This window comes from Micromonospora sp. NPDC050686, assembly GCF_040654475.1.
In the GTDB taxonomy this organism is placed as follows: domain Bacteria; phylum Actinomycetota; class Actinomycetes; order Mycobacteriales; family Micromonosporaceae; genus Micromonospora.
The window spans coordinates 1-50,944 of sequence record NZ_JBFAID010000050.1; the positions used below are offsets into that span (position 1 = coordinate 1).

The 50,944-nt window shown below is 71.3% G+C and carries 35 protein-coding genes and 1 pseudogene; 27 read left to right on the forward strand and 9 right to left on the reverse strand.

The annotated features are described in order from the left end of the window. Window positions 1–106 precede the first annotated feature (106 nt). A pseudogene (locus tag AB0H57_RS25790) lies at window positions 107–703 on the reverse strand (hypothetical protein); the annotation flags it as partial. A gap of 313 nt (window positions 704–1,016) precedes the next feature. On the opposite strand from AB0H57_RS25790, the gene AB0H57_RS25795 reads away from it, so the two are divergent. The 3 genes from AB0H57_RS25795 (at window position 1,017) to AB0H57_RS25805 (ending at window position 4,105) form a co-directional block, all read left to right on the forward strand. Continuing rightward, the gene (locus AB0H57_RS25795; protein WP_357510676.1) at window positions 1,017–1,439 is read left to right on the forward strand and encodes an acyl-CoA thioesterase; all 423 of its coding nucleotides are present in this window, start codon (window positions 1,017–1,019) and stop codon (window positions 1,437–1,439) included. A gap of 218 nt (window positions 1,440–1,657) precedes the next feature. After that, window positions 1,658–2,872, forward strand: coding sequence for an SGNH/GDSL hydrolase family protein (locus tag AB0H57_RS25800; protein ID WP_357510678.1), 1,215 nt, complete (start codon window positions 1,658–1,660; stop codon window positions 2,870–2,872). Between the two features lie 198 nt (window positions 2,873–3,070). Next, window positions 3,071–4,105 carry a nitronate monooxygenase gene (locus AB0H57_RS25805; protein WP_357510680.1) on the forward strand — a complete coding sequence of 345 codons (1,035 nt, stop codon included), beginning with the start codon at window positions 3,071–3,073 and terminating at the stop codon, window positions 4,103–4,105. Window positions 4,106–4,232: 127 nt separating this feature from the next. Here AB0H57_RS25805 and AB0H57_RS25810 read toward each other — a convergent pair whose 3' ends face one another. The 4 genes from AB0H57_RS25810 to AB0H57_RS25825 all read right to left on the reverse strand — a co-directional run bounded on the left by AB0H57_RS25810 (window position 4,233) and on the right by AB0H57_RS25825 (window position 10,333). Beyond that, window positions 4,233–4,670 carry a glutaredoxin domain-containing protein gene (locus AB0H57_RS25810; protein WP_357510682.1) on the reverse strand — a complete coding sequence of 146 codons (438 nt, stop codon included), beginning with the start codon at window positions 4,668–4,670 and terminating at the stop codon, window positions 4,233–4,235. Next, window positions 4,667–7,462, reverse strand: coding sequence for an FAD-binding and (Fe-S)-binding domain-containing protein (locus AB0H57_RS25815; protein ID WP_357510684.1), 2,796 nt, complete (start codon window positions 7,460–7,462; stop codon window positions 4,667–4,669). Before AB0H57_RS25815 ends, AB0H57_RS25810 begins: the two co-directional genes overlap by 4 nt. A gap of 107 nt (window positions 7,463–7,569) precedes the next feature. Beyond that, the gene (locus AB0H57_RS25820) at window positions 7,570–10,026 is read right to left on the reverse strand and encodes a M14 family zinc carboxypeptidase (protein ID WP_357510686.1); all 2,457 of its coding nucleotides are present in this window, start codon (window positions 10,024–10,026) and stop codon (window positions 7,570–7,572) included. A gap of 112 nt (window positions 10,027–10,138) precedes the next feature. Then, window positions 10,139–10,333 carry a putative leader peptide gene (locus AB0H57_RS25825; RefSeq protein WP_357510688.1) on the reverse strand — a complete coding sequence of 65 codons (195 nt, stop codon included), beginning with the start codon at window positions 10,331–10,333 and terminating at the stop codon, window positions 10,139–10,141. A gap of 87 nt (window positions 10,334–10,420) precedes the next feature. On the opposite strand from AB0H57_RS25825, the gene AB0H57_RS25830 reads away from it, so the two are divergent. The 3 genes from AB0H57_RS25830 (at window position 10,421) to AB0H57_RS25840 (ending at window position 13,990) form a co-directional block, all read left to right on the forward strand. Continuing rightward, window positions 10,421–12,301: a Xaa-Pro dipeptidyl-peptidase gene (locus AB0H57_RS25830; protein ID WP_357510690.1), complete on the forward strand. Its 1,881-nt coding sequence runs from the start codon at window positions 10,421–10,423 to the stop codon at window positions 12,299–12,301. 104 nt (window positions 12,302–12,405) lie between these two features. Further along, window positions 12,406–13,593 carry a DNA polymerase IV gene (gene dinB, locus AB0H57_RS25835; RefSeq protein ID WP_357510692.1) on the forward strand — a complete coding sequence of 396 codons (1,188 nt, stop codon included), beginning with the start codon at window positions 12,406–12,408 and terminating at the stop codon, window positions 13,591–13,593. A gap of 55 nt (window positions 13,594–13,648) precedes the next feature. Further along, window positions 13,649–13,990, forward strand: coding sequence for a hypothetical protein (locus tag AB0H57_RS25840; RefSeq protein WP_357510694.1), 342 nt, complete (start codon window positions 13,649–13,651; stop codon window positions 13,988–13,990). Between the two features lie 73 nt (window positions 13,991–14,063). Here the strand turns inward: AB0H57_RS25840 and AB0H57_RS25845 are convergent, their stop codons facing one another. Continuing rightward, window positions 14,064–15,347, reverse strand: coding sequence for a multidrug effflux MFS transporter (locus AB0H57_RS25845; protein WP_357510696.1), 1,284 nt, complete (start codon window positions 15,345–15,347; stop codon window positions 14,064–14,066). Window positions 15,348–15,528: 181 nt separating this feature from the next. Here AB0H57_RS25845 and AB0H57_RS25850 point away from each other — a divergent pair, with 181 nt between their 5' ends. Beyond that, entirely contained in the window at window positions 15,529–16,293 is a 765-nt protein-coding gene (locus tag AB0H57_RS25850) for a DUF427 domain-containing protein (RefSeq protein ID WP_357510698.1), read from the forward strand. A gap of 10 nt (window positions 16,294–16,303) precedes the next feature. Here the strand turns inward: AB0H57_RS25850 and AB0H57_RS25855 are convergent, their stop codons facing one another. Then, the gene (locus AB0H57_RS25855) at window positions 16,304–17,275 is read right to left on the reverse strand and encodes a LacI family DNA-binding transcriptional regulator (protein ID WP_357510700.1); all 972 of its coding nucleotides are present in this window, start codon (window positions 17,273–17,275) and stop codon (window positions 16,304–16,306) included. A 407-nt stretch (window positions 17,276–17,682) separates the two neighbouring features. On the opposite strand from AB0H57_RS25855, the gene AB0H57_RS25860 reads away from it, so the two are divergent. The 6 genes from AB0H57_RS25860 (at window position 17,683) to AB0H57_RS25885 (ending at window position 27,000) form a co-directional block, all read left to right on the forward strand. Continuing rightward, window positions 17,683–19,872 (forward strand): alpha-galactosidase, encoded by a 2,190-nt coding sequence (locus AB0H57_RS25860; protein ID WP_357510702.1) that lies wholly within the window; start codon window positions 17,683–17,685, stop codon window positions 19,870–19,872. A gap of 5 nt (window positions 19,873–19,877) precedes the next feature. After that, entirely contained in the window at window positions 19,878–20,822 is a 945-nt protein-coding gene (locus AB0H57_RS25865) for a sugar ABC transporter permease (protein WP_357510704.1), read from the forward strand. A gap of 10 nt (window positions 20,823–20,832) precedes the next feature. Then, a complete protein-coding gene (locus AB0H57_RS25870) occupies window positions 20,833–21,756 on the forward strand; it encodes a carbohydrate ABC transporter permease (protein WP_357510706.1) in 924 nt (307 codons plus the stop codon). 44 nt (window positions 21,757–21,800) lie between these two features. Beyond that, window positions 21,801–23,144 (forward strand): sugar ABC transporter substrate-binding protein, encoded by a 1,344-nt coding sequence (locus AB0H57_RS25875; protein WP_357510708.1) that lies wholly within the window; start codon window positions 21,801–21,803, stop codon window positions 23,142–23,144. Between the two features lie 49 nt (window positions 23,145–23,193). Beyond that, entirely contained in the window at window positions 23,194–25,959 is a 2,766-nt protein-coding gene (locus tag AB0H57_RS25880; protein ID WP_357510710.1) for a CBM35 domain-containing protein, read from the forward strand. 576 nt (window positions 25,960–26,535) lie between these two features. Further along, a complete protein-coding gene (locus AB0H57_RS25885; RefSeq protein ID WP_357510712.1) occupies window positions 26,536–27,000 on the forward strand; it encodes a winged helix-turn-helix domain-containing protein in 465 nt (154 codons plus the stop codon). Window positions 27,001–27,088: 88 nt separating this feature from the next. Here AB0H57_RS25885 and AB0H57_RS25890 read toward each other — a convergent pair whose 3' ends face one another. Continuing rightward, window positions 27,089–31,495: a S8 family serine peptidase gene (locus tag AB0H57_RS25890; protein ID WP_357510714.1), complete on the reverse strand. Its 4,407-nt coding sequence runs from the start codon at window positions 31,493–31,495 to the stop codon at window positions 27,089–27,091. Window positions 31,496–31,827: 332 nt separating this feature from the next. Here AB0H57_RS25890 and AB0H57_RS25895 point away from each other — a divergent pair, with 332 nt between their 5' ends. The 4 genes from AB0H57_RS25895 to mmsB all read left to right on the forward strand — a co-directional run bounded on the left by AB0H57_RS25895 (window position 31,828) and on the right by mmsB (window position 36,492). Continuing rightward, the gene (locus AB0H57_RS25895) at window positions 31,828–32,310 is read left to right on the forward strand and encodes a winged helix-turn-helix domain-containing protein (protein WP_357510716.1); all 483 of its coding nucleotides are present in this window, start codon (window positions 31,828–31,830) and stop codon (window positions 32,308–32,310) included. A gap of 163 nt (window positions 32,311–32,473) precedes the next feature. Continuing rightward, window positions 32,474–33,613, forward strand: coding sequence for a multiple monosaccharide ABC transporter substrate-binding protein (gene chvE / locus AB0H57_RS25900; RefSeq protein WP_357510718.1), 1,140 nt, complete (start codon window positions 32,474–32,476; stop codon window positions 33,611–33,613). Between the two features lie 93 nt (window positions 33,614–33,706). Beyond that, entirely contained in the window at window positions 33,707–35,245 is a 1,539-nt protein-coding gene (mmsA, locus tag AB0H57_RS25905) for a multiple monosaccharide ABC transporter ATP-binding protein (protein WP_357510720.1), read from the forward strand. Continuing rightward, a complete protein-coding gene (mmsB, locus tag AB0H57_RS25910; protein WP_357510722.1) occupies window positions 35,242–36,492 on the forward strand; it encodes a multiple monosaccharide ABC transporter permease in 1,251 nt (416 codons plus the stop codon). Before mmsA ends, mmsB begins: the two co-directional genes overlap by 4 nt. Window positions 36,493–36,574: 82 nt before the next feature. Here the strand turns inward: mmsB and uxaC are convergent, their stop codons facing one another. Then, the gene (uxaC, locus tag AB0H57_RS25915; protein ID WP_357510724.1) at window positions 36,575–38,026 is read right to left on the reverse strand and encodes a glucuronate isomerase; all 1,452 of its coding nucleotides are present in this window, start codon (window positions 38,024–38,026) and stop codon (window positions 36,575–36,577) included. A 172-nt stretch (window positions 38,027–38,198) separates the two neighbouring features. On the opposite strand from uxaC, the gene AB0H57_RS25920 reads away from it, so the two are divergent. The 10 genes from AB0H57_RS25920 to AB0H57_RS25965 form a co-directional block, all read left to right on the forward strand. Continuing rightward, window positions 38,199–39,188 carry a LacI family DNA-binding transcriptional regulator gene (locus AB0H57_RS25920; protein WP_357510726.1) on the forward strand — a complete coding sequence of 330 codons (990 nt, stop codon included), beginning with the start codon at window positions 38,199–38,201 and terminating at the stop codon, window positions 39,186–39,188. Window positions 39,189–39,259: 71 nt separating this feature from the next. Then, on the forward strand, window positions 39,260–40,477 hold the full coding sequence (locus AB0H57_RS25925; protein WP_357510728.1) for an extracellular solute-binding protein: 1,218 nt from the start codon (window positions 39,260–39,262) through the stop codon (window positions 40,475–40,477). Beyond that, entirely contained in the window at window positions 40,474–41,619 is a 1,146-nt protein-coding gene (locus tag AB0H57_RS25930) for an ABC transporter ATP-binding protein (RefSeq protein WP_357510730.1), read from the forward strand. The genes AB0H57_RS25925 and AB0H57_RS25930 overlap by 4 nt, the downstream gene beginning before the upstream one ends. After that, window positions 41,616–42,542: a sugar ABC transporter permease gene (locus AB0H57_RS25935; protein WP_357510732.1), complete on the forward strand. Its 927-nt coding sequence runs from the start codon at window positions 41,616–41,618 to the stop codon at window positions 42,540–42,542. The genes AB0H57_RS25930 and AB0H57_RS25935 overlap by 4 nt, the downstream gene beginning before the upstream one ends. After that, window positions 42,542–43,432, forward strand: a complete 891-nt coding sequence (locus tag AB0H57_RS25940; RefSeq protein WP_357510734.1) for an ABC transporter permease subunit — start codon at window positions 42,542–42,544, stop codon at window positions 43,430–43,432. Before AB0H57_RS25935 ends, AB0H57_RS25940 begins: the two co-directional genes overlap by 1 nt. Then, window positions 43,429–43,818 carry a PfkB family carbohydrate kinase gene (locus AB0H57_RS25945; RefSeq protein WP_357510736.1) on the forward strand — a complete coding sequence of 130 codons (390 nt, stop codon included), beginning with the start codon at window positions 43,429–43,431 and terminating at the stop codon, window positions 43,816–43,818. Before AB0H57_RS25940 ends, AB0H57_RS25945 begins: the two co-directional genes overlap by 4 nt. After that, entirely contained in the window at window positions 43,815–45,335 is a 1,521-nt protein-coding gene (locus AB0H57_RS25950) for an altronate dehydratase family protein (protein ID WP_357510738.1), read from the forward strand. Before AB0H57_RS25945 ends, AB0H57_RS25950 begins: the two co-directional genes overlap by 4 nt. Further along, window positions 45,332–46,834, forward strand: a complete 1,503-nt coding sequence (locus tag AB0H57_RS25955) for a mannitol dehydrogenase family protein (protein ID WP_357510740.1) — start codon at window positions 45,332–45,334, stop codon at window positions 46,832–46,834. The genes AB0H57_RS25950 and AB0H57_RS25955 overlap by 4 nt, the downstream gene beginning before the upstream one ends. A 393-nt stretch (window positions 46,835–47,227) precedes the next feature. Next, on the forward strand, window positions 47,228–50,635 hold the full coding sequence (locus tag AB0H57_RS25960; RefSeq protein ID WP_357510742.1) for an alpha-glucuronidase family glycosyl hydrolase: 3,408 nt from the start codon (window positions 47,228–47,230) through the stop codon (window positions 50,633–50,635). Between the two features lie 8 nt (window positions 50,636–50,643). Continuing rightward, on the forward strand, window positions 50,644–50,944 hold a 301-nt coding region (locus AB0H57_RS25965; protein WP_357510744.1), incomplete at its 3' end, for a bacterial Ig-like domain-containing protein.

The window sequence follows — 50,944 nt, forward strand, 5'->3', positions numbered from 1 at the left end:
CCCACACATCACCACCCGACCGCACCACATACAACGAAATCCGACCATCCAACCCCACCACCACACCATCCCGCGACACATCATCCGGCGAACCGTACGGGTTGTTGCGCCACTGCTCGACGGTCTCGCCCCGCAGCACGCTCAGCAGCGCCTGCTTGTTCTCGAGGCTCGTCACCTTGTCCCGGTCCTCGCTGAGGTGGATGTGCCACAGGTGTGACGAGTCGGAGGTGGCGGCCCGCTTGTACCGGAAGTCCCAGCCCTCCACGGTGCTGTCGCTGTTCGCCTGGCCGAAGAACTCCCGCCAGCCGTCGAGTCGCGGATCGTTCGAGTCCTTGCCGGACGCCAACAGGCGGCTGGAGTAACGGGCGATGTTGCTGTAGTCAGCGCTGGTGGTCCGCACGTCGGAGGGCAGAATCAGATCCGGTTGCGGGTCCGACTGGATCGCGGCCAGCGCGAAACTCTGGGCTTCCGGGAAGGTCCAGTCGTAGGCGGCCGCCTTGTCCGACGGGCCGCCCTGATCCTCGGCGTCCCGGACGGAATAGTCGGTGGGGGCATTTCCCGCCCGAGTGTTGTGGTAGCCGGGCTTGTTGGCATAGATCCCGCCGTTCTGCGTTCCCGGCTCCAGTTTCAGCAGTTGCTCCATGAGCCACCACGACGGATCGGTGATCCTCGCCGGATTCGGGTTGTCCGCGGCACTGGCCGGTGGAGGTTCCACGACGACGACGCCGGCGGCGAGCATCGCTGAAATGAGGGCGAAAGCGAAGAATTTGAATAGTGGCCTGCCCACCCTGATGAGTCTGTTCTTCATGTCGACCTTCCCTGGACGCGTGTGAATCGGTGAGGGAGAGGGTGGCGGCTCCTCCTCCACGAGCGGTTCCGTCGGTCTCAAGAACTTCTCCAACCTGCTTCATGCCGGGAGCGCGGGCAGGTACGGCCGCTTGGTCGGCGGCTGTGATGCCGGACACCGACGTCCGTGGCGGGCCCGTCGGGCCCGTGGGTGCGCATAGGGTCTGGCCATGGGAGATCCGTTCCGGGTGCGCATCACCGTCCGTGGTTACGAGCTGGACACCCAGGGCCACCTGAACCAGGCGGTCTACCTCCAGTACGCCGAGCACGCCCGGTGGGAGTGCCTACGCGCCGCCGGCATCTCGCAGGACCAACTCCTCGCCACCGGCGTAGGTCCCGTCGCCCTCGAGGTCACCCTGCGGTACCTGCGGGAGCTGCGCGGCGGGGACGAGGTGGACGTGACCTGCGAGTTCCGCTGGGGCGAGGGGAAGACGTTCCAGCTCGTCCAGGACTACACCCGCGCGGACGGCACCGCGGTGGCGGCGCTGACCGGGGTGGGTGGACTGCTCGACCTGTCGGCCCGGCGGCTGGTCGCCGACCCGCGGGAACGGTTCCGGGCGCTGGCCGCCGATCCCGGGCCGCTCGACCTCTGAGAGCCTTCACCGGGCTCACCCGCTCGGCATCGTTCCTTGTCAACGGCCACTGGTCGCATCCGCGGCGCCGCTCATCGCACCATACGGCCCACTGACCGCATTGATCTCATCTACTCACATCTTTGCGTTGCCTCCTGATCACGTTGCGTGATTCCATCGTCGCGCTGGCCAGCCAGTTGTTCGACTGGACGAGGGAGCCAAGTGTGAGATCACAACGCATGCGAGTTCGTCTGGCCGCCGTCGGCGCGATAGCCGTCGTGCTCGGCCTCCTGCCCACCACCGCGGTGGCCCAGCCCAACGGGCGTATCGACTGGATCGGTAGCTGGACCGCGTCCGTGGCCGAACCCAGGACGACCGGCACGTCGGCCACGGGCTTCACCGACACCACCCTGCGCCAGGTGGCGCACCTGTCGGTCGGTGGCGACAGCCTCCGCGTACGCATCAGCAACGTCTACGGGACGACGCCGCTGGCCGTCGGCGCGGTCACCGTGGCGCCCCGCGCCACCGGCGCGGGCACCCCGCAGGTCGACGCGCAGGCGCTGCGGCCGGTGACCTTCGACGGCGCGCGGTCGGTGACCATCCCCATCGGCGTCGAGTGGCGCTCCGACCCGCTGCCGATCCCGGTTCCGGCCGACACCGACCTGGTGGTCAGCCTGTACCTTCCCGGACCTACCGGGCCCACCACCTGGCACCCGGCCGGCTACGCCACGTCCTTCCACGCCGCCGGCGACGCCACCTCGGACGGTGGCAGCGCCTTCGCCCGGCTGGACACCGCGCGGTACTTCCTCTCCGGGGTGGACGTCACCTCCCGGGCCGCCGGTGCCGTCGTCTTCTTCGGCGACTCCATCACCGACGGGGTCGTCTCGACCGTGGACGCCAACCTGCGCTACCCGGACCAGGTGGCGGACCGGCTGCTGCAGCGGCCGGAGGCGCGGCAGTGCGGGGTGCTCAATGCTGGCATCAGCGGCAACCGGCTGCTGACCAACGCGGGCTCCGCGGGCGACTCGGCCCTGGCCCGGTTCGACCGGGACGTGCTCGGCCAGGCGGGCGTCCGCTCCGTCGTGCTGCTGGAGGGCATCAACGACATCGGCAACAGCCGCGGTGCCCTGGAGCCGGAACAGCTCATCGCGGTCTACCGGCAGTTCATCGCGCGGGCGCACCAGGCCGGCATCCGGGTCGTCGGTGCCACGATCCTGCCGTACGAGGGGGCCGGCTACTACAGCGAGGCTGGCGAGGCGGATCGGCAGGCGGTCAACCAATGGATCCGCACCTCGGGTGAGTTCGATGCGGTGGTGGACCTCGACGCGGTCACCCGGGACCCTGCGGATCCCGGCCGGCTCAACCCGGCGTACGACTCCGGTGACCACCTGCACCCCGGTGACGTCGGCTTCAGCGCGATGGCCGGAGCGGTGGACCTGCACAAGCTCTGCTGAGCGGCAGCGGCGGTGGACGTCGACACCACAGGGCGGCCGGGCGGGCCCGACGGGGCTCGCCCGGCCGGCGTCCCCGCTGCCGCGCCGCGTGTTTCGACCGGGTCAGCAGCCCGGCGACCGCCGGCCCGAAGGCCAGGCCGCGCCGAGGATCGTGCTGGCAGGGACCGCGGTGCCGGGCGCGGACGGCAGACTGGACGGGTGGACAGGCGACGCAGAGAGCTGCTCGGGGTGGACGTACCGGTCGTCGCGGCGCCGATGGCCGGTGGACCGACCACCATCGGACTGGCCGCGGCGGTGGGTGTTGCCGGCGCGTTCGCGTTCCTGGCCGCCGGCTACAAGACGCCCCAGGCGGTGGCCGACGAGATCGCCGCGGCCCGCGCCACCGGCCGCCCGTTCGGGGTGAACGTCTTCGCGCCGACCCCGGTGCCCGTCGGCGAGGCGGAGTTCCGCCGCTACGCGGCCCGGATCGCCGGCGAGGGCATGCCGTACGGGCTGGACCTGGCGGCGGCCGTCCGCGTCGAGGACGACGACCGTTGGGCGGCGAAGCTCGACCTGCTCGTCCGCGACCCGGTGCCGGTGGTCAGCTTCACCTTCGGCCTCCCGCCCGCCACCGTCGTACGGGACCTGCGCCGGGCCGGCAGCCGGGTGCTGGCCACGGTGACCGACCCGGCGGAGGCCACAGCCGCCGCCGCGCTCGGGGTGGACGGGCTTATCGCCCAGAGCGGCGACGCCGGCGGCCACTTCGGCACCTTCACCCCGCACGACCCGCCACCACCGCGCCCGCTGCCCGAGCTGGTCGGTCTGGTCGGCGGCCGGACCGGCCTGCCCGTCCTCGGCGCGGGCGGGGTGGGCGGCGGCGGCGACGTGCGGGCCGCGCTCGCCGCCGGGGCGACCGCGGTCCTGGTCGGCACCTTGCTGCTGCGGGCGGACGAGAGCGGCGCCAGCGGCACCCACCGCGCCGCGCTGGCCAATCCCCGCCACGACCGGACGGTGGTCACCCGGGCATTCACCGGACGGCCGGCCCGCGCGCTGCGCAACGACTTCGTCGACCGGTACGACGCCCACGCCCCGCTGGGCTACCCGGCGCTACACCACCTGACCCGGCCGCTGCGTACCGCCGCCGCAAAGGCCGGTGACGCCGACCGGCTGCACCTGTGGGCCGGAACCGGCTGGCGGGCCGCCCGGGCCGCTCCGGCGGCCGAGATCGTCGCGGACCTGACCCGGGCGCTGTGACCAGCGGGCGGCTCGCGCCTCACCGTCGCCGCCACGCCGCGCGGGCCCGGCCGGATCGGCTCGTCGGTCCTGGGTCAGGATCGGGCCGGTCACGGCCCGGTGGTGACCTCCGCCGGGGCCACCGGCACTACGCCGTCAGCCGCCGCCGCAGCCACACCGGATCCGGGTTCACCACCGCCTCCTCGCCCGCCACCACCGTCGGGACCGTCTCGTCGCCACCGGTGACGGCTCTGACCGCCGCCGCGCCGGCCGGGTCGCGCCAGATGTCGACCCAGTACGCGCGGCGCGCGAGGCGGCCAACCCGCAGCCGCAGCCGCAGGCAGTAGCGGCAGCCCGGCCGCCAGTACACGACCGGCCGGCCGTCGGCGGCGCTGCGGCGCTGCGCCTCGGCGGCGGGCAATGACCTCGGGAAGGCCAGTGGCGAGAACAGGAACGCGAGCGCCGCGAAGATCAGGAACTCGACGACGGCCAGTCCCATCCGGTCCGCGCCGGCCGCGGCCAGCGCCCCGCACGCCAGCATCAGGCCGGCGAACGCCCATCTCCGCACCTCGGCGAACCGGCTCACCCGGTGACCTCGGCGAGGAGTTCGAGCAGGTGCCGGTACGGCTGGCCGGTGGCCCGGGCCAGGCCGATCTCGCAGGTCCGGTTCACCGAGGCGTACCCGTCGAAGGACCGCTCGGCGACCGCGCGGGCCTCCGCGCGGGTGGCCGAGGCGGTCAGCTCCGGGTGCAGCAGCCCCCGGTCGCCGGCGAACCCGCAGCACTGCCAGCCGTCGGGCACGACGACCTCGTCGGCGACCGCCCGGGCGACATCGAGCAGCGCGTCGTCCAGCCCCAGGCGGGTCGACGAGCAGGTGGGATGCAGCGCGAGGGAGGCGAGCCGGCGCCGCACGGTGAGCCGGGGCAGCAGCTCCGCGGCGGCGTACGCCACGGCGTCGACGACCCGCGCGCCACCGGCGTCGGCGGCCAGCTTGGCGAAGCCCTCGGTGCAGGAGGCCGCGTCGCTGACCAGCGGCAGCGCGCCGGCGCGGGTGGCCGCCCACAGCGCCGGCGGAACCCGGTCGCGGACCGCCTGGTAGCCGGCGGTCAGGCCCTTCGACGACCAGGGCGTGCCACAGCACATGGCGGCCACCCCGTCGGGCACCAGCAGCCGCACCCCGGCCCGGTCGGCGAGGGTGAGCAGCGCGGCGGCGACCCCGGTGCCGCCGGGGGCCGGCGCGAAGAGGGTGCCCAGGCAGGACGGGACGAAGACCGCGTCGGGGTCGTCGACCGGGTGCGGTCGGCGCACCGTCCCGCCGCGCGGCAGGTCGCGCCGCCACTGCGGGACGCGGTCCGGGCCGAGCAGCGCGCGGGCCGCCCGGGTGGCCGCCTCGGGCAGCGCGGGCGGCAGGGCGCCGGCCAGGTCCAGGCCCCGGGCCGCGCCCCGGGTGGTGGCGGCCCAGCGGCGGGCGGCGCCCCGCCAACCGGCCTGCGCGGCCCGGCCGTTGCGCTCGGCGCGCAGCCGTCTCACCAGGTCACCCGTGTTGATCAAGACTGGGCAGGCGGTGGCGCACATGCCGTCGACGGCGCAGGTGTCCACCGCGTCGTAGTCGTACGCGCGCTCCAGCTCGCGGGCCAGGGCCAGGTCGCCGTCGGCGCGGGCCGTGGCGATCTCCCGGCGCAGCACGATCCGCTGCCGGGGGGTCGTGGTCAGGTCGCGGCTGGGGCAGACCGGCTCGCAGTACCCGCACTCGACGCAGCGGTCCACCTCCTCCTCGACGGTCGGCACGGTCTTCAGGTGCCGCAGGTGGGCGGCCGGGTCGTCGGTGAGCAGCACGCCCGGGTTGAGCATCCCGTCCGGGTCGCAGAGCGTCTTCAGCTCCCGCATCACCGCGTACAGTTCGTCGCCGAACTGGCGGCGCACGTACGGGGCCATCACCCGACCGGTGCCGTGCTCGGCCTTGAGCGTGCCGCCGTGACCGAGGACCAGGTCGACCAGTTCCTCGGTGAAGTCGGCGTAGCGCGCCGGGGCCACGCCGTCGGCGAACCGCTCGTTCAGCATGAAGTGCAGGTTGCCGTCCTTGGCGTGGCCGAAGACGACGCTCTGCTCGTACCGGTGCCCGGCGAAGAGGTCGGCCAGCGCCGCGCAGGTGTCGGCGAGGGCGGCGACCGGGACGGCGACGTCCTCCAGCAGCGCGGTGGTGCCGGCGGGGCGGGCGCCGGCGACGGCCGCGTACAGGCCCTTGCGGATGTGCCAGAGCGCGGCCCGGGCGGGCGCGTCGCCGGTGAGCCGGGCCGGGGCGGTCAGCGGCAGCCCGGCCAGCGCCGGGCGGGCCTCGGCGACCCGCGCCGCGAGGGCGTCCGGAGTGGACTCCTGCCACTCCACCAGCAGCGCGGCGTGTGCGGAGACGGGGAGGCCGCGCAGCGCGGCGTCCGCCTTCGGGTCGGTCTGGGCGACCCGCAGGGCGGCGGCGTCGAGCAGCTCGATCGCCGCCGGCCCGGCGGCCACCAGCGCCGGCATGGCGGCCATCGCGGCGGTCAGGTCGGCGAAGACGAGCAGGCCGGTGGCGGCGTGCCGGTGCACGGGTACGGTGCGCAGCGTCGCCTCCGCCACGAAGGCGAGAGTGCCCTCGCTGCCCACCACCAGCCGGGTGAGCAGCTCCGCCGGGGTGTCGTGGTCGAGGAACGCGTTCACCCCGTACCCCATGGTGTTCTTCATGGCGTACTGGGCGCGGACCCGGCGCACCGAGTCGGGGTTGCCGCGGACCCGGTCGCGCAGCCGCAGCAGGCCGGCGTGCAGCTCCGGCTCGGCGGCGCGCAACCGCTCGTCGGCGTCGCGGGCCCCGGTGTCGAGCACGGTGCCGCTGGGCAGCACCAACCGCGCCGACTCCAGCGTCCGGTAGGTGTTGAACTCGGTGCCGCAGGTCATGCCGCTGGAGTTGTTGGCGACCACGCCGCCGACGGTGCAGGCCGACTCGCTTGCCGGGTCCGGGCCGAGCTTGCGGCCGTACGGGGCGAGCCGGGCATTGACCTGCCGCAGCACCACCCCGGGCTGCACCCGCACGCGGCGGCCGTCGTCGAGGACGGTCAGGTCGCGGAAGTGCCGGCGGGTGTCGACCAGCAGCTGGTCGGTGACCGCCTGCCCGCTGAGGCTGGTGCCGCCGGAGCGGAAGGTCAGCGGGGTGCCGGTGCGGCGGCTGTGCCGCAGCAGCGCGCCGACCTGCTCGGCGTCGGTCGGGGTGACCACGGCACTGGGGTGCAGCAGGTAGTGGGAGGCGTCGTGGGCCAGCCGCAACCGGTCCGCGGCCCGGGTCCGCACCCCACCCGGCACCGCCGACTCCAGTGCGGCCAGCGCGGCCCCGCTCAGTTCCGGCGTCATCAAACCTCCCCCGGCTCACCCTAGCCAGCCGGGTCGGGCCGGTGCGGGCCCGGAGGGACGTTCCCGTCCGGGCCCGCACCGACTGGCGATCACCTGCCGCGTGACGCTCAGGGCTGGGCGGCCCAGAGCAGCGCCCGGCCCAGCTGCGCCTGCAGCCCCTTGGGGTGCAGGCGGAACGTCGGGTCGGTGCCGAAGAGCACCACCCCGTTGCCGCCGGGGCTCACGCTGCGCACGAGGCTGGCCTGGTTCGCGGCGGCGGCCTGCCCGTTCGTCCCGGCGCCGGAGGCCGCCCACCAACCGGACAGCAGCGGGTCGGCGGCGTACGACTGCTCGACCGTCACGCCGTCGCCGAGGTTGGTGAACCAGACCGGCTGGCTGATGAACGAATGCGGGATGGCCCCGGCGGTGACCGGGCCACCCCGGTTGACGACGTTGGCGACGCCGCTGGCCAGCGACGGGCCGGCGGTGGCCGTGACGGCCAGCAGCGACGCCGCGTTGCCGAAGTTCGCCCCGGCCGTGCCCAGCCCGACCACGCCGCCGCCCCGGGCCAGGAACGCCTCCAGCGCCGCACGGTTCGGCGCCGTCAGGGTCGACAGGTTGAGGCTGCTCGCCACCAGTAGCACGTCGACGTCGGCGGTGAGCGTGTCGGCCAGCGTCGCCGCGGTGACGGCCCGGGTCGAGAAGCCGAGTTCGCGCAGCGTGTCGCGCTCCTCGAGGGCGCCCAGGTAACCGACGACGATCTCGTCCAACGGGGTCCCCCGCCACCCGGCCGGGGCGCGTTCGAAGGTCACGCCGTGCGCCCGCACCTCGTCCTGGAACAGCTGGCGGCTGCCCGGCACGGCCGGGATCGCCACCGACCCGTCGGCCAGCCGGTAAACCCGGACGCCCCTGCGGATCAACGAGTTGACCACCAGCAGGTCGGCGGCATCCTGGAGGTCCAGCCGCAGGTCGCCGTCGGCGGAGGGCAGGTCTCCGGCGGCCACGCCGTCGTAGACCCGGGTCAGCTGCACGTCCGGCAGTTCGTCCCAGAGGGTGTCCACGGTGGCACCCCAGGTCAGCCCCTGACTCCACGCGGCCGGACCGGCGTAGAGGTCACCCACCCGGTCGGTGATGTCGGCGCCCGGCTCCAGCAGCGAGTTGACCAGGCCCCGCTTGGGTTGGTGCAGGTCGACCACGTACGAGCCGGCCCGGTAGTCGTTGCCCTCGGCGCGGAAGTCGTGCTTCGCCCGCCACACCCGGCCGCCGCTGCTGATCAGCAGGTCGACCAGCCGGGCGGCCGCCGGCTCCGAATGCTGTCCGGGTCCACTGGGGATGACGTACGAGCGGGGAAAGACCGTCCGGTAGTTGTCCTCCGGTCCCCAGCCCGGCACGTAGCCGTCGGGGATGTCCCGCAGCGGCTCGCCGGCCCAGCCGCGCCGGTAGACCTCCGCCTGGTCGTGCAGCACCTCGGCCCGGTGATCCTGGATGTAGCGCAGCGACGTCTTGATCGCTACCTCGTGCACGTCCGTGTTGATGCCGGAACGGCGGACCCGCTCCTGCGGGGTCAGGTTTCCCCCGCGCGGATTGAGCGGCGCCTCGATGGTGTACGGGATGCTGCTCTGCAGCATCGCGAACGAGGGCACGTAGATCGGTGGGAAGTCGTCCCAGACGCCCGGCGCGTCGTCGCGGAACGGAATCCGGGCCCGCTGGGTCTCGGGATGACCGAGCGCGCGCAGGTTCTCCTCGATGGCCAGCGCGTTCGGCAGGCCGTGCTTGATGTAGAGGTCGTACTCGTTGTTGACGTTGTGCGGCGGGGTACTCGGGTGCAGCAGCGTCGGGTTGACATAGCCGTGCAGGTCGAGGGTGATGATCGGTTTGGTGTCGATGACGAGTTCGCGGATCAGGTTCGTCTCCGGCTGCGAGACGATGGTGAGGTCCCGGTTGAGGTCGTAGCCGGCGTTGTTGGCGCGGGTGCCGGCGACCCGACCGTCGGGATTGGCGGTGATGTTGAAGACCAACCGGTTCCGCTCCAGCAATCGGGTGACCTCCGGGTCGGTGCTGGTCGCGTACTCCTCGATGACCCGCAGCGCCGCGTCGGTGCCTTCCCACTCGTTCCCGTGGATGTTGGCGTTGACGAACAGCGGGGTCTTGTAGCCGGCCAGCAGTCCAGGGTCGGTGCGGGCTCGGACCGGTTCGTCCTCCAGCAGGCGCTTCCATTCCTCCTGCTGGCGGGCCTCGCTGCGGGTCTCGGGGGCGGTGACGGTGACGGCGTACAGGTCGTAGCCACCGCTGGACCGGCCGGCCACCCGGGCGGAGACCCGCTCGCTGGCGGCCTGCAGCCTGTTCAGCGTCGGGGCGATCTCGTCGTAGGGGGTGACGCCGATCGGGATGGATGCGTCGGTTGGGTTGTCGGGCCAGACCGGCAGCACGTTCTGCCGGGGATAGGCGGTGATCTCGGAGGGGCTGACGGGGGACGGCGGCACGGTGGGCAACGCCGAGGCGTGTGCCGGGGACGTCCACGCCGCCGCACCGGTCAGGGCGGCCGTGAGCACGGCCGCGGTCAGGCGTACGGATGTCTTGCGCACGAGGAACAGCTCTCCTGTCGGGAGATTGGGGATGCCATGCGGTGGCGTGGCCGCCGGGCCGGAGACCGGTGGCGTGGGAACGCCCGCAGCGGGCGGAATCAGAAGCCCGGCGTCAGACGCAGGGCCGACAGGCAGCGCTGGCGACGCGCAGCAGGTCGATGTGACCTCGCTTGGTCAGATAGGCGCTTCGCACGACAAGATCCTCATCGAGTCGGCTCGCCGTGTCAACCGGTTCGCTCCGGCGTCTCATGGGGTGGCCGGCTCGGGCTCTCCGGTCGGGTCGAAGCCAGCCGTTCCACCAGGTCATCCCGCACCGCGCGGACCATCGACCCCGGCCAGTGGCGCAACTACCATGACGGCCTCGGGGAGATCCCCCACCTTTCGGAGGACATTCATGCGCCAACGCCGACGCCGTATCCTTTTCGCCGTCACCCTCACCACCTCGCTACTGGCCGTCTCGGCGGCACCCGCCGCCGCCGAGCCGGCACCGGCACCGGAACCCGGGATCGTCGTCCGGGACGGGATCACCCAGCCGGTGTTCTCGTTCGCCGACGCGGTCGAGGAACGGGTGTGGGTCGAGACGACCCTCGACACCGACCATGATGGAAAGCTCGACCGGGTCGTGGCCGACATCTCCCGCCCCCGGGAGACCGCCACGGCCGGGCTCAAGGTCCCCGTGGTCTTCGAGCACAGCCCCTACCGCAAGGGCACCTGGGGCAGCGTCCCCTACCCGAGCGTCCTGGTCGACGACCTGCCGCAGAACGGCCTCACCCGCTCCGCCCGCGCCCAGGCGGAACAGCAGATCGCGATCCAGCGGGCCAGGCCCAACCTGCCCGGCACCCTGGACGACTACTACGTCCCCCGCGGATACGCGGTGGTGCTCGGGCAGAGCGTCGGCACCGGCGACTCCGACGGCTGCCCGACCAGCGGCGACATGGCCGAGACGCTCGGCACGAAGGCCATCATCGACTGGCTGGGCGGCCGGGGCAAGGCGTACAACGCCGCCGGCGAGCCGGTCACCGCCGACTGGACCACCGGCGCGGTCGGCATGACCGGGGTGTCGTACAACGGCACGCTGCCCAACATGGTCGCCACCACCGGGGTGCCGAACCTGAAGACCATCATCCCGGTCTCCGCGATCAGCAACTGGTACGACTACTACCGGGCCAACGGGCTGGTCGTCGCGCCCGGCGGCTACCAGGGCGAGGACGCCGACATCCTGGCGATGTACACCGCCGGCCAGGCCCGCGCCGAGGGCCGGTGCGCCGACGAGATGGCCCAGATCACCGCGGAGCAGGACCGGGTCACCGGCGACTACACCGACTTTTGGCGGGACCGGGACTACCTGCCCGGGGCGAAGAACGTCACCGCCAGCGTCTTCGTCGTGCACGGGCTCAACGACTGGAACGTCAAGACGGAGAACTTCGCCGGCTGGTGGGACCGGCTCGCCAAGAACGACGTGCCCCGCAAGATCTGGCTGCACCAGGGCGGGCACGGCGGCCCCGGCAACAATGCGACGGTGACGCTGCCCGGCGGGCAGGCGTGGACCTACAAGCAGACCGAGAACCGCTGGTTCGATTTCTGGCTGTGGGGCGTGCCGAACGGCATCATGGACGAGCCCACCGCCGTCCTGCAGCGCGAGAACCGGTCCTACACCACCTACGCCAACTGGCCGGACCCCGCCGCCCGGGAGGTGCCGCTGCGGCTGACCGCGACCAGTGCGACCGAGCCGGGCGGCCTGATCAGCAACGGCCCGGCGAATCAGCGTGAGGAGCAGTCCTTCGTGGACGAAGGGCGCACCATCAGCCCGCGTACGCTGGTGGCCAACCCCGACGCGGCCAGCGAGAACCGGCTGGTCTACCGCTCGCCGGTGCTGACCCAGGACGTACGCATGTCGGGGCGGCCCGAGATGCGGTTGCGGATGTCCATCGACAACCGCGCCGACGCGAACCTGACCGTCCACCTGGTCGACTACGGCGCGCCCGGCGCCACCACGGCCCCGGTCGTGGTGACCCGGGGCTGGCTGGACCCGCAGAACCGGACCGGCCGGTCGCACACCACCGCCGTGCAGCAGGGGGTCATGTACGACTACCGCTGGACGCTGGAGCCGAAGGACTACGTCTTCCCGGCGGGGCACCGCATCGGGGTGGTCGTGCTCTCCAGCGACCAGGACTACACGCTGCTGCCGCTGGGCGGCACCCGGCTGACCGTCCAGCCGGGCGCGAGCAGCCTCACCATGCCGGTCGTCGGCGGCCGGGACGCCCTCGGCTTCTGACGCACCCCGGCCCGGACGGTCCGCGGACCGTCCGGGCCGGCCCGGCACGACACGTTCCGGCAGGTCAGTGGCGCTTCATCGAACACCTGTGCGAAGATGTGCCGGTGCCGCCGGACGCCACGATCCTGCACGCCGACCTCGACGCGTTCTACGCCTCGGTCGAGCAACGCGACGACCCCCGACTGCGCGGCCGGCCGGTGATCGTCGGCGGCGGGGTGGTGCTGGCCGCCAGCTACGAGGCGAAGGCCCGGGGCGTACGCAGCGCCATGGGTGGCCGGCAGGCCCGCCGGCTCTGCCCGGACGCGATCGTGGTGCACCCCCGGATGGCGGCCTACACGGCGGCCAGCCGCGCCGTCTTCGAGGTCTTCCGCGACACCACGCCGCTGGTCGAGGGGCTCTCCATCGACGAGGCGTTCCTCGACGTCGGGGGCCTGCGCCGGCTCGCCGGCCCCGCGCCCGACATCGCCGCCCGGCTGCGCCGGGAGGTCCGCCGGCGGGTCGGCCTGCCGATCACGGTCGGCGTGGCTCGGACGAAGTTCCTCGCCAAGGTGGCCAGCGGGGTGGCCAAACCGGACGGGCTGCTGGTGGTCGAGCCGGGCCGGGAGCTGGAGTTCCTGCACCCGCTGCCGGTCGAGCGGCTGTGGGGTGTCGGCCCGGTGACCTCGACGAAGCTGCGCGAGCGGGGCATCCGCACCGTCGGCCAGGTCGCCCGGCTGGACGAGGCGACGCTGGTGTCGCTGGTCGGCGCGGGCGCCGGCCGGCACCTGCACGCCCTGGCGCACAACCGGGACCCACGGCGGGTCCAGGTCGGCCGCCGCCGCGGCTCGATGGGCGCGCAGCACGCCCTCGGCGGCGCCGGCACCACCCCCGGCGACCTCGACGCGATCCTCGCCGGGCTGGTGGACCGGGTGGCCCGGCGGATGCGGGCGGCGCACCGCTGCGGCCGGACGGTGACCCTGCGGCTGCGCTTCGCCGACTACAGCCGCGCCACCCGCTCGCAGACCGTGGCGAAGGCGACCGCGCAGACCGGGCCGCTGCTGGGCACGGCGCGGGCGCTGCTGCGGACGGCCCTGCCGGAGATCGACCGGCGGGGCATCACGCTGATCGGGGTGTCGGTCGGCAACCTCGGCGGCGGCCACGTGCAGCCGCCGCTGCCGTTCGCGCCGGATCCGGGCGTCGAGCTGGACGCGGCGGTGGACGCCGTCCGGGACCGGTTCGGCTCGGCCGCGCTGACCCGCGCGGTGCTGCTCGGCCGCGCCCCCGGGCTGGAGATGCCCCGCCTGCCCGACTGACACAGCCCTCCGGCAGGGCTTTCGCGTTCCGGCCGGGCGGGTCATGCTGGACGGCATGGGAGAGGTGCTGCCGATACCCGACTTCGGTGACCTGTTCACCGACCTGCGGGGCGAGGACCGGACCATGCGGGTCAGCTACCACCCGGAGCGCGGCGCGGTGGTGCTGTCGCTGTGGACCCTCGGCAGCTGCCGCGCCTCCTTCCGGCTGGCGGTCGACGACCTGCCCCGCCTGCGGGCCCTGCTCGCCGGCATCGAGACGGCCGCCGCCGGGGCGCCGCCGCGCGACGCCGGGCCGGCGGTCCCCACCGCCGCCGCCGTCGAGGCGGCGGCCGACCAGACCGGCGACATCCCGGGTACGGCCCACCGGCGTGCCCTGCCGGCGCCCCGCGTCGCCTGAGCACCGGGACCGGTCCCGCCGGTGGGCGTCGTCGCGCTCGCGCCCGTCGGCCGCCGGCGACGCGCGGGGGCCGTCAGTGGGTGGCCACCGGGACCACGGCCGGCGCGACGTCGGGCAGCCGGCCGGGTCGGGCGACCGCGAACAGGGCGACGGTCGCCGCGGCCATGCCACCGGTCACCACCACGGCCATCGCCACGCTTCCGTTGCCGAGCACGCCCACCAGCGGTGCGGCCAGGGCGCCGACGCCGAACTGGACGGCGCCGAGCAGCGCGGCGGCGGTGCCGGCCGCCTCACCGTGGCGGGACAGGGCCAGGGCCGGGGCGTTCGGCAGCGCGAGCCCGGCGGCGGCGAGCACCACCCACAGGGACGCCAGAATGCCGGCGAGGCCGCCTACGCCGGTCGCGGCGAGGGCCAGCAGCACCAGGGCAGCGGCGGTGCCCACGCCCAGCGCGGCGACGAGGATCTGCCGCGGCGAGTACCGGCGCAGCAGCCGCACGTTGAGCTGGGTGGCCGTGATCAGGCCGACGGCGCCGGCGCCGAAGGCCAGCCCGAACTGCTGCTCGTCGAGCCCGTACTGCTGCTGGAAGACGAACGAGGAGCCGGACACGTACGCGAACAGGGCCGCCATGGCCAGGCCGGTGACCAGGACCAGGCCGATGTAGGTGCGGTCGCGCAGCAGGGTGCGGTAGTCCCGCAGCACGGCCGGCACCCCGCCGTGGCGGCGCCGCTCGGGCGGCAGGGTCTCGGCGAGCCCGAACGCGGCGACGACGGCCAGCAGCAGGCCGAAGCCGGCGAGGGCCACGAAGACACCCCGCCAGTCCGACCAGCGCAGCAGGCCGCTGCCCAGGGTCGGGGCCAGGATCGGCGCCGCGCCCATCACCAGCATCAGCCGGGAGAAGATGGTGGCGAAGGCGGCGCCGCTGAACAGGTCGCGGACGACGGCCGTCGCCACCACGGCCGCGGCGGCCACCCCCAACCCCTGGAGTACGCGCAGCACGCCGACCAACCCGACGTTCGGCGCGACCACGCACAGCGCCGAGGCCACGACGTGCAGCCCGATGCCGGTGAGCAACGGCAGGCGGCGTCCGACCGCGTCCGAGAGCGGGCCGATCAGCAGTTGCCCGATGGCGAGGCCGGCGAGGGTGCCGGTCAGCGTCAGTTGGACGGCCGCCGAGGTGGTGTGCAGGTCGGCGGCGATGGCCGGCAGGGCGGGCAGGTACATGTCGATGGTCAGCGGCCCGATCGCGATCAGCGAGCCGAGGACGAGGACGAGTCGTAGCCGTTGCCGGGGGCTCATCAGCTCACCGGAGAGTCGGGTCGGGGCGGGCGCGTCGGTCAGCTCGGCTGCGGTGGTCATGAGGCGAGCTCCGTCCCGGCCCGGGCGGAGAACTGTACGGCGGTCACACCTGCCACCAAATCACGCGCGGCCCGGCGCATTCCCCACCGGCGCGAAGGTGCCCCAGCTCACACCCGGTGCGATCGGCCGGCCGTCCCGCTCGTTGAACCGGTGACGGTACCCCGAAGGACGAGGAGGACAGGTGGCGGACTACCCGAAGGCGATCACCCCGGTCGACCACGTCGAGCCGGTCCCCCGGCGGGTGCGGGCCTTCCTCGCCGGCGAGCTGGTGGTGGACACGACCCGGGCGTCGTACGTGTGGGAGTGGCCGCCCTACCCGCAGTACCACCTGCCCGCCGCCGACGTGCGCCGGGACCTGCTGGTCGACGAGGGGCGTACGGAGCGGTCGCGGCGCGGCACCGCGCGGCTGCACGGGCTGCGGGTGGGCTCGACGCTGCACGGCTCGTGCGCGCGCTGGTACGGCGCCGACGCGCTGCCCGGGCTGGCGGACACGATCCGGTTCGACTGGGCCGCCCTGGACGCATGGTTCGAGGAGGACGAGGAGGTGTTCGTGCACCCCCGCAACCCGTACTCCCGGGTGGACGCGCTGCGGTCGTCCCGGCGGGTACGGGTGGAGCTGGACGGGATGCTCCTCGCCGAGTCGGTCTCGCCCGTGCTGGTCTTCGAGACCGGCCTGCCGACCCGCTACTACCTGGACCGGACCGCGGTGGACTTCGGGCACCTGGTGCCGTCGACGACCACGACCGCCTGCCCGTACAAGGGGCGGACCAGTGAATACTGGTCGGTCCGGGTCGGGGATGCGGTCCACTCGGATCTGGCCTGGTCGTACCTGTTTCCCACCGGGGCCCTGCTGCCGATCGCCGGCCTGGTGGCGTTCTACAACGAGAAGGTGGATCTGATCGTCGACGGTGAGCGGCTGGCCCGGCCGCGCACGCACTTCTCCTGACGACCGGGGGTCAGGCACTGCCGCCATGGAAGATCTCGGTGGGGACGAGAGTTCCGGGGCGTCCGGTCGGTCCGCCGTCGATCTCCGCCTGGCAGCGTTCGATCAGCTCGCTCGCGATCTTCTCCACCGGTATCCGCACGCTGGTGATGGTCGGCTCGGTGATCAGGCCCATCGCCCCGCCGTCGAATCCGGTGACGGCGATGTCGCGGCCGACGCGCAGCCCGCAGGCGTGGCAGACGTTTACCACGACCGCGGCGACCGAGTCGCTGTCGGTGACGATCGCGTCGGGCCGGGACCGCCGACCGACGAGAGCGCGTACCTGCTCCCGGATCGCGTTGCCGGTGCCCTGGAAGATGTCCCCGGCCGGTAGCCCGTGCCGGTCGAGGCCCGCCCGGAAGCCGTCGAGCCGCTCGCGTTTCCAGTACTCGTCACCCTCGGCACCGATGTAGGCGAATCGGCGGTATCCCTTGCCGACCAGGTGGTCCATCAACGCGACCATGCCCTTGGCGTTGTCGACGTCGACCCACTGCTGCGGCAGGCCGGGCGCGAGCCGGCCGAAGGACACGAACGGAAGCTGGTTGTTGGCGAGGAGCCGGACCCGGGGATCGTCGACCTGGGATTCCGACACGATCAGCGCGTCGACGTTTCCGCGAGCGATCAGCTCGGTGAGCACCGGCAACGGATCGTCATCGGTATGGGTAAATGCCAATATCTGGTATCCGCGGCGTGCCGCCGCCTTGATCAGCGCCTGAAGAAAGCTGAGGGTGAAGCCCTTCACCGTCTCCAGCTCCTCGCCGGACATGTGGTAGCCGATCTGCATGCTGCGCCGCGAGCGCAGGGTCTGCGCGGCCCGATTCGGCTGGTAGGAGAGGGCTTCCATCGCCGCGGTGACGCGCGCCTGGGTCTGCGTCGAGAAATAGTCCTTGCGCCCGTTCAAGACATTGGAAACTGTCTGTCGGGATACGCCGGCGAGCTTTGCCACGTCGTTGATGCTGGGGCGGCGGACCGGGCGTCGGTCATCCCCTCCGGCCATTTTCTCCCGATCGACAGTATCCGACATTCTGCGTTCGATTCCGTAGCCCGATAAACGCCCTGCGCCGACTGGCAACCGCAATCTAGCACGCGTCATGGGTGGGGAACCGTGCGCGACGGCCGGGCCGCGGGCGCCGACCGCCGCCGCCCGGGCGCCGCGCTCCCGCCCCCGCGCGGCCCGGACCGGGACGACATCTTGACGCAACGCTTTCGACATGCAAACCTCACCGCCAAGGGACATTGAACGTTACATGTGACCCAGAACACACACTCCCTCCCCCCGCAACCGGCCAGCGCAGCCCGGTCCCGGGGACGACGACGCTTCACCGCCGGGCGACTCGAACAAAAGGATCAAGTGTGGCAATCCTCGACACCATCCCCGACGCTGGCGACCCCGGACCCGACGTGGACGCCCGGGTCGCCGCCCGCCCGGACGGGCCGCGACCCGCCGGCTTCGTGCACCTGCAGGCCGACGGAGTGGGTCTCGTGCTCGACTGCCGGGGAGCCCGGCTGCCGCGGGTTCTGCACTGGGGACGCGCCCTGCCGCACGCCACCGAGGCGGATCTGGCGGCGCTGGCGCTGGCCTCGGTGCCGGCGACGGTCCCGAACTCCCTCGACACGCCGGCTCCCGTGGGGATGGTGCCGGAGTTGGCGACCGGGTGGTTCGGCCTGCCCGGCCTGCTCGGGCACCGGGACGGCCGGGACTGGTCCCCACTGTTCGCCACCGAACGGGTCGACGTGCGCCACCGCGGCGCGCAGGGCGGCGAAGCCCTCGTCCGGGCCGCGGACGTCGAGTGTGGACTCGCAATGGACCTCCACCTCGACCTGACCGCCGACGGCGTCCTACGGATGCGCACGGTGCTGCGCAACACCGGCGATCAGCCGTACACGCTCGACGGGCTGGTGCTCGCCCTGCCGGTGCCGGCGGAGGCGACCGAACTGCTCGACTTCACCGGCCGCTGGAGCCGGGAGCGGACCCCACAACGGCGCCCCTTCTCGGCCGGAACGCACCTGCGCGACGGGCGCCGCGGGCGCACCGGGTCGGACGCCTCGTTCATCATGGTCGCAGGCGAGCACGGGTTCGGCTTCCGCGCCGGGCAGGTGTGGGGCGTCCACGTCGGCTGGAGCGGCAACCACCGCACCTACGCCGAGCGGCTGCCCTCCGGGGAGTCGGTGATCGGTGGCGGCGAGCTGCTGCAGAGCGGGGAGGTCCGGCTTGCGGCCGGCGCCTCGTACGAGAGCCCGTGGACCTACGCCGCGCACGGCGACGGCCTGGACGAGATGGCGAGCCGCTTCCACCGGCACCTGCGGCGCCCCCGGCGCGGGCCGCGGCCGGTGGTCGTGAACACCTGGGAAGCCGTGTACTTCGACCACGACCTGGGCCGACTCAAGGCCCTCGTTGACGCCTCCGCCGAGGTCGGCGCCGAACGGTTCGTACTCGACGACGGGTGGTTCCGGGGCCGGCGGCACGACCGGGCCGGGCTGGGCGACTGGTTCGTCGACGAGACGCGCTGGCCCGCGGGCCTGCATCCGCTGGTGGAGCACGTCCGCACGCGGGGCATGGACTTCGGCCTGTGGGTGGAGCCCGAGATGGTCAACCCGGACTCCGACCTGGCTCGGGCGCACCCGGACTGGATCATGGCGAGCGCGGGCCGGCGGCCTCCCCTGGTCCGGCACCAGCAGGCCCTCGACCTGCGCCGGGCGGCGGCGTACCGGTACCTCCTGGAGCGGCTGGACGCGCTGGTGGGCGAGTACGGGATCGCGTTCCTGAAGTGGGACCACAACCGCGACCTCATCGACGCGGGTGTGCACGGGCAGACCGTCGCGGTCTACCGCCTCATGGACGAGCTGCGGGCCCGCCACCCGGCGCTGGAGATCGAGTCCTGCTCCTCGGGGGGCGCCCGGGTGGACCTGGGCATCCTCGAACGCACCGACCGGGTCTGGGCGAGCGACTGCATCGACGGCGTCGAGCGGCAGGCCATCCAGCGGTGGACGGGTCTGCTCCTGCCCCCGGAACTGCTGGGTTCACACGTGGGGTCGGCGCGCTCGCACACCACCGGGCGCACGCAGAGCCTCGGGCTGCGCGCCGGCACGGCGCTCTTCGGCCACTTCGGCATCGAGTGGGATCTCACCGCCGCCACCGAGGACGAACGCGCCGAACTGCGGCGCTGGGTGGAGCTCTACAAGCGGATGCGTGGCTGGCTGCACCGCGGCACCGTGGTCCGCGCCGACCATCCGGACCCGGCGCTGTGGCTGCACGGCATCGTGTCCGCCGAGCGGGACCAGGCGCTCTTCGCGGTGGTGGCGATGGCTACCGCCGTCAGCACCCAGCCGGGGCGGCTGCGCATCCCCGGACTGGACCCGCACGAGCGCTACCGCGTGCGCCCACTGCCGCCGGGCGACCAGCCGAGCACCAACGCCCTGACCCCGAATCCCTGGCTGGCCTCGGGTGTCGTGGTCACCGGACAGATGTTGGCGGAGGTCGGGCTCTCCGTGCCGCCGCTGCACCCCGAGCAGCTTCTCCTGCTGCACGTGACGAGGGCATGACGGCCATGACGACGAGGGCGCGACTGCAGGCGGCGACGGCGACGGCGCGCCGGCGGCAGGTGGGCGACCCGCCGCGGCGGCGCCGGACGGGCGACCTGCCCGTCGCGATGGCCTTCCTGCTGCCGGCGGCGGTCGGGTTCGCGGTGTTCTACCTGTGGCCGACGCTGCGCACCATCTACCTCAGCTTCACCGACTACAGCCTGCTCACCCCGCCGGAGTGGGTCGGCGTCGAGAACTACCGGCGGGTGCTGCACGACGAGCTGTTCTGGAATGCGCTGACGGTCACCGTCGAGTACGTCGTCGTCAACATCGCCGTGCAGACCGTCGTGGCCCTCGGCATGGCGGTGCTCATGCACCGGTTGACCCGGTCCACGATGATCCGGGGCATCCTGCTGCTGCCGTACCTGGTTGCCAACGTCGTGGTCGCATTGATCTGGTACACGATGCTGGACGCCCAGCTCGGCATCGTGAACCAGGCCCTGACCTGGGTCGGCGTCGACCCCGTCGCGTTCTTCGGCGAGACCGCCACGGCAACCCCGACCATCGCGCTGGTGAACGTCTGGCGGCACATGGGGTACACCGCCCTGCTGATCTTCGCCGGCCTGCAGGCCATCCCGGCAAGCGTCTACGAGGCGGCGGCGACCGACGGCGCCTCGGAGTTCACGATGTTCCGCAAGATAACTCTGCCGCTGCTGCGGCCGGCGCTGGCCCTGGTGCTGGTGCTGACCATCATCGGCTCGTTCCAGATCTTCGACGCGGTGGCGGTGACCACCAAGGGCGGGCCGATCAATTCCACCCGGGTCATCTACTACTACATCTACGAGCAGGCCTTCCAGCGGTTCAACTTCGGTTACGCCGCCGCCATCTGCGTCGCCCTCTTCGCGATTCTCGCCAGCCTCGCGCTGATGCAGCTCAAGCTGCTGCGCGCGGGCGACTCCGACCTGGACTGAAAGGGGAGCCATGAGCCAGGCTCTGAGCGGACGCGCCGCCGGCACCCGGTCGCGCCGGCGCCGGTTGAGCTGGCAACGGATGGCGGCCTGGGCGATCCTCGTCACGCTCATCCTGATCACGTTGCTGCCCTTCTACTGGATGCTGCGCATCTCGCTGTCGAGCAACCGGAACCTCTCCGCGCACGCGGGCTCGCTGGTGCCGCCGGAGTTCACCCTCGGGGCGTTCCGGCGGGTCCTCGGAATCGCCACACTGGAAGAGGCCACCGCCGAGGGCGGCTCCGGCGCGCAGATCAACTTCTGGCGCTACCTGGTGAACTCCGTCCTCACCTCCACCGTCATCACAGTCTGCCAGGTGTTCTTCAGCGCCATGGCCGCCTACGCCTTCGCCCGGCTGCGCTGGCCGGGCCGGGAGAAGGTCTTCTTCGTCTTCCTCACCGCGCTGATGGTCCCGCCGATCTTCACCGCGCTGCCCAACTTCGTGACCGTGAAGCAGCTGGGCCTGCTCAACACGTACGCCGGGATCGTGTTGCCGTACCTGTTCATGACGCCGTTCGCGGTCTTCTTCCTGCGACAGTTCTTCCTCAACATCAGCCGGGAGGTCGAGGAGGCGGCGATCATGGACGGCGCGGGTCACGCCCGCCGGTTCTTCCGGGTAATCGTGCCGATGAGTTCGGCGCCCATCGCCACGATCTCCCTGCTCGTCTACATCGGAGCCTGGAACGAGTACTTCTGGCCCCTGCTCGTGGGGCAGGAGGACAGCGTACGCGTGCTCACCGTGGCGCTGGGCATCTTCCGTTCGCAGACTCCGCAGGCCGGTCCCGACTGGGCCGGGCTGATGGCCGCGACCCTGCTCGCCGCGTTGCCGGTCATCGCGCTCTTCACGATCTTCGGACGCTGGATCGTCAACTCCATCCAGTTCTCCGGAATCAAGTAACGCCCTGAGAGCACCGCACCAACCACATCGCAAGGAGACCTGGCATGAGACGGTTCAGACGCCTCGCCGCCATCGCCGCGATGCTGCCGCTGGCCCTGGCCGGATGCGGCGGTGGCGCTGCCGAGAACACCGAGGGAACGGAAGTCACCTACTGGCTGTGGGATTCCAACCAGTTGCCGGCCTACCAGGCCTGCGCTGACGCGTTCCACGCCGCCAATCCCACCATCACCGTGAAGATCTCGCAGTTCGGCTGGGCCGACTACTGGACCAGCCTCACCACCAACATGGTGTCCGGTACGGCGCCGGACGTCTTCACCAACCACCTCAACTACTACCCCGAGTTCGCCGGCAAGAACCAGATCCTGCCGCTGGACGACCTCGTCTCGACCGACGGCGTCAAGACCGACGCCTACGCCCCGGGCCTGGCCGACCTGTGGGTGTCGGCCGAGGGCAAGCGGTACGGCCTGCCGAAGGACTTCGACACGGTGGGGATCTTCTACAACAAGAAGATGCTCGCTGACGCCGGCATCAGCGAGGACGAGATGAAGTCGTTGAGCTGGAACCCGACCGATGGCGGCAGCTACGAGAAGGTCATCGCGCGGCTCACCGTCGACAAGTCCGGCAAGCGCGGCGACGAGGCCGGCTTCGACAAGTCGAACGTGAAGGTGTACGGCCTGGGCCTGGACGAGAACAACGGCGCCGGGGTCGGGCAGCAGATGTGGAGCATGTACGCGTTGTCGACGGGCTGGGAGTACACGGACAAGAACCCGTGGGGTACCCGGTTCCAGTACGACGACCAGCGGTTCCAGCAGATGGTGGGCTGGTTCCGCGGGCTGATCGACAAGGGGTACATGCCCAGCCTCGCCATCTCCCGCTCCGGCACCAGCGTGAACGACGCCTTCGGCGCCGGCCGGTACGCGCTGTCCACCAACGGTTCCTGGATGATCAACACGTACTACGGCTACCAGGGCGTCGAGGTCGGCACCGCGCCCACGCCGATCGGCCCGTCCGGCAAGCGGGCCACCATCTACAACGGGCTGGCCGACTCCATCTACGCCGGCACCAAACACAAGGACCAGGCGTGGCAGTGGGTCCGGTACCTGGCGTCCGCCGACTGCCAGAAGGCGGTCGGTGAGAAGGCCGTCGTCTTCCCGGCCATACCCGAGGCGCTCACCATCGCCGAGCAGAAGTTCGCCGCCAAGGGCGTCGACATCAGCGCCTTCACCGTGCAGATCCACGAGAACACCACGTCCCTGTACCCCATCACCGATCACGCCAGCGACATCAGCGCCATCATGAGCCCGGCCATGGACGCGGTGCTCAGTTTCAAGGCCGACCCGTCCTCGCTGTCCAAGGCGAACGACGAGGTCAACGCGCTGTTCCGCTAGCCGTCCCCGACCCCCATTTGGCCAGCACCCAAGGAGCTGGAGGATCAACATGGCCACAACCCGCACGTCCCGACGAACACGGCTGCTCGCACCCGCCGTGACCACCACCCTCGCCCTCGTCGCGGCGACGCTGATCGGCGTCCCCGCACAGGGACAGGAACCGGCCGCCCAGCAACTCGTCGTCGACCTCGCCGAGCGGACCGGTGCCTTTCGCGGCGCCGCCAGCGGCGCCCTGTACGGACTCAGCGAGGAGGGCGTACCCAGCGACAACACGCTGGAGCCGCTACGGCTGACGACGGTCAACCAGAAGCCACCGGCAGGCGCCCAGCACCCCAACGGTGACGCCCTCGTGGTGGCGGACTCGTTCTTCCGCAACGGCGGCCAGTACATCCAGATCAACGTGCAGGACATGTACGCGCAGTGGACGTACGAGAACGCGGGCGGGGTGATCCCCTGCAACCAGGTGTGCTTCGACAACTATCTGCAGAAGCTCGCGTGGGTGGTCGACCAGGTCTCGAAGAGCAAGTACGCCGACCGCATCGTCTACGTGCCCTTCAACGAGCCAGACGGGATCTGGTACGGCACGTCGACCGGCAACGCCGCGCAGTACCAGACGCGGATGAACGCCCTGATGACGCAGTGGAAGGCCGCCGTCGAGTACATCCGCGCGCACCACCCGGGCGCGCGGGTCATGGGCACGAACGACGCGGTGTTCCGGGCCCGCAACTACGGTGACTTCCTGACCTTCGCTCGGGACAACGACGTGCTGCCCGACTTCGTCTCGTGGCACCAGCTCGACTCCACGGGCTTGAACCCGGCGAACAACAACTACTTCCGCCGCAACTACGAGACGTACCGGAACATGGAGCGGGAGCGGGGCATCGCGCCCATTCCGATCAACATCAACGAGTACGGCGGCAACCGGGACCTGACCGTGCCGGGCCAGCTCATCCAGTACGTGGCGATGTTCGAGGAGGCGAAGGTCGACGCGGGCGGCAAGGCGTACTGGACCGCGGCCGGCCTGCTCGGCGGCGACGTGGTGGAGACCAACAAGCCGGGCGGCGGCTGGTGGTTCTACAAGATGTACGCCGACATGGCCGGCGGTGACACCGTCAAGGTCACCCCGCCGACGCCGACCGCCATCGACAAGCTCGAAGGGATCGCGACCATCGACGACGGCCGGCGGCAGGCGCGCATCGTCGCCGGCGGTGGGCAGTCCACCGACTTCGACGTGGTCGTCAACAACATCGACAGCGAGCTGTTCGGTGACCGGGTCAACGTGACCCTGGCGGCGAGCACCTGGAGCGGGCAGAACTCGGACGCCCCGCCTCCGGTCGTCCTGCTCGACCAGGATCTCACCCCCGAGAACGGCTCGCTGACGATCCCGGTGCGCGGCCTCGGGGTCAGCGGCGACGGTGGCACGAACATCGGCCTGATGTCGGCGTACGAGATCGTGCTCTCGCCCGGCGGCAGCGGCAGCCGCCAGTCGGCGGACCTGCCCTGGCGGGCCTCGTACGAGGCGGAGAACGCCACGGTCACGGCGGGCACCGTGCAGACCTTCGGCACGCCGTCGAACTGGAACGCGGCAGCAGCCTCCGGGACCCGCCACGTCGGCAACCTCACGCAGAGCACCAGCGCGGTGACCTTCAACGTGAACGCGCCTGAGGCCGGCGCGTACAAGCTGAGCATCCTCTACGGCAACCAGACCGGCCAGCCGTCCCAGCAGGCGCTCACGGTCAACGGCGGGCAGGCCCAGTTCGTCGACTACCAGGCCACGCTCAACTTCCAGTGGCGCACCCGCAAGGACGTGGTGGTCCAGCTCGACGCAGGGGCCAACCAGATTCGCCTGGCCAAGTCCCACCCCGAGCTGGGCACCGCCGTCGGCCAGGCGACGCTGGACCGCATCGACCTGGAGCCGGCGCCCACCGCCCCGGCAACCCGGCGGTACGAGGCCGAGCGGTCGCAGACCAAGGGTGCGGTGACCCACGAGTACGACCAGCCCCAGCAGTCGGGGGCGGGCTTCGTCACCCTCAAGCACGGCGGCGAGGCCATGTTCGCCGTGTACGCCGAGGAGGACGGCTACTACGAGCTGGACTTCCGGTACCACAGCCCGGGCCGGCCGGGCACCGTCACCGCCGCCATCGGGCTCGACCGGCGTCCGGTCGACGGTGGCGTGCTCCGCGCGAACCCGGGCGGTGGCGCCTTCTGGAAGACGGACCGCCAGCGGCTGTTCCTGTCCGCGGGTGTCAACCGGGTGACGGTGGAGCCGACCGGCACCACCCCGGTACGCCTCGACGGGCTCAGCGTCACCCGGGCCACTTCCGGCCCACAGCCGGTGCAGGTGATCGAGGCGGAGTCCGGCACCCGGTCCGGCTCGGCCGCGGTGGAGAACCACGCCTACGCCTCCGGGGGGCAGTACGTCGCCTGGGTCGGGCAGGGGCCGCAGAACCGGCTGACCGTGCAGGCCACCGTGGAGAAGGCGGGCACCTACCTGCTCAACGTGCACTACGCCAACGACGAGCGGAAGACCGGCCACGTCTACAACGCCGACATCATCTCGCGGCCCATCGACATCTCTGTCAACGGTGGCGAGTCCACCCGGTACTGGTTCAAGAACACCTGGTCGTGGGGGAACTGGTGGGCTCGGGGCGTACCAGTGACCCTGCGGGCCGGCACGAACACCATCGCCATGTTCAACGACCCGGCCAACGGTGCCACCGCCCCGGGTTGCCCGGCCCCGTGCCTGGTGACGCTCGACAGCCCGTGGGCACCCAACCTGGACAAGTTCGAGATCGCCCCGATCCGCATCGGCTGATTTGCCGCACCTGAACAGGCACCGGGGTGGGTACGGCGAGAGCCGGCCCACCTCGGTGCCGTTCGTGCGTCACCGGGTGTGAGCGAGGCGTCTGGGCACTGCCCGAACGTGCGCGGGTGCCGCCCGGCGCCGAACCGAGTATCTACTCATTGGTAATTGCCGAATTGATGGCGGCGGCCGGGACGGAACGTTGCCCGGGACATCGAAGGGCACTACTATACAAGCGTTCGACGCCGGCTGGCACGAGCCGGAATCGAACGCCCACGAGCAGTTGACCGACCGCCGCCGACAACAGGGAAACAGTTCCGACACCGGCCAGAAACACGCGGACCTGCCCGGACGGGGCCCAGCACCGAACTACACAACGACCAGACCAGAATTGTCGGCAATCCGCTTGTCTTTCCGTAACCGACGAGGATAACGCCTCAACCTCGTCGACCGGACAACTGCTTTCGTCACATTTACCCCGAACCATTCTTCATCGGACCGTCACCACCCGGGACCGCCGCTGATCCGGCGCCGCCCGGCCACTGTGGTGCGCAACCAGAGGGGGTGGGGATGCGGGGTGTCCCGACCATGTCCTTGACCATCGGCATCGCCTCGTCGCCGGACGAACGCCAGCGACTCGTCCAACTGCTCGGTGGGACGGACGCCGTCCTCATCGTGTCGACCGTCGAACAGGCCCGGCAGTTTCTCGACGCGACCCGCCCGGCCGCGACGGTCACCGCCGACGACGCCGCGCCCACTCCCCCGCCGTCGAACCTGAGCGTCGACTCCGGCCGGCGGGTGCTGTGCTGGCGGGACCGGGAGGTCGAGCTGACCCGGCTGGAGCACGACCTGCTGCGGTGCCTGATCGGCGAGCCCGGGCAGGTGTGGACCCACGAGCGGCTGCACCTGACGGTGTGGGGCAACGCCCACCTCGGCCGCGGCTCCGACCTGCACTCCGTGGTGCGCCGGGTGCGACGCAAGCTCGTCCGGCTGGGCGCCTCGGCCACGATCGACGCCGTACGCGGGGTGGGCTTCCGGCTCGCCCTGACCTGACCGGCCGGCCGCCTCGCCGCGACGGCCCGCGCACGCGGATCCGGCCCGCCTGGTCGACACCAGGCGGGCCGGATCTGTCAATCGGGTGTCAGCAGCGGACCGGGACCAGGGTGAAGTCCTCGACCCTCGGGGTGGTGGTGATCGTCGTCTGCCGGGTCTGGGGCTGCCAGCCGTCCTTCGCGACGATGATCTTGAGCGGGTTGTGCTTACGGTCCAGCCAGTAGGCGTACCTGCCCTGCCCGTCGGTGGTGAAGGTCCACGTCATCGACTTCGCGTTGACCTGGACCAGCGCTCCGGGCAGCGGTGAGGTTGCACCCTGGCAGCTCTTGCCGGAGACCGTGCCCGTCAGCTTGCCCCAGGTGTTCGGCGGGTTCGCCGTCATCGTCACCGGCACCGGCTGCACCGTGTACGGCGTGTTCTCCTTGATCGCGACCGAGGCGGTGTACGTGCCCGGCTGGTCGACGTTCGCCGTCATCCGCACGGTGACCGTGACCTTCTCACCCGGCGCCAGCGTGGCCGACGTCTTGTCGATCGTCATCCAGCTGACGTCCGCCGGGCCCTCGGCGCACTCCTCCAGCCCGGGCAGCACCTCGCTGTCCGGGGTGGCGGTGAAGCTGCCGGACGAGCCGCCGATCTTGTAGAAGCCGCACGCCGCGCCGCCACGGTAGCGGGCGGTGTTGGCGTTCGGCAGGCTGGACCACGAGTTGCCGGCCGGGTCGTAGGCGAAGCCGGCGTTGGTGACCGCCCCGCCCTGCACGCCCCCGACCACCAGGAGCTTGCCGCCCGCCACGGCGAACGAGCTGGCCCAGCTGTCGGCCGGCGCGTCGGCGATCGCGGTCCAGGTGTTGGCGCCCGGGTCGAAGGCGTAGCCGACCTTCTGCGCGGCGGCGCCGTCGTTGCCGCCGGTGCAGTAGACGACGCCGTCGATGCCGCCGCAGGAGGCGAAGGCCACCGACTTCGGGTAGTTGGCCAGGGTCTCCCAGGTGTCGCCGGCCGGGTCGTACCGGACGACGGAGTTGGACATCGGCGTGCAGGACGCGGTGGTGCAACCGCCGACGGCGTAGAGCTTGCCGTCGACGACGGCCTGCCCGGCGGCGGCGCGCGGGGCCGGGTTGTTGGCCTTCTTCGTCCAGGTGTTGGCCGCCGGGTCGTACGACCAGGTGGTGGCGTCGGGGCCGGACGCGCCCCAGCCGCCGGTGGCGACGATCTTGCCGTCCACGACGCCCACCGTCATCGCGTTACGGGCGGCGGGCAGGTCGGCGATCGGCGCCCAGGCCTGCCCGATCGGGTCGTAGACGTAGTTCTTCGCGCTCGACGCCGATCCGTTGCCGCCGGCGATCGAGTACACCTTGCCGTCGAGGTTCACCACCCGGTTGTCCATGACGTTGGCCGGGTAGGCGGGGATGCCGGTCCAGGGCTCGGCCTGCGGGCCGGTCGCGGCCGGAGCCGCCGTGGCCGCCTTGCCGGTCGCCTGCGCGGCGACCGAGGTCGGCACGGTGAGTCGCTGCTCGGGTGCGCCGCTGGCGGCGAGCACCTCCTGCTTGCTCACCCGCGAGCCGTCGGCGCGCAGCAGCGTGAAGCCGCCGTCGCGCTCACTGAACTGGACGTCGACCGGCGCGCCGCCGGTGTTGGTCACGGTGAACGACTTGGTCACCGTGCCGCCCGGCATCTGGGCCGTACCGGTCACCTCGGCCGGCTGGATCGACAGCCGTCCGGCGGCGAGCTGGAACGTCGAGGCCGTCGCGCCGTGGTTGGCGACGTCCACCTGCCGGGTCTGGCTCAGGTAGCCGCCGGACTTGGCGGTGAACGGGTGCGAGCCGGTCAGCGACGAGAACATCCAGAAGAAGCCGTCCGGCAGGTCGGGGTCGTCCGGAGTCGACGCGGTGGTGGCCTTCTCGGCCGGGCGGTCGTCGCTGGTGACGGTGGCGCCGTTGACGTAGCCGTTGTCGTTGCCGTCCTGGACGTGGCCGAGGACCAGGCCGCCGTCGAGCGGCTGGCAGATGACCTGGCTGCCGATCAGTACGTTGTCGACCTGCCACCACCACGCCCACGCGGCGTCGTAGTAGTGGAACCGGACGCGGGCCTGCGCGTTGCCGGCCGCCTGCGGGACCTTGATCTCGGTGACCAGCGGTCCGCGGGCGTTGGCGCTCTGCCGCAGCACGTTGGTCCAGGTGGTGCCGCCGTCGAGGCTGAGATCGACGTCCGCGCGGTTGGTGCCCAACTGCCGGAAGTCCTGGTTGAAGCGGATCACCGGGGCGGTCACGTCGGTCAGGTCGACGACCGGGCTGACCAGTGAGGCGTCCTGCCGGTTGCCGCTGCCGTACTTGTCGCTGTCGAGGATGGCGAAGTTACCGGTGCCGCCGGTCAGGTTGCCGCGGTTGCCCGGGTCGGTGAACTGCCAGCCCTGGCCGTTGCCCTGGTGGTCCACCAGCGACCAGCCGGCCGGCACGGCGGTGCCGTCGAAGGTCTCGTACACCCCGTCGGATCCGTTGCGGTAGCCGGGCGCGGTGGTGCAGGAGTTCGCAGCGACCGGGACGGCCACGTCCTGGGTGACGTTGCCGGAGCCGACCGCGACCTCCTTGGTCACCGTCTGGTAGCCGGGGTACCGCGCCTCGACCTTGAGCGTGTACGTCGCCTCGCTCGGCAGCTTGAGGCTGTATCGACCGTTCGCGGGCGTGGTGTAGTCGGACACCCCGGACGGACCCTCGACGGTCACCTTGGCGTAGAGCGGCCAGCCCTGCCCGGAGCCGTCGGTGACGGTTCCGCTGACGGTGACGCTCGGCACCGCGGTCAACGCGACGTTGGTCGTCGTGGTGGTGTCCTTGGTGATCGTCACCGGCACGGTCCGGCTGGCGTAGCCGAAGGCGGAGACGGCGGCCTGGTATTCGCCGACCGGGAGCAGGGACGAGTACCGGCCGTCGCTGGCGGTGGTGAGCTGGCGGGTGGCCGGGCCGGTCAGCGCGACCGTGGCGCCGCCGATCGGGGCGCCGCCGGCGGCGTCGGTGACGGTGCCGGCCAGGGTGCCGGTGTCGCCGATGGGTGCGTCGCCGAGCAGCGCGAGCGTGTCCAGGCGGCCCTCGCCGTAGACGTTGTTGTTCGCCGCGGTGCCGCCGCACTGGGCGTCGGCCTTGTCGACGGCCGTGGTGTTCAGCAGCGCGCGGGTGGCGGCGATGTCACCGACGAGCGCCGGCGCCGCCGACCAGAGCAGGGCGATCGCGCCGGCCAGGTGCGGGGCGGCCATCGAGGTGCCGTTGTAGCTGGCGTACCCGCTGCCCGGGATGCTCGACCGGACGTTGACGCCGGGGGCGGAGATGTTCGGCTTGATCGTGCCGCCCTGGCCGGCGCCCCGCGCGGAGAAGCTGGCGACAGTGTTGTTGATGTCGTACGCGCCGGCGGAGTAGTTGCTGGTCAGGCTGCCCGGCGAGCCGCTGGTCTGGCAGCTCGGGCCGCTGTTGCCGTTGGACCAGACCCCGAAGATGCCGGAGGCGGTCCAGGCCAGCGTCACGTCCTCCATGAACGGGTCGTTGGAGGGCTGGGTGGTCCCCCACGAGTTGTTGATGATGTTGGGCCGCTTGCTGGCGTCCGGGTTCTGGCCGTTGAGGTCCCGGGGCTCCAGCATCCACTGGCCGGAGGTGATTAGCGCGGCGTCGGTGGGGCAGCAGCCGTTGGCCGCGATCCACTTGACCTCGGGCGCGACGCCGATCTGGTTGGCGCCGTCGGAGCCCGCCATCGTGCCCATCGTGTGGGTGCCGTGGCCGTTGCTGTCGCACGGGGCGGCGGCGCAGGTGCCGGCGGCGTTGAACCAGTTGTAGTTGTGGTTGAAGGTGCCGTCGCCGTTGTTGCCGCGGTAGGAGTTGACCAGGGCCGGGTGGTCGTACTGGACGCCGGTGTCGATGTTCGCCACGGTGATGCCGGCGCCCTTGACCCCGTACTGCGACCAGACGTCGTCGGCGTTGATGTTCGCGATGCCCCACTCGAGGGCGTTCGGCGTCTTCTCGTCGGTGCCCTTGGTGATCTCGGGGACCTTGTACTCGATCGGCGCGTACAGGCCGTCGACCTCGGCGTGGGCGGCGAAGCTCTGGGCCATCTCCGGCGAGCCGCCGCTGACCTTGATGGCGTTGGTCGCCCAGAAGCTCTGGTACGTCACGCCCGAGGCGTCCAGCTCGGCGCGGATCTTGGCTTGGCTCTCCTGCGCGGTCTTCCGCAAGGCGTCGGCGACGGCGGTGCCCCGCTTGTTCCAGTCCTTGATCGCGCTGGCCTTGCTCAGGTCGGCCTGCTGGTGGAAGTGGATCCAGAAGTCGCCGTCGTTCTTGGTCTGGAACTGCCGGGCGAGTTCGGGGCGGATCTTGTCGGACGGTGAGGCGGCATCGGATCCGGATGGTGCGGCTTGTGCGCCGGCACCACCTGTGGCCAACCCTGCCGCGGCGAGGGCGATCGCCGCGGCGGCACCGACCAGCGATCTGGCCAGGCGCCTCCTGTGTGGACTTCTGAACATGTGCTGCCTCCTCCGACCCAGAGTTGATCGAGGTGCAGGGTGCGCAAGGCCGTACGCCGGATGGACGAACCCGGTCGACGAACCTCGTTCCCCCGGGCGCCGTACGGGTCGCGACGGTCGCCCGACTGGACACTATGATCGACATGAATGGCCGATCAAGTACGGTACGTCAGCAACTCGTCACCAAGGGTTGACTGGATGTCAGCACGTCTGACAATAATCGTCACGGACAGGCCGACGACGGGCAATTTCCGCCCGCCCAGCTCCGGGGGTGGCACCTGCTGACCGACGAGGACGAGCCCGGCCCGGCCGGCGAGGAGCCGCGCCCGCTGGTGATCGCGGTGACGCCGTCGCCGGCCGAACGGATCGCGCTCGCCGAACGCCTGGCCGGCGTGGCGCCCCTGCTGCTCGTCGCGGACCTGGCGGAACTGCGCCGGCTGATCACCGCGCCACCGCACTCCCCCGACCCGCCGGTCACGCCGGCACCCGCCGGCCGCGAGCCGGCCGGCCGCCTGCTGATCGACCCGATCCGCCGCACCGCCCGCCACGGCGACCGCGAGACGGACCTGACCGGGCTCGAACACGCCCTGCTGACCTGCCTGGCCACCGCGCCCGCACGGGTGTGGAGCTACGCCGAGCTGCACCGCTCCGTCTGGCGGGCCGAGGGGCCGCGGCGCCGGGCGGACGTGCAGTCCCTGGTGAAGCGGCTGCGACGCAAGCTGCACGGGCTCGGCACCGGCGTCACCATCGACGCCGAGCGCGGCGTCGGCTTCCGACTGGCCGAGCACGGGCCACCCCGGGTCGGCGACGCGTGACGCCGACCCGGCCGGTCCGGGCCGCACCGCCGCTGACCAGGAGGCCCGTCGCCGTTACAGGAGTGTTACGACCGGGAGCACCCCGAAGTGTTGACGGCGATCTTGTTAGCGCTAACACTTTTCGATGCGCGGAAAGCACGAGTTCCACAGAGGGGAGAGCTAAGTGAACAGAAGGTTTTTGGCTGCTCTCGGCGGCGCCGTGCTGGCGCTCAGCCTGGCGGCCTGCAGCGGTGAGGGAGCGGGCGGCGGCTCCAGCACCGGCGACGAGAAGCCGTCCTCCCTCACCATCGGGGTGTCGATGCCGACGCAGACCTCGGAGCGGTGGATCGCCGACGGCAACTCGGTCAAGGAGAAGTTGCAGGCCAAGGGCTACAAGGTGGACCTGCAGTACGCCAACGACGACATCCCCACCCAGTCCCAGCAGGTGGACCAGATGATCACCCAGGGCGCCGACGTGCTGATCATCGCCGCGATCGACGGCACCGCGCTGAGCAGCCAGCTCCAGGCGGCCGCCGACGCGAAGATCCCGGTCATCTCCTACGACCGGCTGATCCGGGACAGCAAGAACGTGGACTTCTACGTCAGCTTCGACAACTACAAGGTCGGCGTCGCCCAGGGCACCGCCCTGCTGGTCGGGTTGGGTCTGCTCAACAAGGACGGCTCGAAGGGCTCGGCGAAGGGCCCCTTCAACATCGAACTCTTCGCCGGCTCGCTCGACGACAACAACACCCACTTCTTCTTCAACGGCGCCATGGACACCCTCAAGCCGTTCCTGGACGACGGCACGATCGTGGTCAAGTCCCGCCAGACCAAGATCGAGCAGGTGGCCACCCTGCGCTGGCAGCAGGAGACCGCGCAGAAGCGGATGGAGGACCTGCTGACCTCCTCCTACAACGACGGTGCGAAGGTCGGCGGCGTCCTGTCGCCGTACGACGGAATCTCCCGGGGCATCATCACCGCCCTGCAGAACGCCGGCTACGGCCCGGCCGCCAACCCGCTCCCGGTGGTGACCGGCCAGGACGCGGAGATCGCGTCGGTGAAGCTGATCAACGACGGGGTGCAGAACTCGACGGTGTTCAAGGACACCCGCCTGCTGGCCGAGCAGGCCGTGCTGGCGGCCGAGGCGTTCCTGCAGGACAAGGAGCCGACGGCGAACGACACCAAGACCTACGACAACGGGGTCAAGGTGGTGCCGTCGTACCTGCTGCCCGTGGAGACGGTCTACAAGGACGACATCAAGCAGTCCCTGATCGACTCCGGTTACTACACCGCGGCGGAGGTCGCCGCCGGTCAGGCCAAGTAACGCCGGGTGGGGCCCGGCGGTGGGTTGCCACCGCCGGGCCCCACCACTTCCGTACGACGGGTACCGCGACCCAGACGACGAGGACTCGCAGCGATGGACGACACGATTCTCGAGATGCGCAACATCACCAAGACCTTCCCGGGCGTGACCGCGCTGCAGGACGTGTCGCTCACCGTCCGGCGCGGGGAGATCCACGCCATCTGCGGCGAGAACGGCGCGGGCAAGTCCACCCTGATGAAGGTGCTGTCGGGGGTCCACCCGACGGGCAGCTACGACGGGGAGATCCTGTTCGACGGGAAGCCGGTGCGGTTCAACGGCATCCGCGACAGCGAGTCGGTCGGCATCGTGATCATCCACCAGGAGCTGGCGCTGGTGCCGTACCTGTCGATCGCGGAGAACATCTTCCTCGGCAACGAGCGGCGTGGCGCCGGTGGCCTGATCGACTGGAACCGCGCCAACGCCGAGGCGGGCACCCTGCTGGCCTCCGTCGGCCTGCCCGAGAACCCGGTCACCCCGGTCATCCAGCTTGGCGTCGGCAAGCAGCAACTGGTGGAGATCGCCAAGGCCCTGGCCAAGGACGTACGCCTGCTGATCCTCGACGAGCCGACCGCCGCCCTCAACGACATCGACTCGGCCCACCTGCTCGACCTGCTGCGCAGCCTGCGCGAACGCGGGATCACCTGCATCATGATCTCCCACAAGCTCAACGAGATCACCGCCATCGCCGACTTCACCACGGTGATCCGCGACGGGCGGACGGTGGAGACGCTGGACATGCGCGCCGACCAGGTGACCCAGGACCGGATCATCCGCGGCATGGTCGGCCGCGACCTGACCAGCTTCTACCCGGACCGGGAGTCGTCCCCGGGCGCCGAGGTGCTGCGCATCGAGGACTGGACGGTGCGGCACCCCGTGCAGGACCGCAACGTGGTCGAGCGGGTGACGCTGAACGTACGCGCCGGCGAGGTCGTCGGCATCGCCGGGCTGATGGGTGCGGGGCGCACCGAACTGGCGATGAGCGTGTTCGGCCGCGCGTACGGCCGGGACGTCACCGGCCGGGTGTTCATGCACGGCCGGCAGGTCCGGACCCGCACGGTGGCCGAGGCGATCGCGAACCGCATCGCGTACGTGACCGAGGACCGCAAGCGGTACGGCCTGAACCTGATCGCGGACGTGTGCCGCAACGTCTCGGCGGCGGCGCTGGGCAAGCTGTCCCGGGCGGGCTGGGTCAACGGCAACGAGGAGATCAGCGTCGCCGAGCAGAGCCGGCGGAACATGAACATCAAGACGCCGAGCGTGATGTCGGTGGTGGGCAAGCTCTCCGGCGGCAACCAGCAGAAGGTCGTGCTGTCCAAGTGGCTGTTCACCGATCCGGACGTGCTGATCCTCGACGAGCCCACCCGGGGCATCGACGTCGGGGCGAAGTTCGAGATCTACACGATCATCAACCGGCTGGTCGCCGACGGCAGAGCGGTCATCCTCATCTCGTCCGAGCTGCCGGAACTCATCGGCATGTGCGACCGCATCTACGCGCTCTCCGCCGGCCGCCTCACCGGTGAGATCCCGGTGTCCGACGCGACCCAGGAAAACCTCATGGCGCTCATGACGAAGGAGAAGGAGCCCTCCCGATGACCAGCACCAGGCCCGCCCCCGAGCCGGACACCGCGTCCTCGGCGAGCGCCCCGGCCGCCGCGCTGCACACCGGCACCAGCGACCCCCGTACGCTGATCATGCGCAACCTGCGGCAGAGCGGCATCTACGTCGCGTTCATCGTCATCGTGGCGCTGTTCGCGATCCTGACCGACGGGGTGTCGCTGAGCCCGGGCAACATCACGAACATCGTCCTGCAGTACTCCTACATCCTGGTCCTGGCCATCGGCATGGTCATCGTGATCATCGCCGGGCACATCGACCTGTCGGTGGGGTCGGTGGTCGCGCTCACCGGCGCGGTCTCCGCCGTGCTGGTGATCCAGCAGGGCCAGCCGTGGTGGGTCGGGGTGCTCGCCGCGCTGGCGGTCGGCGTCGCGGTGGGCGCCTGGCACGGCTTCTGGGTGGCCTACGTCGGCATGCCGGCCTTCATCGTCACCCTCGCCGGCATGTTGCTGTTCCGCGGGCTCACGCTGCAGGTGCTGGACAACATCTCGCTGTCGCCGTTCCCGGCCGAATACCAGCGCGCCGCCAACGGCTTCCTCAACGGCCTGCTCGGCGGCCAGGGCTACGACGCCTTCACGCTGCTCATCGCGGCCCTGGCGGTGGCCGGTTACGCGGTCAGCGAGTTCCGGACCCGGGTCGCCCGGATCCGCTACCAGCAGCCGGTCGAGTCGTTCCCGCTGTTCGTCGCGCGGGTGGCGCTGGTGGGCGCGATCATCATGTTCTTCGGCTGGCAGCTGGCCCACGCCCGTGGCCTGCCCATCGTGCTGATCATCCTGGCCGCGCTGGTCATCGGCTACGGCCTGGTGACCCGGCGGACGGTCTTCGGACGGCAGGTCTACGCGATCGGCGGGAACCTGTCGGCGGCGATGCTGTCCGGGGTGAAGGTCCGTTCGGTGAACTTCTGGATCTTCGTGAACATGGGCTTCCTCACCGGGGTCGCCGGAGTCATCTACTCCTCGCGGGCCAACGGCGCGCAGCCCGCCGCCGGCAACATGTTCGAGCTCGACGCGATCGCGGCGGCCTTCATCGGGGGCGCGGCGGTCTCCGGCGGGGTGGGCACCGTGGTCGGTGCCATGGTCGGCGGGCTCATCATGGCGGTGATGAGCAACGGCATGCAGCTGATGGGGGTGGACCAGTCCACCCAGTCCGTCATCAAGGGACTGGTGCTGCTGCTGGCCGTGGCGTTCGACATCTACAACAAGCGGCGGGCCGGCGCCAGCCGCTGACCGGGGTGGCGAACGGCCCGACCGTGCTGCTGACCGCCGCCGGGAGGGCGCGGCGGGGGCGGTGCCGGCCGGCCACGCCGGTCTACCGGTTGGTGGCTGACGCGGGCGTGCGGCCGGCAGCCCACGGAGCGTACGCCCGCTGCGGCAGCCGGTAGGCCAGGTCGATCGCCGTCTCGACGGCCTCGTCCTCGGCGAGGCGGTGTTCGACGACCAGCCTGGCCAGGTAGCCGGCGTCGACCCGCCGGGCGAGGTCGTGGCGGGCCGGGATGGAGAGAAAGGCTCGGGTGTCATCGACGAAGCCGGAGGTGTTGTAAAAGCCGGCCGTCTCGGTCACGAGTTCGCGGAATCGGCGCATCCCGTCGGGGCTGTCGAGGAACCACCACGGCGCGCCGAGCCGGACGCAGGGGTAGGCGCCGGCCAGTGGCGCCAACTCGCGGGAGTAGGCCGTCTCGTCGACGGTGAACAGGACCAGTCGGAAACGCGGATCGTGGCCGAACGCGTTGAGCAGCGGTCGCAGCGCCCGGGTGAACTCGGCGGCCACCGGGATGTCGAAGCCGCGGTCGGAGCCGAAGGCCCGGTGGATGGCGGGGTCGTGGTCGCGCAGCACTCCGGGGTGGATCTGCATGACCAGGCCGTCGTCGCAGGACATCCGGGCCATCTCGAAGAGCATGTGCCCGGCGAACGCGGCGGCGTCGGCGTCGCTCGTGTCGCCGCGGCGGGCCGCCGCGTAGACGCGCTCCGCCTCGCCGTCGGGCAGCGGCCCGGCGGTGGCGGTGAGGTGTCCGTGATCGGTGGCCCGGGCACCGGCGTCGGCGAAGGCCTCCCGTCGGCGCCGCAGGGCCGCGACGAAGCCGCGGTAGTCCGCCGTGTCGACTCCCGACAGCTCCTGGAGTTGGCGCACCCGCCGCAGCCAGCCGGCGGAGTTGACATGGGTGAGCGCGTCGGGTCGGAACGTGGGCACGACCCGCGCGCCGAGCCCGTCGGCGTGCAGCCGGGCGTGGTCGGTGAGCGTCGAGGTGGCCGGGTCCGTGGTGGAGATCAGCTCGATGTTGAACACGTCGAGCAGCGCCCGGGGCCGGAAGGCCGGTTCCGCCAGCCGGGCCTCGATCAGGTCATAGAGGAGGTCGGCGGTGTCCGGGCCGGGAGCCACGTCGATCTTGAGGATCTCGACGATCTCGTGCTCCAGCCAGTACCGGCTGGGGGTGCCTCGGAAGAGGTGCCAGTTGGCGCAGAACCGCCGCCAGATCTCGCGCGGATCGGTCTCGACCGTCCCGCCGTCGACACGGGGTACGCCGAGGTCCGCCAGCGGCACGCCCTGCGAGACGAGCATGCGGGTGACGTAGTGGTCGGGCACGACCAGCAGGTGCGCCGGGTCCGAGAAGCGCTGGTCCCGGGCGAACACCGCCGCGTCGACGTGCCCGTGCATGCACAGCAGCGGCAGCTCCCGGGTGGCCTGGTAGATCCGGCGGGCCACGGCCCGCATGTCGTCTCCTGCGGGCAGGGCGCGGTCGGGGTGCAGACGCAGCTGGCCCACGCAACTCTCCTCAACGACGGGGTCTGGAACAACTTTGCAAAGGATTGCATCGAGCTGAGTCCACGACAAGAGCCGCCCCGACAGCCGGCCGAAACATTCACGCAATCAAGTATTGACACATGACTGCAATCGGTTTCAGACTTCGAGCACGCCGTCCACGAGGAGGTCAGCCGTGCGAGCGACGATCCGTGAGGTGGCCCGCGAAGCGGGTGTCTCGGCGTCGACCGTGTCCCGCGCCCTGTCGGCCCCGGAAATGGTCAACGACGCCACCCGGGAACGGGTCCTGCGAGCGGCCGAGCGGCTGGGTTACGCGCCGAACCGGGCGGCCCGGGGCCTGATCACGGGGCGCACCGGGAACCTGGGGCTGATCGTGCCGGACCTGACCAACCCGTTCTTCCCCAGCGTGGTGAAGGGGGTGCAGGCCCGGGCGCGGGAGGCGGACTACGCGGTGTTCCTCGCCGACACCGACGAGGACCAGGCGGCCGAGGCTGGGCTCGTCCGCGCCCTCGCCAAGCAGGTGGACGGCCTCATCCTCTGCTCCCCCCGAGCGCCCGAGGAGGAGATCCGCGACCTGGCCGAACACACCACGCTCGTGATGGTCAACCGCCGCTTCGGCAACGTCCCGTCCGTCGTGTTCGACAGCGCCGACGGCATCCGGCAGGCGATCGCCCACCTCCAGGCGCTCGGGCATCGCCGGGTCGCCTGGGTCGGCGGGCCACGCGCGTCCTGGTCCAACCGCGACCGGGTGCGCGCCCTGCGTTCCGCGGCCGGCGCCGCCAGCATGGAGCTCTTCGTGGCGGGTCACTTCCCGCCGTACTTCGAGGGCGGGGTCGCGGCGGCGGACCTCGTCGTCGCCTCGGGCGTCACGTCGGTGATCGCCTACAACGACGTGATGGCACTCGGCCTGCTCAGCCGGCTGCGCGACCGTGACGTGCAGGTGCCGCACGACATCAGCGTGATCGGCGTCGACGACATCCAGATGTCGGCGATGTCCGCCCCGGCGCTGACCACCGTCTCCGTCGGCAAGGAACAGGCCGGGCGCGCTGCGGTCGACCTGCTGCTCGCCCTGCTCCAGCAGCCCGACGGTGTGCGCAACACGCGCCGCGAGCTGCCGACACAACTGCTCGTGCGCGGCTCCACCGGGGTCGCGCGGGTCACCTGACCAAGCCCCAGCCACCACCACGACCACGGCCGCACCCCGTCCGTCGGGGTGTCCGAGGAAGGGATCGTCCCATGGGTCTCACCCGGCGCAGCGCCCTGATCGCCGCAGCATCGTCCGTCCTCACCCTCACCGCCGCCTGCGGGGCGCCCAGTGGCTCCGGAGGCAGCGGCGACAGCACCGGCCCGGTGCCCGACAAGCCCACGAAGGCCGTCAGCCTCAACGTCCTGGACGTGGCGGGCAACCTGCAACTCACCCAGGGGATGATCGACGAGTTCGTGCGCAAGCACCCCGACATCATCTCCCGGGTCACCTACTCGAAGTCGCCCGCGCCGGAACTGGCCGGCAAGATCAAGGCGCAGCAGAACGCCGACCGGGTCGACATCGGCCTGGTCCTGACCGGCGTGGACGGCCTCGCTGCCGGCATCGACCAGAACCTGTGGCTGGATCTGCTGCCGACGCACGCGGACCGGCTGCCGGGCATGCAGAACTACCTCGAGCCGGCCGCCGCGATGCAGAAGCTCGCCGGCAACGCCGGGGTGACGGTCACCTACTACCCGTCCGGGCCACTGCTGGAGTACCTGCCGACGAAGGTCTCCACCCCGCTGACGACCACCGAGCAGTTGCTCGCCTACGCGAAGGCGCACCCGGGGAAGGTCCAGTACGCCCGTCCGTCGAACTCCGGTCCGGCCCGGACCTTCCTGATGGGCCTGCCCTACATCCTCGGCGACCAGGATCCGAAGGACCCGATCAACGGGTGGGACAAGACCTGGGCGTACCTGAAGGAGCTCGACCGCTACGTCGAGTACTACCCGAGCGGCACGACCGAGACGATGAAGAACCTGGCGAACGGATCGGTCAACGTGATCGCCTCGACCATCGGGTGGGACATCAACCCGCGGGTGCTCGGCACGGTGCCCAAGGAGGCGAAGGTCAGCTCGCTGGCCGGCTTCCACTGGGTGACCGACGCCCACTACGCCGTCGTCCCCAAGGGCGCCTCCACCGACACCCAGTCGGCGGTGCTGGCCCTGCTGCAGTTCATGCTCACCCCCGAGCAGCAGGCCAAGGCGTTCGACCAGGGCTACTTCTACCCCGGGCCGGCGGTCAAGGGGGTCGACCTGTCGATGGCGCCGCAGGAGAGCCAGGACGCCATCAGGGAGTTCGGCCGCCCGGAGTACGACGCGCTCATCGCCGACAACCCGACCGAGGTGCCACTCGACGCCAAGGCGCTCGTGGCGGCGTTCGACCGGTGGGACCGCGAGATCGGCAGCGGAAAGGTGAAGGAAGGATGAGCATCCCCGGCTCGGGCTTCACCCAGCTGCGGCTCGACTCGGTGTCCCGCCGCTTCGGCAGCCAGGACGCGCTGCGCGACCTGGACCTCACCATCCGCGCCGGTGAGTTCATCGCGCTGCTCGGCCCTTCGGGATGCGGCAAGTCAACCGCGTTGAACTGTCTCGCCGGGCTGCTGCCGCTGAGCGGGGGCAGCATCTGGCAGGACGAGACCCGGGTCGACACCCTGCCGCCGGAGCGGCGTGGCTTCGGCATGGTCTTCCAGAGCTACGCGCTCTTCCCGCACCTGTCGGTACGCGCCAACATCGCCTTCGGTCTGCGGATGCGGCGACTGCCCAGGGACGAGATCCGTCGGCGCACCGCGGCGGCGATCCGCCTCGTCCGCTTGGACGAGCACGCCGACCGGCTGCCGGGCCAGCTCTCGGGTGGGCAGCAGCAGCGGGTGGCCATCGCCCGGGCGGTCGTGCTCGAACCGGCCCTCGTGCTGATGGACGAGCCGCTGAGCAATCTCGACGCCAAACTCCGGCTGGAGATGCGCACCGAGATCCGCCGGTTGCACCAGTCCCTGGGGTTGACCACGGTCTACGTAACCCATGACCAGGAGGAGGCGCTGTCGCTGGCCGACCGGCTGGTGGTGCTGCGCGGTGGTCGGGTGCAGCAGATCGGGTCGCCGCAGCAGTTGCACACCCGGCCCGGCAACTGGCACGTCGCGGACTTCATGGGCTACCGGAACCTCTGGCCGATGCGCGTACGGTCGGTGCGGGAAGGCCTGACCACCGTCGAGGCCGACGGCCTTCGGCTGGCCGGTGACCCGGTCGCCCCGGTCGCCGTCGGCGCGTCGGTGATGGTCGCCGTGCGGCCAGAGGACGTCCAGGTCGGTGGGGCGGACGCCGCGAACGCCGTCCCGGCCGAGATCGAGGTGGTCGAGTACCAGGGTCGGGAACTGGCCGCCGAGGCCCGCACGGCCTCGGGGCTGCGGGTGCACGTACGCACCGAGCGGCGGGTCGCGCCGGGTGACCGGGTGACGCTCGGCGTGACGCCACAACGACTGCTGATCTTCCCCGCCGAACCGGGCGAGCATCCCGCGCCTGCCCCGCGCGCCGAGGAAGGCGCCGTCGTCGAGGAAGCGGGGCTGGTCGGATGAGCGTCACGACACGGCGCCGCACCTCGCCGCCCGGCGCGGCCCCACCCGCCCGGGCGCACTGGCGGCACCGCCTGGCCGAGCGGGGCGTGGACCGGCAGTTGTGGCTGCTGGCCCCGGCGGTGCTCTTCGTCGTCCTGCTCTTCCTGTACCCGTTCTTCTACGGGCTCGGCCTGTCGTTCCAGCCGAACGAGGGCGGGCCGTTCAGTGACTACGCGCGCTTCTTCGGTGACGCGTACCAGCGGGACACGATGTGGATCACGCTACGGCTCGCGCTGCCGGCGGCCCTGCTCAACGTGCTCGCCTCGGTGCCCATCGCCTACCGGATGCGGGGCCGGTTCCGGGGCCGGCGGCTGGTGACCGTCCTGCTCGTCGTGCCGATCACCCTCGGCACGGTGCTCACCGCCCAGGGCCTGCTCAACTTCCTCGGGCCGACGGGCTGGTTCAACCGGGTGCTGCTGGCCCTGCACCTGACCGACGAGCCGGTACGGCTGGTGCACAACTACTGGGGCGTCTTCTTCTCCCTGGTCATCACGGGCTTCCCGTTCGCCTTCCTGCTGGTGCTGTCATACCTGACCGGCATCGACCCGACGCTGGAACGGGCGGCGGCCACGCTGGGCGCGGGCTGGTGGCAGCGGTTCCGGACGATCACCCTGCCGCTGCTGATGCCGGGGCTGGCGACGACGTTCTGCCTGACGTTCGTGCTGGCGTTCAGCGTCTTCCCGTCCGCCGTGCTGGTCGGCAATCCGGCCGGCGAGACCCGGGTCATCTCCATCGCCGCCTACCAGGCCGCCTACGAGCAGTACGACTACCCGTACGCGTCCGCGATCGCCATGATCATGGGCTTCATCGAGCTGGTCGTCATCTCGGTGGTGCTGCTGGCCCGCACGCGCCTCTACACCGGATCGACGGGGGGTAAGGGCTGATGAGCGGCGGCACCGCGATCCGCTCGGACGATGCGACCGCCGGGTCGGCTCGCCCCCGGCGGCGGCTGGTGGCGAGCCCCGGCGCCTGGCTGGTCTGGGGCGCGGTCGTATTCTTCTTCCTGAACCTGCTCGGGATCGTCGGCTCCGTCCTGGTCAGCTCCTTCGGGCAGCGCTGGTTCGACACCTGGCTGCCGGACGGGTGGACGGCCAAGTGGTACGGACAGGCGTGGGGCGAGTTCGCTCTCCTCGACGTCATCGTGGTGACCCTGCAGGTCTCCCTGGCCGTGGTGGTGCTGTCGCTGCTGGTCGGGGTGCCGGCGGCCTACGTGCTGGCCCGGCGCGACTTTCCCGGCAAGCGGCTGGCGTACCTCGTCTTCCTGCTGCCGATCCTGATGCCGCCGATCACCTACGGCATTCCGTTGGCGACGGTGCTGTACAAGTTCGGCCTCGCCGGTCACCTCTCCGGGGTCGTGCTGGCGAACCTCGTACCGTCGGTGCCGTTCGTCATTCTGACGATGACGCCGTTCATCGAGCAGATCGACCCGCGCATCGAGAGTGCCGCCCGGATGTGCGGGGCCGGGCTGCGGTCGGTGTTCCTCCGGGTGCTGGCACCATTGCTGCTCCCCGGGATGCTGGCCTCCGCCATCCTCGTCCTGGTCCGGACCGTCGGCATGTTCGAGCTGACCTTCCTGACCGCCGGCCCGGACTCGCAGACCCTGGTCGTCGCCCTCTACTACTCGATGTCCGCGGCGGGCATCCGGGCCCAGCAGACGGTGGACTCGATGGCCGTCATCTACACCTCGATGATGCTGGTGCTGCTGGTGATCGGCCTGCGCTACGTCAACCCGACGCAGTTGGTGGCCCGGGTCAGGGAGGAGTCCGACTCATGAGCGGCGTGATCGGGCTGCTGCGCCGCCAGCGCGTCCTGCCGGTGCTGCGGCTGCCGTCCGCCGCCGGGGCGCACACCCGCCTGCTGGCCCGGGTGCCCGACGACGAACTGGGCGACGAACTGGTGGCCCAGGTCGCCGGCGGGCAGCGGATCGAGGTTCCGACGTACCCGGCCGGCCGCGTCGTCGACCAGACCGGCGCCGGTGACGTGCTGGCCGGCACCGTCGCCGCCCGGCTGGCGTTGGGAGACGGCCTGCCGGACGCGGTACGGCTCAGCGCCGCCGCGGCGGCGCTGTCGCGGCGAGGTCACCGCGGCACGGGATGCCTCCCGCTGCTGGCCGAGTCGCGCCGGCTGGTCGCGCGGGGCGGGGCGGAGGTGTCCGGGTGAGCCTCCTGGTGCTGCACGAGGGCGACGACGTCGCGGTGGCGACCAGGGCGCTGCCGGGCGGGGCGTCGGTCCCCGTGCCCGGCGCGGGTGAGGTGACGCTGCGCGGCGACCTGCCCGCCGGGCACAAGGTCGCGCTGCGGGACCTGCCCGCCGGGGCGCTGGTGCGCAAGTACGGCCAGGTGATCGGGCGTACGCTGACCGCCGTCAGCGCAGGAGAGCATGTGCACCTGCACAACCTGGGCATGCCGGCGGACGCCCCGGTGCGGGCGGCGGAGGCTGGGTGGCGGTCCGCGCCGCGGCTGCCGGGCGACCTGCGGCGTACGTTCCACGGCTACCGGCGGCCGGACGGGCGGGTGGGCACCCGCAACTACGTCGGGGTGCTGACCACGGTCAACTGCTCGGCGACGGTGGCGCGCAAGGTCGCCCGGCTCACCGAGGAGCTGGCCGAGGACGTCGACGGTGTCGACGGCGTGGTCGCCCTGACCCACGGCACGGGCTGCGGCATGGCCGATCGGGGGCAGGGCTGGGAGCTGCTGCGGCGGACCCTCGCCGGCTACGCACGCCACCCGAACATCGGCGGGCTGGTGGTGGTCGGGCTCGGCTGCGAGGTCAACACCGTGGCCGGCCTGATGCGGGACCTCGGCGTGGCCGAGCAGGTGCCGGTGGCGTCGTACACCATCCAGGAGCTGGGCGGCACCGCGTCGGCGGTGCGGCGCGGTGTGGAGCTGGTCGGCGACCTGGTGGGCGACCTGGCCGGCGCGGCGCGTACCGAGGTCGACGTGGCGGAGCTGGTGCTCGGCCTGCAGTGCGGCGGCTCCGACGGCTGGTCGGGGCTGACCGCGAACCCGGCCCTGGGGGTCGCCTCGGACCTGCTGGTCGCCGCGGGCGCGACGAGCGTCCTCGGCGAGACGCCGGAGGTGTACGGGGCCGAGCACCTGCTGGCCGCCCGGGCCGCCGGCGCGGCGGTGGCGGACGCGTTGCTGGCCCGCATCCACTGGTGGGAGGAGTACACCCGGCAGCAGGGCACCACATTGGACGCCAATCCTTCCCCGGGCAACAAGGCGGGCGGCATCACCACCATTCTGGAGAAGTCGCTGGGTGCGGTGGCGAAGGCGGGTCACAGCCCCCTGGTCGCCGTCCGGGAGTACGGCGAGCAGATTCCGCGGCCGGGACTGGTGTTCATGGACACCCCCGGCTACGACCCGGTCTCGGTGACCGGGATGGTGGCCGGCGGCGCCAACCTGATCTGCTTCACCACCGGCCGTGGTTCCGTCTTCGGCAGCCGCCCGGTGCCGACGGTCAAGCTCGCCACCAACGCCGAGCTGGCCGCCCGGATGGCCGGCGACGTCGACCTCGACTGCTCGGCGGTGGTCGAGCAGGGGGTGCCGATGGCCGAGATGGGGCGCCGGGTCTACGACCTGCTGCTCGATGTGGCGTCGGGGCGGCGCACGGCGAGCGAGGAGCTGGGCCTGGGCGGCGAGGAAATCGTGCCGTGGCAGCTCGGGGCGGTGCTGTGAGGGGGGCCGGGCAGCGGCTGCGCCTCGACACGCTCGACCGGGTCGCCGGGCCCGGTCGAGGCTGGCACGGCCCGCAGGTCGACCCGCGTGCGCTGCGGGTCGGGGTCGTACACCTGGGGCTCGGCGCCTTCCACCGGGCACATCAGGCCGTGTTCACGGAGCTGGCCGCCGCCGCGACCGGCCGCGACGACTGGGGCATCGCGGGGGTGACCCAGCGGTCGGCGGCCGTCCGCGAGCAGTTGGTGCCGCAGGACGGCCTCTACTCGGTGCTCGAACGCGGTGCCGACGGGCCGGCGCTGCGGGTGGTCGGCAGCGTCCGGGAGGTCCTCCACGGTGGCGGGGACCCGGCGGCGGTGGTCGACCGCATCGCCGACCCGGCGGTGCGGGTGGTCACGGTGACGGTGACCGAGAAGGGGTACCGGCGCGACGGCCGCGGCGGGCTGGACCGGTCGGACCCGGAGGTGGTGGCCGACCTCACCGGCCGACCGCCGCGGACCGCGGTCGGCCAGTTGGTGCGCGGGTTGCAGGCGCGCCGGTCGCGCGGCGGCGCCCCGGTCACCGTGCTGTCCTGCGACAACCTCAGCGGCAACGGCCGGGTGCTGCGCGGGCTGGTGCACGAATTCGTGGCCGCGCTGCCAGCGGCGCAGGGGGCGGGGCTGGCCGACTGGATCACGGGCGCGGTGCGTTTCCCATCCTGCATGGTCGACCGGATCGTGCCGGCCACCAGGGACGAGGATCGTGCGGACGCCAACCGGTTGCTCGGCCTCGAGGACCGGGGTGTGGTGGTCACCGAACCGTTCCGCCAGTGGGTGATCGAGGACGACTTCGCCGCCGACCGGCCGACGTGGGAACGGGCCGGGGCGCTGTTCACCACCGATGTCGCCGGGTGGGAGGCGGTGAAGCTGCGCACCCTCAACGCGACCCACTCCCTGCTGGCCTACCTGGGTGCCCTGTCCGGATACGACACCATCGCGGCGGCGCTGTCCGACGACCGGCTCGCGGCGGCGGCCGAGGCCCTGATGGTGGAGGACGTGACGCCCACCCTGCGGGTGCCCGACGGGCTCGACCTGGCCGGCTACCGCCGTCAGGTGCTGGCCCGTTTCGCCAACCCGGCGCTGCGGCACAGGACCGTGCAGGTGGCGATGGACGGGTCGCAGAAGCTGCCGGTACGACTGCTGGGCACCGTGCGGGACCGGCTTTCCGCCGGAGTGGTGCCACGGCACGCGACACTGGCGGTCGCGGCGTGGATGGTGTATGTGGCGCGTGGTTGGGACGTGCGGGGCCGAGAGCTACCGCTGGACGACCCGCTGGCGGACCGGCTACGTGCCGCCGCATCGGCCGACGCCGACCCGTCCCGGCTGGTCGACTCGCTGTTGCGCGTCTCGGAGATCTTCGGCCCCGACCTTCCCGAGCACGGCGGGTTCCGGGCGGTACTGACCGAGCAGGTAATGCGACTGCGGACCGACCTTAACGGATCGTCCTCGCACCACCCCTACTGACGAATGGCGGGGGCATAAAGCCGCCGGGGCCGTGGAACTGCGTCACGCGGGCTCGGTGGCCCATTGTGCACAGCTGACGTCGCAATCACGGCGAAACTGCGGCGCCGCCGCATTGAAACAAGTTTCAGTGGCGACAGCCATTGACTGACGTAGTTCACCTCTGATGTCGTCACTAGCACGGGCAGAGAATCCCTCCACAGTGACCCGCCGCCCAACTTCCCTCATTGCCAGCAGTGGAATGAACGCAGAGGTTCCCGAGGTCGGTCGAATGCGGCGGTCAGCGCCGACCAGCCCGCGAAATCGAATGCCGGTCCCGCCGATGAATGTGCAGAGGAATGTGCGATGAACGTAAGCGTGGAGCGTAGACGAAGCGGCAAAGTTCTGGGTCTTCTCATGGCCCTCATGATGGTCGCCGCCGCCCTGACGGTGCCGCCCGCGCCGGCCGCCGCGGCAGCGGTTGCGGTTGCCGACGACTACGACGGCTCCCAGATGTGGCTGCACTACGTGCCGGTCAGCAACCCCGGTCTGCTCCGGCAGTACCAGCGCGTCGCGCGGACGGTCGTGGTCGAGAACGCCGACCGTGACAAGGTGCACCGCCACACGGCGAACCTGGCCATGGAACCCGGGGCGAAGGAGAAGCTGGTGGAGACCAGCCTCGAAGCGGCACGGGACGAACTGGTCCGGGGCCTGGGCGGGCTGCTGGGGCGGGACGTACCGGTCATGACCACCGCGGACGACCTCGGCGACGGCTCGATCGTCGTGGGAACCCGGGACAGTTCAACGGCCGTGGCGCATCACGTACCCGCTGCCGACCTGGCCGCGATCGGTGACGAGGGCTTCGTCGTCCGGACGGTGGTCAGGGGCAGGGACCACCTGACCGTGATTGCCGGGAACACCGAGCTCGGCGCCCTGTACGGCACGTACGCCTTCCTGCGGCGCATGCAGACCCAGCGGCCGATCCAGAACCTGGATCTGACCGAATCCCCGAAGATCAAGCACCGCCTGCTGAACAACTGGGACACCGAACGCCTCTACGCCGGCAACAACGCCTCGGGGCAGGGTGGGGTGAACGGTGAGAACGGCCAGATCTTCAACTTCGCCGCCACCGGCGCCAACGCCGGCCGGAACCTGCCCGTCATCCTCGACCGTTACATCGTGGCGGCGCGGGCGATGGCGTCACTCGGGATCAACGGCATCACCATCAACAACGTCAACGCCGACAACGTGTACCTGACCACCCGGAACATCGCGCAGGAGGCGGCGCTCGCCGACGCCCTGCGCCCGTACGGGATCAAGATCGGGCTCTCCATCCGGTACACGGCGCCGACCGACGCCCGGTTCGCCCCCGACACGCTGACCAACAGCCAGCTCGATCCCACCGGCATCGCCTTCCGAGGCTGGTGGAACCGCAAGGCGCAGCAGATCCAGGCGTCCATCCCGGACTTCATGGGCTTCACGGTCAAGGCCAACTCCGAAGGCCAGCCCGGCCCCCAGGACTTCGGCTACGACCACGGCGACGGCGCCAACGGTGTCGGGGCGGCGGTAGCCCCGTTGGGGATGCGGGTGCACTGGCGCACCTTCGTCTACAACGCGGAGGTCGACAACGACCGGCTGAAGCGGGCGTACCTCGAGTTCGGCTACATCGACGACGAGCCGCAGCCGGACGGCACGACCGGCCGACTGCTGGACAACGTCTTCCTGCAGACCAAGAACGGGCCGCTGGACTTCCAGGCCCGGGAGCCGACCCACCCCATGTTCGGGCGCATGGAGAACACCAACCAGGCCATCGAGCTGCAGATCACGCAGGAGTACACCGGCCAGAACAAGATGCTCTGCTTCCTCGCCCCGATGTGGGAGGAGGTGCTGAAGACCGACACCTACGCCACCGACAAGCAGGGGAAGCTGCTGAAAAACCGGCTGGTGGGCAACATCGTGGACGGCAGCGCCCAGCACCAGCCGGACACCGCCATCGTCGGCGTGGCCAACCTGGGCAACGCCGCCAACCTGACCGGGCACCACTTCTCCCAGGCAAACCTGTTCGCGTTCGGGCGGCAGGCCTGGGACTGGACGCTGAAGTCCACGGACATCGCGACCGACTGGACCCGGATGACCTGGAGCAACAACGGCGACGCCGTCGCCACCATCGTCAAGATGATGATGGGCTCCTGGGAGGCGCTGGTCAGCTACCAGACCCCGCTGGGCGTGGCGCACCAGTTCACCGGCAACCACTACGGGCCGAACCCGGCCGAGTGGAACACCCGGGACGACTGGAGCCCGGTGTACTACAACAAGGCCGACAGCCTTGGCCTGGGCTTCGATCGCTCCCCCACCGGCAGCAACCTGGCCGCCCAGTACTTTCCCACCCTCGAGCAACGGTACGGGAACATCGACACCGTACCCGAGAACCTGATGATGTGGTTCCACCACGTGCCATGGGACCGCCGGATGAGCAGTGGCAGAGGGTTCTGGGACGAGCTGGTCTACCGCTACCAGATGGGGGTGCAGTACGTCACCTGGATGCGGGAGACCTGGGACTCGCTCCAGCCGTACCTCGACGCGCGCCGCTTCGGTGAGGTACGCGCCGCGCTGGCGATCCACGAGACCGACGCGGCGACCTGGCGGGACACCAGCGTCAACTACTGGAAGGAGTTCAGCGGCCGGGACATCCCGGTGGACGGTGGGCCGCTCTCGGCGAAGATCGTCGTGAACGGCAAGGAGTTCGGCGGGTTCGACCTGTCGGCCGCCGCCTACCGGATTCCCGTTGCCGGCGGCGGTTCGCCGACCATCACGGCCGTGACGTCGGCCGACCCCGCCGCCCGGTACGAGATCGTCAGCCAGGCCGACGGAGTGCCCGGTCGAGCCGTCGTCAAGGTCACGAAGGACGACTTCTTCGGACCGATGGTGAAGAACTACGTCTTCGACTTCGTGACCGACACGACGCTGCGGAGCCTGCGGGTCGACGACAAGGACCTGGCCGACCTCGCACCGAGCGTCCTGCGCTACAACGTCCTGGTGCCGGCCGGCACGGAGACCGTGGCGAGGGTGGCGGCGGTCGCCAACGACCCGGCCGCCACCGTCGTGGTCGAGCAGGCGGCCACTCCCACCGGGCTGGCGAGGGTCACCGTCACCAACGGGGAGGCGTCGTCGGCCTACACGGTCGACCTGAACACGACCCTCACCGGCAGCGACGAGTTCACCGCGGACGAGCTGGGCCCGCAGTGGCGTTGGGTACGGCCGGACGCCAGCCGCTGGCGCCTCGCCGACGGCTCGCTCGTCATCACCTCTCAGCAGGGCGACCTGCAGGCCGGCGCGAACACGGCGCGGAACGTGGCGCTGCAGGACGTCAACGGTGACTGGACGATCGACTCGAAGGTCGTCTTCTCCCGGCCACTGGCCAACAACAACGAGCAGGGCGGGATCATCGCCTACGCGGACGACGACAACTACGTGAAGCTGGCCTGGGAGATGGGCAGCGCCACGGCGCCGGTCAACAAGGCCCGGGTCGTGGTCATTCGCGAGCAGAACGGCACGGTGTCCACGTCGCAGATCACCGGAGCCGACGCGCAGCGGATCGTCGGCGCGGACGGTGCGATCTGGCTGCGGATGACGAAGATCGGCAACACGTACAAGACCTACTACTCCGCCGACGGGTCCGTGTACCGGTACATCGGGTCGTCGACGTTGACCGCCGAACCGGCGGGAGCGGGGCTCGTCGCCTTCAACCGCGGCGGGACGTCCACCGACCTCGGCGTGGCCTTCGACCATTTCCGCGTCGAGAGCAGGGGCACGCCGGTCTCGTAGCGGTACAGGTGGCGGGCGGGCCGGGGTGCGTCAGGACGCCGGCCCGCCCGGCGGCGGGGACCCGACCTCGGTCTCGGTGCGGACGCCCCCCGACCCGGACCACGTACGCCGTCGGCGAGCCCCTCGACCTGGCCGGCCTCGTGGTCACCGCCCACTACACCGACGGCGTGCGGGGCACTCCCCTGCTCATGGGCCCGCATCGGGTGGTGCCGTGGTGGTGGCGGCCCGGCGCTGCCGGGCCCTGCGGGGGCGGGTCGCCGGCTTCCTCAACGGGTAACGTGCGCTGTCATGGGCGTCACACACCACGGA

What these genes read in the sequence shown, in the direction of transcription:
- AB0H57_RS25795 (WP_357510676.1), top strand. Translation starts at nt 1,017, where the DNA reads ATGGGAGATCCGTTCCGGGTGCGCATCACCGTCCGTGGTTACGAGCTG.
- AB0H57_RS25800 (WP_357510678.1), top strand. Translation starts at nt 1,658, where the DNA reads ATGCGAGTTCGTCTGGCCGCCGTCGGCGCGATAGCCGTCGTGCTCGGC.
- AB0H57_RS25815 (WP_357510684.1), bottom strand. Translation starts at nt 7,462, where the DNA reads ATGACGCCGGAACTGAGCGGGGCCGCGCTGGCCGCACTGGAGTCGGCG.
- AB0H57_RS25825 (WP_357510688.1), bottom strand. Translation starts at nt 10,333, where the DNA reads ATGACCTGGTGGAACGGCTGGCTTCGACCCGACCGGAGAGCCCGAGCC.
- AB0H57_RS25830 (WP_357510690.1), top strand. Translation starts at nt 10,421, where the DNA reads ATGCGCCAACGCCGACGCCGTATCCTTTTCGCCGTCACCCTCACCACC.
- AB0H57_RS25840 (WP_357510694.1), top strand. Translation starts at nt 13,649, where the DNA reads ATGGGAGAGGTGCTGCCGATACCCGACTTCGGTGACCTGTTCACCGAC.
- AB0H57_RS25845 (WP_357510696.1), bottom strand. Translation starts at nt 15,347, where the DNA reads ATGACCACCGCAGCCGAGCTGACCGACGCGCCCGCCCCGACCCGACTC.
- AB0H57_RS25865 (WP_357510704.1), top strand. Translation starts at nt 19,878, where the DNA reads ATGACGACGAGGGCGCGACTGCAGGCGGCGACGGCGACGGCGCGCCGG.
- AB0H57_RS25870 (WP_357510706.1), top strand. Translation starts at nt 20,833, where the DNA reads ATGAGCCAGGCTCTGAGCGGACGCGCCGCCGGCACCCGGTCGCGCCGG.
- AB0H57_RS25875 (WP_357510708.1), top strand. Translation starts at nt 21,801, where the DNA reads ATGAGACGGTTCAGACGCCTCGCCGCCATCGCCGCGATGCTGCCGCTG.
- AB0H57_RS25880 (WP_357510710.1), top strand. Translation starts at nt 23,194, where the DNA reads ATGGCCACAACCCGCACGTCCCGACGAACACGGCTGCTCGCACCCGCC.
- AB0H57_RS25885 (WP_357510712.1), top strand. Translation starts at nt 26,536, where the DNA reads ATGTCCTTGACCATCGGCATCGCCTCGTCGCCGGACGAACGCCAGCGA.
- AB0H57_RS25890 (WP_357510714.1), bottom strand. Translation starts at nt 31,495, where the DNA reads ATGTTCAGAAGTCCACACAGGAGGCGCCTGGCCAGATCGCTGGTCGGT.
- mmsA (WP_357510720.1), top strand. Translation starts at nt 33,707, where the DNA reads ATGGACGACACGATTCTCGAGATGCGCAACATCACCAAGACCTTCCCG.
- mmsB (WP_357510722.1), top strand. Translation starts at nt 35,242, where the DNA reads ATGACCAGCACCAGGCCCGCCCCCGAGCCGGACACCGCGTCCTCGGCG.
- AB0H57_RS25925 (WP_357510728.1), top strand. Translation starts at nt 39,260, where the DNA reads ATGGGTCTCACCCGGCGCAGCGCCCTGATCGCCGCAGCATCGTCCGTC.
- AB0H57_RS25930 (WP_357510730.1), top strand. Translation starts at nt 40,474, where the DNA reads ATGAGCATCCCCGGCTCGGGCTTCACCCAGCTGCGGCTCGACTCGGTG.
- AB0H57_RS25935 (WP_357510732.1), top strand. Translation starts at nt 41,616, where the DNA reads ATGAGCGTCACGACACGGCGCCGCACCTCGCCGCCCGGCGCGGCCCCA.
- AB0H57_RS25940 (WP_357510734.1), top strand. Translation starts at nt 42,542, where the DNA reads ATGAGCGGCGGCACCGCGATCCGCTCGGACGATGCGACCGCCGGGTCG.
- AB0H57_RS25945 (WP_357510736.1), top strand. Translation starts at nt 43,429, where the DNA reads ATGAGCGGCGTGATCGGGCTGCTGCGCCGCCAGCGCGTCCTGCCGGTG.
- AB0H57_RS25960 (WP_357510742.1), top strand. Translation starts at nt 47,228, where the DNA reads ATGGCCCTCATGATGGTCGCCGCCGCCCTGACGGTGCCGCCCGCGCCG.